This window comes from Collinsella sp. AM20-15AC (genome assembly GCF_003471405.1).
In the GTDB taxonomy this organism is placed as follows: Bacteria; Actinomycetota; Coriobacteriia; order Coriobacteriales; family Coriobacteriaceae; genus Collinsella.
The window spans coordinates 1-52,094 of sequence record NZ_QRJA01000019.1; the positions used below are offsets into that span (position 1 = coordinate 1).

41 protein-coding genes, 4 tRNA genes, 1 other RNA gene and 2 pseudogenes are annotated in these 52,094 nt (G+C 62.0%); 41 read left to right on the forward strand and 7 right to left on the reverse strand.

Annotation, left to right across the window (positions count from 1 at the left end; translation table 11 throughout):
* Positions 1 to 120: 120 nt before the first annotated feature.
* An RNA gene (gene rnpB, locus DW233_RS07180) (RNase P RNA component class A) lies at positions 121 to 482 on the forward strand.
* A 266-nt stretch (positions 483 to 748) separates the two neighbouring features.
* The gene (locus tag DW233_RS07185; protein ID WP_118267482.1) at positions 749 to 1,387 is read left to right on the forward strand and encodes a YigZ family protein; all 639 of its coding nucleotides are present in this window, start codon (positions 749 to 751) and stop codon (positions 1,385 to 1,387) included.
* Between the two features lie 67 nt (positions 1,388 to 1,454).
* On the opposite strand, the gene DW233_RS07190 is transcribed toward DW233_RS07185, so the two are convergent.
* Positions 1,455 to 1,901: a C-GCAxxG-C-C family protein gene (locus DW233_RS07190; protein ID WP_118267484.1), complete on the reverse strand. Its 447-nt coding sequence runs from the start codon at positions 1,899 to 1,901 to the stop codon at positions 1,455 to 1,457.
* A gap of 229 nt (positions 1,902 to 2,130) precedes the next feature.
* Here DW233_RS07190 and DW233_RS07195 point away from each other — a divergent pair, with 229 nt between their 5' ends.
* From DW233_RS07195 to DW233_RS07210, 4 genes and pseudogenes are all read left to right on the forward strand, one after another.
* Positions 2,131 to 3,414, forward strand: a complete 1,284-nt coding sequence (locus DW233_RS07195) for an O-acetylhomoserine aminocarboxypropyltransferase/cysteine synthase family protein (protein ID WP_118267485.1) — start codon at positions 2,131 to 2,133, stop codon at positions 3,412 to 3,414.
* A 141-nt stretch (positions 3,415 to 3,555) separates the two neighbouring features.
* Entirely contained in the window at positions 3,556 to 4,860 is a 1,305-nt protein-coding gene (locus DW233_RS07200; RefSeq protein WP_118267487.1) for an MFS transporter, read from the forward strand.
* Between the two features lie 157 nt (positions 4,861 to 5,017).
* Entirely contained in the window at positions 5,018 to 5,596 is a 579-nt protein-coding gene (locus tag DW233_RS07205) for a xanthine phosphoribosyltransferase (protein WP_117629416.1), read from the forward strand.
* 156 nt (positions 5,597 to 5,752) lie between these two features.
* Positions 5,753 to 6,061 (forward strand): annotated as a pseudogene (locus tag DW233_RS07210) (peptide chain release factor-like protein); the annotation flags it as partial.
* A gap of 21 nt (positions 6,062 to 6,082) precedes the next feature.
* On the opposite strand, the gene DW233_RS07215 reads toward DW233_RS07210, so the two are convergent.
* The gene (locus DW233_RS07215) at positions 6,083 to 7,045 is read right to left on the reverse strand and encodes a diacylglycerol kinase family protein (protein WP_118267489.1); all 963 of its coding nucleotides are present in this window, start codon (positions 7,043 to 7,045) and stop codon (positions 6,083 to 6,085) included.
* An 86-nt stretch (positions 7,046 to 7,131) separates the two neighbouring features.
* A complete protein-coding gene (locus tag DW233_RS07220) occupies positions 7,132 to 8,553 on the reverse strand; it encodes a chloride channel protein (RefSeq protein ID WP_199574606.1) in 1,422 nt (473 codons plus the stop codon).
* Positions 8,554 to 8,764: 211 nt separating this feature from the next.
* Between DW233_RS07220 and glp the strand changes: the two genes are divergently transcribed.
* The 29 genes and pseudogenes from glp (at position 8,765) to DW233_RS07355 (ending at position 41,607) form a co-directional block, all read left to right on the forward strand.
* On the forward strand, positions 8,765 to 10,027 hold the full coding sequence (gene glp, locus DW233_RS07225) for a gephyrin-like molybdotransferase Glp (protein ID WP_118267530.1): 1,263 nt from the start codon (positions 8,765 to 8,767) through the stop codon (positions 10,025 to 10,027).
* Positions 10,028 to 10,037: 10 nt separating this feature from the next.
* Positions 10,038 to 10,517 (forward strand): molybdenum cofactor biosynthesis protein B, encoded by a 480-nt coding sequence (locus DW233_RS07230; RefSeq protein WP_118267491.1) that lies wholly within the window; start codon positions 10,038 to 10,040, stop codon positions 10,515 to 10,517.
* A gap of 204 nt (positions 10,518 to 10,721) precedes the next feature.
* Positions 10,722 to 11,594, forward strand: coding sequence for a molybdate ABC transporter substrate-binding protein (modA, locus tag DW233_RS07235; RefSeq protein WP_118267492.1), 873 nt, complete (start codon positions 10,722 to 10,724; stop codon positions 11,592 to 11,594).
* A gap of 68 nt (positions 11,595 to 11,662) precedes the next feature.
* Positions 11,663 to 13,105 carry a molybdate ABC transporter permease subunit gene (modB, locus tag DW233_RS07240; RefSeq protein WP_233547963.1) on the forward strand — a complete coding sequence of 481 codons (1,443 nt, stop codon included), beginning with the start codon at positions 11,663 to 11,665 and terminating at the stop codon, positions 13,103 to 13,105.
* 3 nt (positions 13,106 to 13,108) lie between these two features.
* Positions 13,109 to 14,179, forward strand: coding sequence for a sulfate/molybdate ABC transporter ATP-binding protein (locus DW233_RS07245; protein ID WP_118267496.1), 1,071 nt, complete (start codon positions 13,109 to 13,111; stop codon positions 14,177 to 14,179).
* 445 nt (positions 14,180 to 14,624) lie between these two features.
* The gene (locus DW233_RS07250; protein WP_118267498.1) at positions 14,625 to 15,908 is read left to right on the forward strand and encodes a double-cubane-cluster-containing anaerobic reductase; all 1,284 of its coding nucleotides are present in this window, start codon (positions 14,625 to 14,627) and stop codon (positions 15,906 to 15,908) included.
* 150 nt (positions 15,909 to 16,058) lie between these two features.
* Positions 16,059 to 17,222 (forward strand): double-cubane-cluster-containing anaerobic reductase, encoded by a 1,164-nt coding sequence (locus DW233_RS07255; RefSeq protein WP_117637557.1) that lies wholly within the window; start codon positions 16,059 to 16,061, stop codon positions 17,220 to 17,222.
* 154 nt (positions 17,223 to 17,376) lie between these two features.
* A complete protein-coding gene (locus DW233_RS07260) occupies positions 17,377 to 18,141 on the forward strand; it encodes an acyl-CoA dehydratase activase (RefSeq protein WP_117639211.1) in 765 nt (254 codons plus the stop codon).
* A 70-nt stretch (positions 18,142 to 18,211) separates the two neighbouring features.
* Positions 18,212 to 19,261 carry a selenide, water dikinase SelD gene (selD, locus tag DW233_RS07265; RefSeq protein ID WP_118267500.1) on the forward strand — a complete coding sequence of 350 codons (1,050 nt, stop codon included), beginning with the start codon at positions 18,212 to 18,214 and terminating at the stop codon, positions 19,259 to 19,261.
* Between the two features lie 59 nt (positions 19,262 to 19,320).
* Positions 19,321 to 19,947 (forward strand): sulfurtransferase-like selenium metabolism protein YedF, encoded by a 627-nt coding sequence (gene yedF, locus DW233_RS07270; protein WP_117637560.1) that lies wholly within the window; start codon positions 19,321 to 19,323, stop codon positions 19,945 to 19,947.
* A gap of 18 nt (positions 19,948 to 19,965) precedes the next feature.
* Positions 19,966 to 20,217: a DUF3343 domain-containing protein gene (locus tag DW233_RS07275; protein ID WP_117629429.1), complete on the forward strand. Its 252-nt coding sequence runs from the start codon at positions 19,966 to 19,968 to the stop codon at positions 20,215 to 20,217.
* Entirely contained in the window at positions 20,214 to 21,353 is a 1,140-nt protein-coding gene (locus DW233_RS07280) for an aminotransferase class V-fold PLP-dependent enzyme (RefSeq protein WP_118267502.1), read from the forward strand. The genes DW233_RS07275 and DW233_RS07280 overlap by 4 nt, the downstream gene beginning before the upstream one ends.
* Positions 21,354 to 21,419: 66 nt before the next feature.
* Complete coding sequence (gene brnQ, locus DW233_RS07285; protein WP_117629431.1) at positions 21,420 to 22,778, forward strand: branched-chain amino acid transport system II carrier protein; 1,359 nt, start codon at positions 21,420 to 21,422, stop codon at positions 22,776 to 22,778.
* A 91-nt stretch (positions 22,779 to 22,869) separates the two neighbouring features.
* Positions 22,870 to 22,946: transfer RNA gene (locus tag DW233_RS07290), tRNA-Pro, on the forward strand.
* Between the two features lie 6 nt (positions 22,947 to 22,952).
* Positions 22,953 to 23,026, forward strand: a tRNA-Gly gene (locus DW233_RS07295).
* Between the two features lie 116 nt (positions 23,027 to 23,142).
* Positions 23,143 to 23,979 (forward strand): formate/nitrite transporter family protein, encoded by an 837-nt coding sequence (locus DW233_RS07300; protein WP_117639223.1) that lies wholly within the window; start codon positions 23,143 to 23,145, stop codon positions 23,977 to 23,979.
* Between the two features lie 185 nt (positions 23,980 to 24,164).
* Entirely contained in the window at positions 24,165 to 25,622 is a 1,458-nt protein-coding gene (gene selA / locus DW233_RS07305) for an L-seryl-tRNA(Sec) selenium transferase (RefSeq protein WP_117876828.1), read from the forward strand.
* Positions 25,619 to 27,589 carry a selenocysteine-specific translation elongation factor gene (gene selB, locus DW233_RS07310; protein WP_118267505.1) on the forward strand — a complete coding sequence of 657 codons (1,971 nt, stop codon included), beginning with the start codon at positions 25,619 to 25,621 and terminating at the stop codon, positions 27,587 to 27,589. The genes selA and selB overlap by 4 nt, the downstream gene beginning before the upstream one ends.
* A gap of 72 nt (positions 27,590 to 27,661) precedes the next feature.
* Positions 27,662 to 27,758: transfer RNA gene (locus DW233_RS10250), tRNA-Sec, on the forward strand.
* A 262-nt stretch (positions 27,759 to 28,020) separates the two neighbouring features.
* The gene (gene gdhA, locus DW233_RS07315) at positions 28,021 to 29,376 is read left to right on the forward strand and encodes an NADP-specific glutamate dehydrogenase (RefSeq protein WP_118267507.1); all 1,356 of its coding nucleotides are present in this window, start codon (positions 28,021 to 28,023) and stop codon (positions 29,374 to 29,376) included.
* A gap of 132 nt (positions 29,377 to 29,508) precedes the next feature.
* Positions 29,509 to 30,411: a xanthine dehydrogenase family protein subunit M gene (locus DW233_RS07320; protein WP_199574607.1), complete on the forward strand. Its 903-nt coding sequence runs from the start codon at positions 29,509 to 29,511 to the stop codon at positions 30,409 to 30,411.
* A gap of 74 nt (positions 30,412 to 30,485) precedes the next feature.
* Positions 30,486 to 30,854 (forward strand): annotated as a pseudogene (locus DW233_RS10605) ((2Fe-2S)-binding protein); the annotation flags it as partial.
* Positions 30,855 to 31,031: 177 nt separating this feature from the next.
* Complete coding sequence (locus tag DW233_RS07325) at positions 31,032 to 33,242, forward strand: xanthine dehydrogenase family protein molybdopterin-binding subunit (protein WP_370448056.1); 2,211 nt, start codon at positions 31,032 to 31,034, stop codon at positions 33,240 to 33,242.
* A gap of 169 nt (positions 33,243 to 33,411) precedes the next feature.
* Positions 33,412 to 33,495 (forward strand) — tRNA-Leu (locus DW233_RS07330).
* Between the two features lie 87 nt (positions 33,496 to 33,582).
* Positions 33,583 to 34,884: a trigger factor gene (gene tig / locus DW233_RS07335; protein WP_158567826.1), complete on the forward strand. Its 1,302-nt coding sequence runs from the start codon at positions 33,583 to 33,585 to the stop codon at positions 34,882 to 34,884.
* A gap of 162 nt (positions 34,885 to 35,046) precedes the next feature.
* Positions 35,047 to 35,667: an ATP-dependent Clp protease proteolytic subunit gene (locus DW233_RS07340; RefSeq protein WP_022095182.1), complete on the forward strand. Its 621-nt coding sequence runs from the start codon at positions 35,047 to 35,049 to the stop codon at positions 35,665 to 35,667.
* Between the two features lies 1 nt (position 35,668).
* Positions 35,669 to 37,075 carry an ATP-dependent Clp protease ATP-binding subunit ClpX gene (clpX, locus tag DW233_RS07345; RefSeq protein WP_118267514.1) on the forward strand — a complete coding sequence of 469 codons (1,407 nt, stop codon included), beginning with the start codon at positions 35,669 to 35,671 and terminating at the stop codon, positions 37,073 to 37,075.
* Between the two features lie 211 nt (positions 37,076 to 37,286).
* Positions 37,287 to 39,983, forward strand: coding sequence for a valine--tRNA ligase (locus tag DW233_RS07350; protein ID WP_118267516.1), 2,697 nt, complete (start codon positions 37,287 to 37,289; stop codon positions 39,981 to 39,983).
* 280 nt (positions 39,984 to 40,263) lie between these two features.
* A complete protein-coding gene (locus DW233_RS07355; RefSeq protein ID WP_118267517.1) occupies positions 40,264 to 41,607 on the forward strand; it encodes a folylpolyglutamate synthase/dihydrofolate synthase family protein in 1,344 nt (447 codons plus the stop codon).
* Between the two features lie 105 nt (positions 41,608 to 41,712).
* Here the strand turns inward: DW233_RS07355 and DW233_RS07360 are convergent, their stop codons facing one another.
* From DW233_RS07360 to DW233_RS07375, 4 genes are all read right to left on the reverse strand, one after another.
* Positions 41,713 to 42,801: a Xaa-Pro peptidase family protein gene (locus DW233_RS07360; RefSeq protein WP_199574608.1), complete on the reverse strand. Its 1,089-nt coding sequence runs from the start codon at positions 42,799 to 42,801 to the stop codon at positions 41,713 to 41,715.
* Positions 42,802 to 42,926: 125 nt separating this feature from the next.
* Entirely contained in the window at positions 42,927 to 43,319 is a 393-nt protein-coding gene (locus tag DW233_RS07365; protein WP_118267519.1) for a DUF1667 domain-containing protein, read from the reverse strand.
* 4 nt (positions 43,320 to 43,323) lie between these two features.
* The gene (locus tag DW233_RS07370) at positions 43,324 to 44,721 is read right to left on the reverse strand and encodes an NAD(P)/FAD-dependent oxidoreductase (protein ID WP_370448057.1); all 1,398 of its coding nucleotides are present in this window, start codon (positions 44,719 to 44,721) and stop codon (positions 43,324 to 43,326) included.
* 7 nt (positions 44,722 to 44,728) lie between these two features.
* Positions 44,729 to 46,183, reverse strand: coding sequence for an NAD(P)/FAD-dependent oxidoreductase (locus DW233_RS07375; RefSeq protein ID WP_118267523.1), 1,455 nt, complete (start codon positions 46,181 to 46,183; stop codon positions 44,729 to 44,731).
* Positions 46,184 to 46,669: 486 nt separating this feature from the next.
* Here DW233_RS07375 and DW233_RS07380 point away from each other — a divergent pair, with 486 nt between their 5' ends.
* From DW233_RS07380 to DW233_RS07405, 6 genes are all read left to right on the forward strand, one after another.
* The gene (locus DW233_RS07380; RefSeq protein ID WP_055251579.1) at positions 46,670 to 47,101 is read left to right on the forward strand and encodes a zinc ribbon domain-containing protein; all 432 of its coding nucleotides are present in this window, start codon (positions 46,670 to 46,672) and stop codon (positions 47,099 to 47,101) included.
* Between the two features lie 212 nt (positions 47,102 to 47,313).
* A complete protein-coding gene (gene thrS, locus DW233_RS07385; protein ID WP_118267525.1) occupies positions 47,314 to 49,077 on the forward strand; it encodes a threonine--tRNA ligase in 1,764 nt (587 codons plus the stop codon).
* Between the two features lie 324 nt (positions 49,078 to 49,401).
* Complete coding sequence (locus DW233_RS07390; protein ID WP_117786963.1) at positions 49,402 to 49,992, forward strand: hypothetical protein; 591 nt, start codon at positions 49,402 to 49,404, stop codon at positions 49,990 to 49,992.
* An 82-nt stretch (positions 49,993 to 50,074) separates the two neighbouring features.
* Positions 50,075 to 50,776, forward strand: a complete 702-nt coding sequence (locus tag DW233_RS07395) for a sugar transferase (RefSeq protein WP_118267526.1) — start codon at positions 50,075 to 50,077, stop codon at positions 50,774 to 50,776.
* On the forward strand, positions 50,777 to 51,646 hold the full coding sequence (locus DW233_RS07400) for a glycosyltransferase family 2 protein (RefSeq protein WP_117786961.1): 870 nt from the start codon (positions 50,777 to 50,779) through the stop codon (positions 51,644 to 51,646).
* 3 nt (positions 51,647 to 51,649) lie between these two features.
* A partial coding sequence (locus tag DW233_RS07405; protein WP_158567827.1) for a sugar nucleotidyltransferase occupies positions 51,650 to 52,094 on the forward strand: 445 nt, incomplete at its 3' end.

Below are 52,094 nucleotides of genomic sequence, written 5' to 3' on the forward strand. Positions count from 1 at the left end.
TGCGGATGAATGTGGGAGGTGTTCGGATAAAGTCGATAATCAAGGGTTCTTGGTTTATCGTGTCGAACGCTTGTGTTGTGCCATTGCCAATAGCGACGGTGTGCTACACTCTTGCACTGCTGAGTGGGCCAGACGGTCGCGCGATGTGCTGCTTGCAGCACGCGTGAGGAAAGTCCGGGCTCCAGAGGGCGGGATGCCGGCTAACGGCCGGGCGGAGTGATCCGACGGAAAGCGCCGCAGAAAAGAAGACTCCCACCTGCGCCGCAAGGCGTAAAGGGAAAAGCTGAAACGGTGGTGTAAGAGACCACCAGCGTCGTGGCAACACGGCGGCTTGGCAAGCCCCATCCGGAGCAAGCGCGAATAGGAACGCTATGGGCCGGCCCGGTCCGCGTTCGGGTAGCGTGCGTGGAGCTGCACGGTAACGTGCAGACAAGATAAATGACCGTTCACGACAGAACCCGGCTTACAAGCCCACTCAGCACTTTGTTGACGCTGCGACGTCGTCAGCTGGCCGATTTGGCGCTCATTCGTCGGTCGCCGCCATAAGGCGTGCTCCCTCCTCTTTCGGGCCAAATCGACTCAGCTGACGCCGTCTCGCTGTTTTTGTCTGATCATCGGCGGTTCCGTTCTTAGCGTCTCGCTGTAATTGCCTGGTCACCGGCGGTTCCATTCTTTTTACTGGGGTTTTCGGTACGGGCTTTGCCGTATTATTGAGGCTGTTTGTTGCTTTGCTTGTGTTTGAGGGGCTTTGTTGGACGGCTATTTTACTCTGCAATCGAATATTGAGGCTACGGGTGAGTTCGTCGATCGCAAGAGCCGGTTTATTGCCCAGCTGGTCCATATTGAGTCCGAGGACGAGGCAAACACCTTTATCGAGATGGTTCGCAAGCGTCATTACGACGCTCGGCACAATGTCCCCGCGTGGATTTTGGTCGATGGACGCGAGCGCCAGAGCGATGATGGCGAGCCGAGCCGTACGAGCGGAATGCCGACGCTCGAGGTGCTGCGCGGTGCGGGACTTAAAAACGTATGCTGTGTTGTGACGCGTTATTTTGGTGGCACGCTGTTGGGGCCCGGTGGGTTGGTACGCGCCTATACCGCGGCGACACAGGCGGCGGTGGCCGCGGCTCAGGAGGTTGGGCAGATCGTTGAGATGACGAGTGTCGTGCCGGTTGACGTGCATGTGGCCTATCCACAGTATGAGCAGGTGCTTCGTTTGGCGCAGGATTCGGGTGCCAAGGTTTCGGATACCGATTACGCGGATGCCGTGACACTTCACTTGGTGTTTAAGGCGGGGGAGCAGGAGCTGTTTTGCGCCAAGATGCGCGAGCTTATGGCGGGGCGCGAGGAGATCGAGGTCGGCGCTCCCGAATTTGCTGAGTTCTAACGGCGACGGCCGGCGTGCTTTTGGATGAATCTCAAGCGCGCCGGCCGTCGTTTTCTGTTGCTATCGTTTACTCGGCGAGCTGCTTTAGCATATCGCAGGCGATTTCGACGGCATCGTCGATGCAGCCGGGACAGCTGCGGAGCGGACCCTTGTCCGATCCGACGCCCTTGAGCGTGCCACAGACGGTCGTCGTGTTCTTCTCGCCAAAGCGCTTGGCAATCTCGCGCGACAGCTTGTAGGTCTGGCCCTTGGTCTTGGGGTTTTCCATACCGTCGCTCATCACAAAGCCCATGATGGCCACGGCGCCCGAGATGGCGCCGCAGGTCTCGGTCATGCCGCCCATGCCGGCGCCAAAGCCCTCGGTGAGGGTGAAGGCAATCTGGGGATCGAGGCCGACGGCTGGCGCGAGCGTACAGGCGACGGCCTGGGCACAGTTAAAGCCACGGGCGTGGTATTCGGCAGCCTGAGCCTGACAAGCGGTGGTGTCGAGCTGGGTCGTATCGATGTGCTTCATCGTTGTCTCCTTGGTTGCGGTGTACCCGCCTATGGTACCCTTGCCGACGCATTCGTTCATCGAGAGCTTTGTGCATATCTCGCCGTTATTGTCGTACCAATACCTAAGTGTGGGGCAAATGAGCCCGATGCATCTGTCCAATAACCTACCTTGAGGATGGGTTGAGAGGGGTGCGGGGTAGCGGTATCGTGAACCGAATAAAAATGTAACCCAGGCAAGGGAGCTAAATATGAGCGAGCAGACCATCGGTACCACGTGTGTTCAGGGCGGCTATCGCCCGGGCGATGCGGAGCCGCGCCAGGTGCCCATCTACCAGTCCACCACGTGGAAGTACGACACGTCCGAGCACATGGGCAAGCTGTTTGACTTGGAGGAGTCGGGCTACTTCTACAGCCGCCTGCAGAATCCCACGTGCGACCTGGTTGCCGCCAAGATCTGCGAGATGGAGGGCGGTACCGCGGCGATGCTCACGAGCTCGGGCATGGCTGCGAACTTCCTGGCGATCTTTAATGTGGCCGGTGCCGGCGATCACGTGGTCGCAAGCTCCGCTATCTACGGCGGTACCTACAACCTGCTCGCCCACACCATGGGCCGCATGGGCGTTACCTGCACGTTCGTTGCCCCCGACTGCACCGATGAGGAGCTCGAGGCAGCCTTTGAGCCCAACACCAAGCTCGTCTTTGGTGAGACCATCGCCAACCCCGCTCTTGCCGTGCTCGATATCGAGCGCTTTGCCAAGGCCGCGCATGACCACGGTGTGCCGCTGATGGTCGATAACACCTTCCCGACGCCCGTGATGTGCCGTCCCTTTGAGTGGGGCGCCGACATCGTTACGCACTCCACCACCAAGTACATGGATGGCCACGCGGCCTACCTGGGCGGCGTGATCGTCGACCACGGCCAGTTTGACTGGATGGCCCATGCGGACAAGTTCCCGGGTCTCACCACGCCCGACGAGAGCTATCACGGCGTGACCTATGCCGAGAAGTTTGGCCGCGAGGGCGCCTTCATTACCAAGGCCACCGCACAGCTCATGCGCGATCTTGGCCCCATGCAGAACCCGCAGGCGGCGTTTTTCCTGAACAGCTCGCTCGAGAGCCTGCATGTGCGCATGCCGCGTCATTGCGAGAACGGCCTGGCGGTCGCCAAGTTCCTGCAGAGCCATCCCAAGGTGCGCTTTGTGAGCTATCCGGGCCTGGAGGGCGACAAGTACTATGACATGGCTCAAAAGTACATGCCCAACGGTACGTGCGGCGTCGTGAGCTTTGGCTTTAACGGTGGTCGCGCGGCGGCCGAGACCTTTATGAAGAGCCTCAAGCTCGCCCAGATCGCCACGCATGTCGCAGATGCCCGCACCTGCTGCCTGCATCCTGCTAACGCCACGCACCGCCAGATGAACGACGAAGAGCTCATCGCCTGCGGCATCTCGGCCGACATGGTGCGCTTGTCGTGCGGCCTCGAGGACACGGCCGATCTGATTGCCGACCTTGAGCAGGCGCTCGAGCAGTGCTAGGCTAGCTTTCGCACAAGGCGCCGATACGGGCAGATTGCCTCGGCGACCTTTAGTTCCGATTCCGTAGGCGGGACCCCGATCGCGACTGTTTGTAGGCGATTGGGGCCCCGTTTTTGCGTTATGCCACTCGAAAGGATGGATATGGAGAAAACTGCAGAGCAGCTGCGCCGCGAGCACATTGCCCTTGAGGGCGATACCCATGGCAAGAACAAATGGGCGATTCTGTTTACCGTGCTCATCATGACGTTTATGGTGTGTCTGGATTCGACCGTCGTGACCGTGGCGCTGCCCGTGATGCAAAAAGAGCTGGGTGTGGGCCTCGATCGCATTCAGCTGGTAAGCTCTGTGTATCTGCTTGCGACGTGCGTGGCTATGTTGCCGTTTGGCCGTCTGGGCGACGTGCGCGGCAAGGTGAATGTGTTTCAGCTGGGCGTCATCGTCTTTTCGGTCGGTTCGCTGCTGTGCGGCCTTTCGGCCTCGCTCGAGGTTCTTATCCTGGCACGCATTGTTCAGGGCGTCGGTTGCGCGGCGGCCATGGCTAACAACATGGGTATCATCACCGAGTCGTTTCCGGCGCGCGAACGAGGCCGTGCCATGGGCATTCTCGCGACCTTTGTGGCCCTCGGCATGATGTGTGGCCCCGTGCTCGGCGGCATGCTGGTGGCAAGCTTTCCTTGGGAGAGTATCTTCCTCATCAACCTGCCCATTGGCGTCATCTCGTTTATCGTGGGGCTCTACACGCTGCCGCATGTTAAGCCGGAGGCCGGCGAGCGCTCCATGTCGCTGGCGGAGGCCGCGCGTCGCTGCTTTGCAAATTCGGCCTTCACCATCAATCTTGCCTGCATGCTCATCGTGTTTGTTGGCATTGGCGCATCTGAGTTTATCCTGCCGTTTTATTTTCAGGACGCCCACGGCTTTGGTTCCGACATTTCCGGACTGCTCTTTTTGGCGCTTCCGATGGTGAATGCTTTTATCGGCCCGCTTTCGGGCACGATTTCCGATCGTATTGGTTGCGAGGGCCCCACGGCCGTTGGCCTGGGCGTGTACGTGTGCGGGCTCTTTGCAGTGAGCACGCTCGACGAGCATTCATCGATCCCTGTGATCGTGTGCTGCGTCGCATTTATGTCGTGCGGTACGTCGATTTTCCAGAGCCCCAACAACTCGCTGTACATGGGCTCGGCTCCGCGCGAGGCACTTGGCTTTGCAGGTAGCTTGGGCAGCTTGGCGCGCTATGCGGGCATGGCGCTGGGTATTACGGCAGGTTCGCATATCCTCTATGGGCAGATGAGCGTGGCGATGGGCGAGGCCGTGACCAGTTTTGTTGCAGGCCGTCCGGATGTATTCCTATTCGGCTTTCGCTCGGTGTTCTATGTGTTGATGGCCGTGGCCGCTGTGGGCTTTGCGCTTGCCATGGTGCGTTTGGTGAAGATGCGCGCCCGTCATTAGCGTGTTGGGAGGCTGTCTGCCACGAATCGCGCCGTCCCAAAAAGACTGGTTTGTGGTGCGATGCGGCTTGTGGGGCGGGCGGGGGTCGGTCCGTGGTAGACTATCGAACAACGTTTATTAATCGCGCGGTATCGTTGCCGCGAGAAGGGGTTGCGCCATGCAGGAGCTTGAGGATCGTATTCGCCATGACGGCATCGTAAAGGCCGGTAACGTCCTTAAGGTTGATGCCTTCCTCAACCACCAGTGCGACGTTGAGCTGTTCGACCACATGGGCGCCGAGTGGGCCCGTCTGTTCAAGGATGTCGAGATCAACAAGATCCTGACGATTGAGGCTTCGGGCATTGGTATGGCTTGCATCGCGGCTCAGCATTTTGGCGGCGTGCCGGTGGTCTTTGCCAAGAAGGCACAGTCCATCAACCTCGACGGCGAGCAGTACGCCACGACCATCTACTCCTTTACCAAGCAGAAGGAGTACCCGGTCATCGTTGGCAAGCGTTTCCTGTCCGAGGGCGACAAGGTCCTGATCATCGACGACTTCTTGGCCAACGGCTGCGCGCTCGAGGGTCTTATCAAGATCTGCGAGGCTGCGGGTGCCGAGGTGTCCGGTATTGGCATTGCGGTGGAGAAGGGCTTCCAGGGCGGCGGCGATAAGCTCCGCGAGCGCGGCTTCCGCGTCGAGAGCCTGGCCCGTATCGCCGATATGGACTGCGAGACCGGCGAGATCACCTTCGCCTAAGCGCGCAACACAAGCGATTGGTATGCGATGTGACAAAGGGACTGTCCCTTTGTCACATTTTTTTGTATGAGGGGAGGTGCTGATATGGACGAGAACAAGATGGGATGGCGCGAGTATGCGCGCTATGCCGAGATGTCGGCCGAGGAGTTGGCGCGCGATTGCGAGGTGCAGGTGTTTCGCGCGACGGGTCCGGGCGGGCAGGGCGTGAACACGACGGACTCGGCGGTGCGTATGAAGCATGGGCCCACGGGGATTGTCGTGACGGCGCGTGAGAGCCGTAGTCAGTTTCAGAATCGCGCGAGCTGTCTGCGTAAGCTGCGCGCTGAGCTGGAGCGTCGCGGGCGTCCACCGCGCCGACGCGTAAAGACTAAGGTGCCTTTGCGCTCTCGCCAGTGCAGGCTCAATGACAAGCACTTCAACGCGATTAAAAAGGCCAACCGTCGCAAGCCGGGGAGCGACGAGTAGCCGATTGTTTCGCTGGTCTTGCTAGCGGGTGGGGTGCCAGACCTGGAGGGCGCCGGCGAGGATGTCGACCTCGATGCGCGAGGCGACAACGGGCTCGCCGTCGGCCTGGATGGGGTAGTCGGGCTCCTCAAAGGTGAGCTCGGCATGGCGGCAGCGGCGCATGCGAACCGGCGGCAACTTGGTGTGGTGGCCGTCCTTGGCCGAAAGGAACATGGGTAGGGCAACCGCGCGGGGGACAGGGCCGCAGGCGTAGCAGACGTCGAGTATGCCGTCGCAGGGGTCGGCATCGGGGCAGATGCGATAGCCCGAGCCATACGTGGGGCCCAGCTGTATCGCCATGATAATCGCCCTCACGCGCTCGGCGGGCGTGCCGTCAAAGCTGACTGTCATGGGGTAGTTGCGATAGCGCAGGCCAAACTGCTCAAGTCCCGAGAGGGTGTAGAGCGGAGCACCCGTCAAGCCGGTCTTTTTGCGCAACTCGGTGGTGCCCAGACCAATAGCGGCATCGATGCCGACCGAAAGCGTCTGGTCGTAGTACTCAACGGTAGCCTCGCTGCTGCCGCTCGCAGGGCTCCACGAGCGAATGCGCCCGATGTCCTGACGCTGCAGCTCGCAGGTGAGCAGCGCGCCAGAATCCTTGCCGGAGAAATCGTCGATGCCGAGCGTCTGGGCAAAATCGTTTCCGGAGCCCACGGGCAGGACGGCAAGAGCGGGGCGGGCGTCCTCCTTTTGCGTCATAAGCCCGTTGACGACCTCGTGAATCACGCCGTCGCCGCCAAGGGCGATAACGGTGCGATAGCCCTGAGCCTGCGCGGCCAGCTCCTTGGCGTGTCCCATACGCTCGGTCAACACCAGGTCAAACTGGGATGCGCGTGCAGTCATGTCCAAAAAGCGCTGCAGGCGCTCGGCAACTTCGCGCGCCGCACCCGACTGGGCGGCTGGGTTGGCGATGATGAGCGTGCGACCAAAATCAGTTGCGTGCATGGGGCGACTCCCGGCGTGTGACATGACAGTGCGGTCGCGCTCAGGTCGAATTGCCCCCGATTGTGGCTGCACGGCGATTATTACATCTACTCTATCAGGTCGTTGTGGCGCTCGATAGCATCCGCTACCGTACCGCCCTCATCCACAATAAGCGAGCGGCGCTTGGGTGAGATGATGCGCTGGGCGGGGTACACGCCGCGGTGTCCGCCGGTTAGGTAGCTGATAAAGGCCACGATGACAAAGAACCCGGCGGCCGTGCCGTGGAACAGGTCGATGGCCATCATGCAAGTGGTGATGGGCACGTTGAGGCCGGCGCAGAACACGCCGAGCATGCCGAGAGCCGCCAGAAAACTGGGGTCAAGCCCGGTAAGGCAACCGATCCAGCCACCGAGTGCCGCACCGATGCCAAACAGGGGCGTGACCTCGCCGCCTTGGAAGCCCGCGCCCAGGGTAAGCGCTGTGACGACCAACTTGATGGCTGCGTCCGCCAGGGTGGTGTTGCCTGCAAATCCGGCGCCGGAAAGCCACGTGGAAAGGCCGGCGTAGTCCCAGGCGTCAAGGAGGGCATAGGCGGCCAAAACCACGAGTGCGCCTATGAGTGCGCGGACGAGGTAATTGGCGATAAAGCGACCGTACAGGCTTTTGACGGTTCGAACCGACCAGGCAAAGAGGCGTGCCGTCAGGCCGAAGATAATGGCGCTGATAACAACGATGACAACCGTCCGTGGTGTCATGTTGGGAACGCTGGCGATGACATTCGCCTCGTACTCGGTTCCCAAGGCAAGCGACGTAAAGTAGCCGGTAAACGAGGCGACCAGGCAGTAGATGCCCGCGGTGTAGTCGATCTTGCCGATAAAGCACATCTCCATGCCAAAGAAAGCTCCAGCAAGGGGCGAACCGAATACGGCGCCAAAGGCCGACGAGATGCCGGCGAGCATGAGGTCGTGGTGGTCATGCTTTTTGAGGTGGGCGAGGCTCGAGATGTTGCTGGCGATGGTGCCGCCAATCTGCACCGCAGCTCCCTCGCGACCGGCCGACCCGCCCGTTAGGTGCGTGAGCGTGGAGCAGACGAAGGTGAGAACGGCCATGCGCATGTGGATGAGGCGTGTGCCCAGAGCGGAGTCGATGACCAGGTTGTTACCGCGTTTGGCGGCAAGGCCGTGGTTTTTGTACACCCATGCGGTGGCAACGCCCACAACGGGAAGCAAGGCGTAGACCCATGCATGGTGCTCGCGATAGTCGGTCGCGATATTCAGCGAGGTCAAAAACGCCCAGGCGGCAACGCCCATGGCGAGCGAGACGATGACGACGAGTGTGAGCAACTTGGCGCTCGCGAGTAGGTTGCGGGCGTTGCGGCGCGTGTCGGCGGCCAAGAGATGCTCGGAGCGGGTGAGCTGATGCCTGCCGGCCATGATGACGTCGTTCAGGGAGAAAAAGCCGCCGTCGTCGAGCGACTGAGAATGATCCTGCGCTTCGTTTGCGCTTTCGGGTTTGTCGGTAAAAGTCATACGTTCCTCTTTTGGGTTGCAACACGAGCATTATAAAACGCGGTAAACGCGACGAGCCGGTGGGTTGGTTTTGGTTTTGTTTCGCGGCTTGCGGCCGACAGATGTATTTGCGGGTACAGGCCAAGTCGCGGTCGCGCGTCGAGGGATTATACTGAGAGAAACATAAAGAATCGGCGCTTTTGTTGCGCGCCGCAGCATGCTAGAGGTGTATATGGCTGAGAAACTCATTCCGTTGGAGGACGCGCAGGCGATCGTCTTGTCGCACGTGAATCGCACCGAAGTCGTCGAGATTCCCGTGTGGCAGGCCGTCGGTCTTCCCTTGGCCGAGGATGCGGTGGCCGATATCGACATCTCGCCGTTTGCCAACAGCGCTATGGACGGATATGCCGTGCGCTCGTCGGACTTGGCGCGGGCATCTGGCGAGGCGCCGGTGACGCTCGACGTTATCGGACACGAGGCCGCGGGCCGTGTGTTTGAGGGCGCAATCGGCGCGGGTGAGACGGTCCGCATCATGACGGGCGCGCCGGTACCCGAAGGTGCCGATGCCGTGGTGAAGTACGAGATCGTCGATGTGCTCGATGGCGACGGCAACGAGGGCTCGCGTGTGAGGTTCTCGGCGCCTGCCAAGGTGGGGGAGAACGTTCGCTCTGCCGCCGAGGAGGCCCATGCCGGCGATGTTGTGATGCACGCCGGCGAGGTCGTGGCTCCGGCGGGCGCCGGCTTGTTGGCGAGCGCCGGGTATGCGAGCGTGAAGGTGCATGCCGCGCCGCGTGTGGGCATTATCTCGCTGGGCACGGAGCTGGTCGCGCCGGGTGAGCTGCCGGCGCGCGGGCAGATTCGCGACTCCAACTCGTCGGCGTTGATGGCCGAAGCGCTCGATGCAGGAGCCGAGCCCGTGTTCTACGGCATTGCGTCCGATGATGAGCAGGCGATTGCCGAGCTGGTGCATCGCGCCGTGCTGGAGTGCGATTTTGTCATTACGAGCGGTGGCGCCTCGGCAGGCGACTACGACTACGTGACGGCGCTCGTTCGGCGCGAGGGCGAGGTGCTGTTTGACCGCATCTCGATGCGTCCGGGCAAGGCCATCACGTTTGGCTTGCTCGGGGGTAAGCCCTACCTGGGACTTTCAGGCAATCCGGCTGCGGCGTATGTAGGCTTTGAGATGCTTGCGCGTCCGGCGATCCGCAAGATGCGCGGCTTTGCCGAGGGTACGCGTCCCGTGCAGCAGGCGACGCTCACGCACGGCGTGAAAAAGCGACAGCATCGCCGCTTCTTCGATCGCGCCACGGTTTTGCGCGACCCCGAGACCGGTGAGCTGTTGGTGACCGAGGCCAAGACGCAGAATTCGGCGCTGCTCGGCACGATGCAGCGGGCTAACTGCCTGTTGCGTGTTGACGAAGGACCGTGCGACCTCAAGGTGGGCGATGTCGTGGACGTTGTTCGCGTCGACCTGCCTGAGGGCGCCGTGTTGTAGGAGGAATGCTATGGAGCTGAAGATATCGATCGTGACGTGCTCGGATACGCGCGATCTTGCCCAGGACGAGGCTGGAGCCGCACTCGAGGAACTTATCGAGGCGCAGGGCTGGACGGTCGCCTCGCATGTGGTCGTGCGCGACGACGTCAGCGAGATCGGTGATGCCATTGTGGAAGCCGCCGATGAGTGCCACGCCAATGTCGTGCTCACCTGCGGCGGCACGGGGCTTTCGATGCGCGATGTGACGCCCGAGGCGACGCGTGCCGTCTGCGAGCGCGATGTGCCGGGTATTGCAGAGGCAATCCGTGCGTACTCCATGACCAAGACGCGCCGCGCTATGCTCTCGCGCGCTATTTGCATGCAACGAGGTCATACACTTGTCGTAAACTTTTCCGGTTCTACGAAGGCCGCCCGCGAAAGCTGGGAGGCCATAGCGGACCAGCTGGAGCATGCGGCTCAGATGACAGCGGGCGGCGGACATACCAACTAAGCGGTTTACCTGCGGCGGAGCGACCTGAACGGCTGCTCCGCCTTTTATTTGCGCCCAAGGGGACGGCATTCTGTAGGCATGCTTGAAACTATATTCTCAGACGAGAATAATTTCTCATAATCATTATTCGCATCGAAGTATAATCTAATTACAGAATAAAGCCCGCGGTGGGGTACCCGGGCACAAGGTCCGAAAGGGTTGAACATGTTCGATATGGTTTCTCGCCGCGGATTCGTCTCACTCTCCGCTGTCGCCGCTGCCGGCCTTGGCCTTGCCGGCTGCTCCGGAAACAAGGAGCCTGAGTCGACCGGTTCCGATGCCGGCTCCGCCAAGATTTCGTCCAAGAAGGCTGTCGAGCTGCAGGTCTTTGCTGCCAACTCGCTCGAGAAGGCTCTGCCCGAGGTTCAGAAGCTCTACACCGACCAGACTGGCACCGCCTTTTCCGACACGCAGTTTAAGGCTTCTGGCGACCTCGTTGAGCAGATGCGTGCCGGCGCCACGGTCGACGTGCTCATCACCGCCTCCAAGGGCACCATGGACGACGCCGAGGCCGCCGAGCTCGTCGATGCCGACACCCGTGAGGATATGTTCGTCAACGACCTTGTGATCATTCGTGCTGAGGGTTCCGACACCAAGATCGAGGCCATCGCCAACGTCGCGAATCTGGACGGCAAGATCGCCATCGGCGACGCCAAGACCGTCCCCGCCGGCAAGTACGCCAACCAGGCCTTAGCTTCTGTGGGTCTCTACACCGGCACCGAGGGCGACGACGGCGAGTATGCACCCGAGCTTGCCGACAAGGTGGCCCTGGCCGACAAGGTCGGCACCGCTGCGTCTTACGTCTCTACGGGCGACTGCGTGGCCGGTTTTGTCTACAGCTCCGATATCTTTCGCTATGACGGCATCGAGGAGGCCTTCGTGTGTCCCGAGGACTCGCATAAGCCCATCGTGTATCCGGGCGCTGTCGCCGATGGCTCCGAGCACGCCGACGAGGCCAAGGCGTTTATCGACTTTTGCCTGTCCAACAAGAAGGCTCAGAAGATTTGGGCTAAGTACGGCTTTGAGCTTTCCGAGTAGTGCGGCTTGGCGCGATAATTCCATCGTTTTGTGTTTCACTCCTTCCTTGTATTCGCTTGGAGCTTTTCGTGCTTAATAGATTCCGCATGCTTGTCGCCTGTGCTTTGACCTTCGCGCTTTGCTGGGTGCCGGGATTTGCGTTTGCTGGGGTCGCTGAGGACGGGGCCCAGGTTGCTGCGACCGCTCATGGGCTTTCCTATGGGATCGAGGGTTTTGAGCGGTTGGCCAAGGGGACCGCTCGTGCCATGGAGGGCCAGCCTGAGGGCTACCGGTTTCCCGTTGACGAGGACGTGGACCTTGTAGTGGCGCCTGCTGCCGATCGCGTTGTGGTGTGGATATCGCCCAGGGCGCTCGAGAAGTTTGGATTGGATCCGCAGGACAACGAGTGCGTATCGGGTCTCAAGGCCCTCGTCTGCGAGCTCGACAGCGCAAACTCCATGGGAGGTGCGCAGCTAGGGGACGTTGATCTTCCTTGGTATGTTACGGCGGAAACAACGTTTGATGCCGGCGGTTATACCTATGGCTTTGACGAGCGCGGTGCGGATGGGGACCGCTATGTGGTGATTGCATCGGCCTCGGGTGATGCCAAGGGCGGCGCGCGTTGGCTTGATAGCGCTCAAATGGTAGAGGCATCGTCTGTCGTGTTGCGGGATGAGCAGGGGCCCTTGACCTCTCTGGCCTCCTTTTTAGGCGGCATCGACTACCGCCCGTTTTGGGTGTCTATCAAAACGAGCGGCCTTGCCCTGGTGATTGCCTTTGCACTGGGCCTGTTTGCCGCGTGGAAGACTATGGGTACCTCGAGTCGCATCAAGGGCCTGCTCGATTCGGTCTTTACGATTCCTATGGTGCTGCCGCCCACGGTCTGCGGCTTTCTGCTCCTCATGCTGTTTGGCCGCTCGATCGGGGTGGGCCAGTGGCTGATCGCGCACGGCATCTCGATCGTCTTTACCTGGCCCGCGGCGGTCATTTCGGCTGTCGTTGTGTCGTTTCCGCTGGTCTACCGCACGGCGCTCGGAGCCTTCGATAGCCTCGACACGCAGATGCTCGACGCCGCGCGAACCTTGGGGTGGTCCGAACGTCGCATCTTTGCCAAGCTCATGATGCCGCTCGGCTGGCCCTCAATCGCGGCGGGCACGGTGCTCGCCTTCGCTCGCGCGATGGGCGAGTTTGGCTGCACGCTGTTCTTTGCGGGCAACTACGCCGGCATTACGCAGACCATTCCCATTGCGATTTACTTTGAGTGGATGGGCGGCAATACGTCGGTGGCTCTCTTTTGGGTCGTGGTCGTAATAGCGTTCAGCTTCCTGGTCATCCTATTCATCAACATGTACACGGCGCATTCTCAAAAGTATCGCGAGCGCGGTCTCTCCCGTGCGGAGCGCAAGCAGGCCAAAGAGCTCGCCGGACAGGGCGATTCGCTTGACCCGGTGGGCGGTGATGCCTTGCGTATCGATCGCGAGGCGCTGGCCGAGCTTATGCGCGATGGCGCGGTCGCAAAGGGAGGTCGATAAGCCATGTCGCTCGTTCTGGATATCAAAAAGCGCTATCCGGGCTTTACCCTCGACATTCAGCTCGATGCCGGCGAGGAGCGTGTGGCGCTGCTGGGCGCCTCGGGTTGCGGCAAGAGCTGCACGTTGCGCTGCATTGCCGGCGTGGAGACACCCGACGAGGGCAAGATCGTCGTCAACGGCGTGACCTTTTTTGACTCGGCGGCGGGTATCAACCTGTCGCCCCAGGAGCGAAAATGCGCCCTGCTGTTCCAAAACTATCAGCTGTTTCCCAACATGACGGTGGCCGATAACGTGTGCGCCGGTGTTAAGGATGCGGGTGACGCCGCCGCGCGCAAAAAGCTCGCCGAGCGTTATCTGGGCATTTTCGGTCTGGCCGATTTTGTCGACCGCTACCCCGTGCGCCTCTCGGGCGGTCAGCAGCAACGCGTGGCGCTTGCGCGCATGGTGGCGGCGCATCCGGGCATCTTTATGTTCGATGAGCCCATGAGCGCGCTCGACGCGTATCTCAAGAGCGCGCTCGAACAGAACATGCTCGACCTGTTCGATGTGTGCAACCGTACCGTGCTCTACGTGAGCCACGACATCGACGAAGCGTGCCGCCTGTGCCGGCGCATTTGTGTGATGCACGACGGGCATATGGAGGAGATCGGCTCCGTCGAGGACGTGGTCCGCCGGCCGCAAACCTTGGCTGCGCTGCGTCTGACGGGCTGCAAGAATACGAGCCGCGCGCGCAAGATCGAGCTTCAGGAAGTTGAAGCCCTGGACTGGGGCATGACCTTCAACGTGGGCCGTGAGGTTCCCGATAATGTGGCGTACCTGGGTATTCGTGCGAGCTATTTCCATGTGGACAACCGCGCTGAGCGCGGTCGTAACAGCTACGATCTGCATGTGGCCCGCGTGAGCGATTCGCGTTTTGAGCGCCTGGTGCTGCTGGATGTGCCGCGTGCCGATGCGCCGACGCGCATGCAGTGGAAGGTCAACAAAGTGGGCATGCCTGTCGACGAGCTGCCGCAAGCAGGCGAGACGCTGCGCATGCATTTTGATGCCAGCAGGATCCATTTGGTTTGTCGTTGATGCGGTGGGCGATGCGGGCGAGGAGGTAGTCCTCGACCGCTTTGTTTCCACTTTACCGCTCGCCGATTTCTATATGACAAAATCTTATCAATCTGATAATTATTTATCAGACAGCGAGGTGTTCGCATCCCGCAGCTGTCGTACGATTGTCAACGGTGTTCGCATGGTCGATGACCGTTGATATAGTTGACCTCAACTGGTTAAGGAGGGTGCGCACATGCCGCAGACGACATACATTCGCCGCGTTGCCGCGCGTGCCCTATATATCGCTCGGAGCCGCATATGAGCAGGTATGTTCACGGCTCCGGGAGAGACGACGCACAATTAAATAGTCAACCGCAAAGCAGGTTCCCCAAAATTCCGGGTTTGAGCACGGCAGGGCAATCGCCGCCCGTCGTGCATCGATACCGCTGTTATCCGTTTTTGGTTCGAGAGGGGAACCGCCATGGCTGAAGAATTCGATTTCCATCCGATGTGGGAGAGCCTCGGCATGAATCTTGCCGACCACGACATACTGCTGGGCGCCGTGGGCCAGATGTACGGCGATATGTTCTTGACGCAGAACAATCGCCCCAAGTCCACGTCCTACCTGGACTTTGTGGCCACCAACATCCACAGCGGCCGTATTAAGGAGATGCTCGACAAGAAGGAGGCCGGCGAGGCCACCAAGATCGTCGGTTCGTTCTGCGTGTACGTGCCCGAGGAGATTGTGCTCGCCTGCGACGGTATTCCCGTGGGCCTGTGCTCGGGTGCCGATTGGGCAACCGATAAGGTCGAGGAGCATCTGCCGCGCAACACCTGCCCGCTTATCAAGAGCTTTGCCGGCTTTAAGCTGGGCGAGGTCTGCCCCTACATTGAGTCGAGTGACTTGGTGGTAGGCGAGAACACCTGCGATGGCAAGAAGAAGGCCTACGAGTTTTTTGCCACGCAAAAGAACATGTACGTCATGGATATTCCCAACGTACACGACGAGTCGACGCTCGTGACCTGGAAGGCCGAGGTCAAGAAGCTCGCCGCCAAGATCGAGGAAGAGTGCGGCGTCACGATTACGCCTGAGCGTCTGAAGGCCGCCATCCACGCCGTCAATGAGAAGCGTCGCGCCCTGCAGCGCCTCGCTGCCACGCGCGCTGCCGACCCTGCGCCCATCAGCGGTCTTGACAGCCTGCTGACCGTTCAGGCCGCCTTTATGGACGACACGCCACGTCTGACCGGAGCCATTAACGATATGGCGGCTGAGTGCGAGCAGCGTGTCGAGGCTGGCGAGGGCGTGGCGCCCAAGGGGACCAAGCGCATCCTGTACACCGGCACGCCCATGGCCGTGCCCAACTGGAAGCTGTTCAACCTCATCGAGAAAGCCGGCGGCGTTGTGGTAGGCGAGGAGTCCTGCACGGGCTCGCGCTACTACAAGGACCTGGTCGACGAGTCCGGTGAGACGGTGGACGAGATGCTCGATGCCATCGCCGAGCGCTACTTTAAGATCAACTGCGCCGTCTTTACGCCCAACGACCAGCGTATGAAGGACATTGTCCAGATGGCCAAGGACCTGCATGCCGACGGCATCGTCGACGTGGCCCTGCAGTTCTGCACGCTCTATGAGATGGAGTCGTTTGCCGTGGAGAAGGCCGCCGAGGAAGCCGGCATTCCGTTTATGCACATCACGACCGACTACGCCGGTGAGGATGCAGGCCAACTGCAAACCAGGATCGAGGCCTTCTTGGAAACCATTTAGGGCTATCCGTCCCGGCGGCTTTCCCAGGCACCCGATCTTGCCGTTCAAACCGTCGCTTGCGTGCGAAAGTACGCGGCGCGTCTCTTTCACGGCAACCTCGGGCACCTGGGAAAGCCGCTTCCTTGGTTGGTTAAAAGGTTTAGGAGTTATATGTCGGAAAATATTGAGCAGCCGTTGCCCAGCACGTTTGAGGAGTTTAACGAACAACGCAAGGCGGCGTTTATTCGCGTTAAGGATTACAAGCAGGCGGGTAATCGCCTGGTCGGCTTTTTGTGCAGCTATACGCCGCTCGAGATTATCGATGCCGCGGGCGCCTCGAGCGTGGCTCTGTGCGGTACGTCCGACGAGGTGATTCCCGAGGCCGAGAAGGTGCTGCCGGCAAACCTCTGCCCGCTCATCAAGTCGACGTATGGTTTTGCCTATTCGCAAAAGTGCCCGTTTACGTACTTTAGCGACATGATCATCGGCGAGACCACCTGCGACGGCAAGAAGAAGATGTACGAGCTGCTCAACGAGCTCAAGCGCACGCACATTCTGCACCTACCGCAGGGCCGCGACCGCGCCTACGAGCGCGAGGGCTGGTACGAGGAGTGCCGTCTGCTCAAGGAGGAGCTCGAGAACTTCTACGACATTACGATTACCGACGGCGACCTACGCGCTGCTGCCCGTCGTCGCAATCGCCTGCGTGCGGCCCAGCTCGAGATGTTTGCGCTGCAGGCCAACCAGCCGGCGGCCATGAGCGGCGTCGATCTGATGAGCACCATGTTTGCCGGTACGTTCAGCTTTGATATCGAGGCCTATACGCAGCAGCTGGAGCAAAAGGTCGCTAACCTGCGCGAGGCCTACGAGGCCGGCGAGCACCCGGTTGCGGCGGATGCCAAGCGCATCCTGATCACCGGTTGCCCGGTGGGCGGCGTAATCAACAAGATCGGTCGCACCATCGAGTCCAACGGCGGCGTGGTCGTGTGTATGGATGACTGCTCGGGTGAGCGCACGGCGGCCATGATGGTCGACCCGGATGCGCCCGACATCCTGCGTGCGATCGCCGACCGCTACCTGGATATCAACTGCTCGGTTATGACGCCCAACGACGGTCGTATGGAGAACACGCTGGCCATGTGCGAGAAGTATCACGTCGATGGCGTAGTGGAGAGCGTGCTCCAGGCGTGCCACACCTTTAACGTGGAGAGTGCACGCATGCAGGAGGCCGTCGAGGGTGCGGGTATTCCGTATATGAAGATCGAGACCGACTACAGCAACGGCGACATGGGCCAGATCGAGACCCGCATCGCCGCCTTCATCGAAACCCTCTAGCTTCCTCAGGCACCGGATCTTGCCCCTCAAACCGTCGCTTGCGTACCAAAGTACGCCGCGCTCCTCTTTCGGGGCAACCTCCGGCACCTGAGAAACCTAGAGCTAAGGCGCCTGAACGCGCCGCTGTCTTTGATGTTTGGATTAGGAGAGAGCCATGATAGGGATCGGGGTCGATATCGGGTCTACGGCGGCTAAGGCTGCTGTGGTCGATGGTGAGGGTTCGGTGGCGTGGACGTGCGTGCAGCCAACCGGGTTCTCCTCGGTCGATGCCGCCGATAGGTTGCGCGAGGCGCTCGCGGCGGCGGGCTTTGACGTTGCATCCGATTCTGCGCGTGTGGTGGCCACGGGTTACGGGCGCGTGGCTGTGCCATACGCCCACAAGGTTGTGACCGAGATTACCTGCCACGGCGCCGGTGCCGTGCGTCTGTTTGGCGATCGCGGCACGGTGATTGACGTGGGCGGCCAGGACACCAAGGTCATTCAGCTTAAAAATGGCCGCGTGGCCAAGTTTGCCATGAACGACAAGTGCGCTGCCGGCACGGGGCGCTTTTTGGAGATCATGGCCGACCGCCTAGGTATTTCTCAACAGCAGATGGCCGACCTGGCGCGTTCCGGCGAGCCTACCAAGATTTCCAGCATGTGCACGGTGTTTGCCGAAAGTGAGGTCATTAGCCTGATCGGTCGCGGTGAGCCGCGCGAGAACATCGCACGTGGCGTGATCGACAGCGTGGTCTCGCGCGTGGCGACCATGGCCGGGCAGGCCGCGGGCGCCCCGTACTACCTGACCGGTGGCCTGTGCGAGAACGCCTTCGTGGTGGAGCGGTTGGGCGAGCTGCTGGGGTCGCCGGTGACCACCTCGCCCCAGGCTCGCTTTGCCGGTGCCATCGGCGCGGCGATTCGCGCACAGGCGCTCGATTAATGCATCGGCCGTGGGCCTGCATTCATGCGTATACTGGGAGGAAATGATTGACCGATGAGAGGAGGTATCGATGCCTGACGATCAGATTAAGCTCACGTCTATGACTGCCGCGAGCGGTTGAGCCGCTAAGTTGGCTCCTGGAGCCCTCGCCCAGGTCCTGGGCGACTTACCCAATGTGCATAACGACAACCTGCTCGTGGGGTTCGATACCTCCGACGATGCGAGTGTTTTTCGTGTTGGCGAAAACCTGGGCCTCGTGCAGTCCGTCGACTTCTTCCCGCCGATGGTCGACGACCCGTTCCTGTTTGGTCAGATCGCGGCGGCCAACTCGCTGTCGGACATTTATGCCATGGGTGGACGACCGAGCCATGCCATGAACCTGCTGTGCATTCCCAGTTGCCTGGGCGTGGAGGTCGCAGGTGAGATTCTGGCGGGTGGCGCCGACAAGTGCGTCGAGGCTGGCTGCACCATCGCGGGCGGCCACACCATCAACGACGACGAGCCCAAGTACGGCCTGTCCGTGAGTGGCTTTGTCGCGCTCGACCGCATGCTCGCCAACAGCGGTGCGCGCGTGGGCGATGTCCTACTGCTGACCAAGGCGATCGGCTCGGGCATTATCACCACGGCCATTAAGGGCGTGCTCATCGAGCAGGACGAGGCCGCAGCCATGTTTGACTCGATGCGCACCCTCAACGAGGCCCCGATTCGCCTGGCCGAGGGACTCGAGCTTCACGGCTGCACCGATGTCACGGGCTTTGGCCTGATCGGGCATGCGTGCGAGATGGCCGAGGGCTCGGGCGTGCAGATTGAGCTCGCGTCGGGGGCGGTGCCGCTCTTTGACCAGGTGCTCAATATGGCGCGTCTGGGCATTATCCCTGCCGGCGCCTACCGCAACCAGGATTTCTTTGGCCCGCGCGTGGCGGCCGACGATGACCTGGAGCCGGGAATGCTGGATGCGCTGTACGATCCGCAGACCTCGGGCGGCCTGCTCATCGCAGCGCCTGCTGCCGATGTGGATGAGCTCGCCCGCCGCCTGCATGCCGAAGGTCGCGTTGCCGCCACAATCGGCCGCGTGTGCGAGGCGGTGCCGGGTGGTCCTGCCGTTCACGTTGTGCATTAAGGAAAACCGTTTATGCGACCGTCTACTGTTCTGGGCGGTCCCTTTTGAAAGGATTTGCTATGTCTACCAAAATTGAAGTCAATGCCATGGGCGATGCCTGCCCGCTGCCCGTCGTCAAGACGCTCAAAGCTCTGAAGCAGCTTGATGGCGAGGGTGTTGTCGTGACCTCGGTCGACAACGAGACGGCCGTCAAGAACATCTCCAAGATGGCACAGGAAAAGGGCTGCACGGCCTCGGTCGAGAAGGTCGCCGATGCCGAGTGGCACGTGATCGTGGCGACCGCCGGCGCCGTTGCCGTGGCCGATCCTGAGCAGGACGGCGCCGCTTTCTGCGACGCCAGCGCCGGCAAGGGCAAGCTGGTCGTGGCCGTCTACACCGATTGCATGGGTCGCGGCGACGATGAGCTGGGCCACAAGCTCATGAAGGCCTTTATCTTTGCCGTGACGCAGCAGGAGGAGCTGCCCGCCACGATGCTCTTCTACAACGGCGGCGCCAAACTCACCGTCGAGGGGTCGCCGGTGCTTGACGACCTCAAGGGCCTGGCCGAGCAGGGTGTCGAGATCCTTACCTGCGGCACCTGCCTCGACCACTTTGGCATTAAGGACCAGCTTGCCGTGGGCGATGTCACGAACATGTACGTGATCGTCGAAAAGATGGAGCAGGCCGGCCGCGTCGTGCGTCCGTAGCGCCTGGGTGGGATTGCCATGAGAGAAAAGCGCCCGGCGCTTGTCATCACGTTTCCCACCACGGCGGCCGCCATGGGCTGCGAGTCTCTGTGCCGTGAGCGTGGCCTTCCCGGGCGAACGATTCCCGTACCCGGAGAGGTTGCTGCCGGCTGCGGCCTGGCATGGAAAGCCCTGCCTGAAAATGAACCACTGCTGCGAAGCGAGCTTGCCGCGGCGGACGTTCCCACCGAGGGCTTTACTGTGATCGATATGTGGGAGGTCGTGCGATGATCTACCTGGATAACGCGGCGACGACCATGCACAGACCTCAGGCGGTCATCGATGCCGTGGTGCAGGCGATGTGCTCGCTCGGCAATGCTGGGCGAGGCGCCACGTCGGGTGCGCTCGACGCGGCGCGCACCATCCACAGCTGCCGCACCAAGCTTGCGCGCTTGCTGGGCTGCCCGCGGGTGGACCATATTTGTTTTACGCCCAACTCCACGGCGGCGCTCAACACCGCCATCAACGGCGTGGTGCGCCCCGGCGATCGTGTGGTCACGACGGTGCTCGAACACAACTCCGTGCTGCGTCCGCTCAACCGCCTGGCGGCAGAGCAGGGCGTGACTGTTGAGCATGCGGGCTGCGACGCGAACGGCGTGCTCGACTACGACGAGCTCGAGCAGCTGGTCACGCCGGGCACGCGTGCCGTGGTGGTGACACACGCCTCCAATGTGACCGGCAACGCGGTCGACATTGCACGCGTGGCTGCCATGGCCCATGCGGCCGGCGCGCTTGTGATCGTCGATGCCTCGCAGTCTGCCGGCACGGCGCATATCGATATGCAGGTCATGGGGCTCGACGTGGTGTGCTTTACCGGCCACAAGGGGCTCATGGGCCCGCAGGGGACCGGTGGCCTAGCCGTGGCGGAAGGCATTGACGTGGCTCCTTGGGCCATGGGTGGCACGGGCGTGCGCAGCTTCGATGCGCTGCAGCCGCAAGAGTGGCCCACGCGTCTTGAGGCGGGCACGCTCAACGGTCACGGTATCGCCGGCCTTTCCGCCGGCCTCGACGTTATCGAGGCCCAGGGCGGGGTAGAGGCGATTGCGGCACGCGAACGTGCGCTTGCCGAGCGCTTCCTCGCCGGCGTTCGCGACATTCCCGGCATTGCGCTCTACGGTGCGTTTGACCAGCCCGTGCGCTCGGCGATCGTTTCGCTTAACGTGGGCGATATCGATTCGGCCGAGGTCTCGGACGCGCTCATGCAAGGGTGGGGGATTGCGACGCGCCCCGGCGCCCACTGCGCTCCGCTCATGCACCGCGCACTGGGGACCGAGCGCCAGGGTGTCGTTCGCCTCTCGTTTGGGTATTTCAACACGGACGAGGAAGTCGACACCGCGATTGACGCTCTGCACGATTTAGCCTGCTAAAGCGTATATACTTGCGGGACGGGTCTTTTGCCCGTCCCGTTTTGTTTCGACCCGAAAGGTGGTCCTATGGCATCATCCGCCCCGCGCGGTCTGCGCTCCGACCATGTCCTCACCGTCGGCATCGCCCTGTTCTCGATGCTCTTTGGCGCCGGCAACCTCATTATTCCGCCGCTGCTGGCGCTGCAGGCGGGCTCTGCCACGCCGCTCGCCATGCTCGGCTTTCTGATTGCCGCCATCGGCCTTCCCGTCATGGGCTTTATCGCCGTGGCACTTGCCGGAACGGCGCGCGAGCTTGCCGGTCGTGTGCACCCCAAGTTTGGCGAGTTTTTTGTCGCGGCGGTGTATCTGGCTATCGGTCCGTGTCTGGCCATTCCGCGTACGAGTTCCACGGCCTTCGAGATGCTGGTGCCGCTGCTGCCCGAGGGTGTCTCGCTCGGCACGGCCCGCCTGGTGTTTGCCGTCGCCTTCTTTGCCGTCGCCTTTGTGCTCACGCTGCGCCCGGGTGTCATTACGCGCGTGCTCGGCCGCATTACGGGCCCCGCGCTCATCGCCCTTATCGTATTGGTCGTGGGCGCTGCCGTGGTCTCGCCGCTGGGTTCCGCTGCCGCGCCGCAGGCTCCTTACGATGCCGGTGCCGCCGTGCAGGGCTTTTTGACCGGCTATCAGACCATGGACCTGCTCGCGTCGCTCGCCTTTGGCATCATCATCGCCGAGACCATCCACGAGCTGGGCGTTACCGACGACAAGCGCGTGGCCTTCGAGATTTCGCGCTCCGGCGTGATCGCTGGTGTGCTCATGGCCATCATCTACTGCGGTCTGGCGCTTGCCGGCACGCAGCTGAGCACCGTGATGCCCGATGCCACCAACGGAGCCGCCATCCTCGCCCGCTCGGCCTCCATGCACTTTGGCCTTGCCGGCACGGTCGTGGTCTTTGCGATCTTCTTCCTCGCCTGCATGAACGTATGCATCGGCCTCATCAGCTGCTGCTCGCGTTACTTCTGCGAGACGTATGTGGTCGAAGGGGGAGCTGAGGCTTCCGAGGAGGCCATGCGCCGTCCCTTTGCGATACTCGCCTTTGTGTTCGCGGCGTTTTCGTGCGTGCTCTCAAACGTGGGTCTCGACGTGATCCTCATGTTCTCGGTGCCCATGCTCAACGCCCTGTACCCTGTTGCAATTGTTCTGGTGCTTATGGGCCTAGTGCACGGTTTTTGCGACGCGCATCCGCAGGTGTGGGTCTGGGTCGGCGGCGTTGTCGCGGTGCAGAGCGTGATCACCTCGATCCGCGACGCGTTCTTTGCAGGCGTGTGGCTGCCGTTCGATGCGCTGCCGCTGGCCGACATTGGAGCCGCATGGGCGCCGGTTGCCGTGGTGGCGTTTGTGATTGGCCTGCTCCACAGCCGGTTTGTCGCACATTCGAGGAGCTAGGGTATCGTCGCTTGCACAGGCGGGGAGTCTCCCCTATAATTTCCTTCGCTTTGGGACACGCAAGGTTTAGACCTTAGCTGCTCAACACCTTCGGGACGTGGCGCAGTTTGGTAGCGCGCCTGCTTTGGGAGCAGGATGTCGCAGGTTCAAATCCTGTCGTCCCGACCATATCTTGCGGGCGTAGTTCAATGGTAGAACCCCAGCCTTCCAAGCTGATGACGCGGGTTCGATTCCCGTCGCCCGCTCCAAGTAATTTGCAGGTCAGAGGTACGTTTACTTCTGACCTGTTTTGTTTTGACCGTCCGACGCGGGGCCTTTGCATTGGCAATGCTCGTCCCTGCTGATTAGGAAAGAAGTGACTGACATGGCAGATTTCAAGGCAGAATACCCCATCCCCGACTGCCTGGCGCCTGCCGCAATCGAGACCAAGACCGAGGCCGCCGGCGTTACCAAGGCCAGTCTGCCTGCCTCGAAGGCATTTTTGCTCGCCATGTTCGCCGGCGCGTTCATCGCCTTCGGCGGTCTGTTCTTCACGGTCTTTCTGAGCGATGCGTCCCTTGGCTGGGGCGCTCAGCGCTTTGTGGGCGGCCTGTGCTTTTGCCTGGGACTGGTGCTCGTGCTCATTTGCGGCGCGGAACTGTTTACCGGCAACTCGCTTATGGTCTGCGCGCTCAAGAGCAAAAAGATCACGCTCGTCCAGATGCTCAAGGCTTGGGTCGTTGTGTGGATCGGCAACTTTGCCGGCGCGCTGTTCGTTGTCTTTTTGGTTTACATGGCAGCTATTTATAAGCTCAACGGCGAGGCCGTTGCCAACACCATGGTGAGTGTCGCCGCCGGTAAGGTTTCGATTGACGCCGTCACCATCTTCTTCCGCGGCATTCTGTGCAACATCTTTGTGTGCCTGGCTGTATGGATCGGTACCGCCGGCAAGACCGTGGTCGATAAAGTCGTGGGTATTCTGCTGCCTATCGCCGCCTTTGTGTCATGCGGTTTTGAGCACTGCGTTGCCAACATGTACTTTTTGCCCATGGGTGCCGTGATGCACGCGTGCGGCTATGGAGCCGATGTCGCCGGCGCCGATGCCCTCAACGCCGCCGGGTTGGCGCTCAACCTTTCGGTCGCCACGCTGGGCAATATCGTAGGTGGCGCCCTGATCGTGGCGCTGGGCTACTGGTTTATCTACGCCAACAAAGAGTCCTAAAGGACCCAACCCATAACCGACCAAAAAGGGACAGGTTTATTTTGGCAGGTTTTGGACGAGGCGCTTCGCCGTCTTGTCGCGAGCTGCCATAATGGACCTGTCCCTTTTGTATTCGCGTCGTCACATTTTGGCCGATGACGACCAAGGGGGGCCTGCTTTTTATTGATTATGTCGAAGGGCTTTCCATGAGCGACTGCGAATCCATGCCTGCCGAGGTGCGCGACCGCCTGCGCTCCATTCCCGCCGTGCACGAGCTGCTGGCCGAGTGGCCGGTCATGAAGGCTGCCGGCGATGCGGGCGACACGTTGGTGCGCGAGGCGATTGACGCCGAGCTCGATGCCGAGCGCGCGGCGATTCGCTCTGGCGCCCCCGCTAGGAATAAGCGCGAGCTCGCCTTGGCTATCGAGCGGCGGTGCCACCGCCTGTCGCTGCCGACCCTGCGCCCTGCCGTTAACGCGACGGGCGTTGTGATTCACACCAACCTGGGCCGCGCTCCGCTCGCGCCCGCGGCGGTGCGGGCGGTGACCGATGTCGCTCGCGGCTACAGCACGCTTGAGTATGACGTCTCAACCTGCGCTCGCGGGGGCCGCAAAGAGCATGCCGCGCGTCTGCTGCGCACGCTCACGGGGGCGCAGGACGCCCTGGTCGTCAACAATAACGCCGCGGCGGTGCTGCTGGTGCTTGCCGCGCATGCGTGCGGCAAAGAGGTCATCGTGAGTCGCGGCGAGCTGGTCGAGGTGGGCGGTAGCTTCCGCATTCCCGACATCATGGCGGCCTCGGGCGCCAAGCTTGTCGAGGTGGGCTCGACCAACCGCACGCATCTGGATGATTATCGAAGCGCCATCACGCCCAACACGGCGATGATCCTGAAGGTTCATCCTTCCAACTACCGCATCGAGGGCTTCCACGAGGAGGTTTCCGTGGCGGAGCTTTCTGCGCTGGCGCATGAGCACGGGCTTTTGCTTTACGAGGACCAAGGCTCGGGTGCTTTGCTTGCAGACGGGGTGCTCGCCGATGCGGGGGAGAAGTCCACGTCCGCCTCGCTTTGCGCCGGCGCTGACCTTGTCTCGTGCTCGGGCGACAAGCTACTCGGTGCTTCGCAGGCGGGCATTATTCTCGGCAGCGACCAGGCGATTGCCACTTGTGCCTCGCATCCGCTGATGCGCGCGCTTCGCCCCGGCAAGCTCACGCTCGCGGCCCTCGAGGCCACCCTGCGCCTGTATGTGGCCGGTTCCGATACGGCACATCGGGAGATTCCGGTGCTCAACATGCTATCCGGCGCGCCGGCTCCGCTCGAGCGTCAGGCCAAGCGCCTGCGCGACCGCATGCTGCGTAAACTTCGCGAGGCTCAGTGCGAGGAGGCGGTGGAATTGCAGGTTGTCGAGGGCGCCTCTGCCCCCGGCGGCGGCTCGCTGCCGACCGTCGAGCTCCCAACATTTTGCGTTGCCGTCTGTCCCGCCGATGGGCGCCTGTCCGCCGATGGCCTAAAGCGCGCCATGGTTCAAGAACCCGATACGCCGGTTGTGACGCGCGTGCAGCGCGACCAGGTGCTGTTTGACGTCCGCACGCTTTTGCACGATACCGACCTTGACCTGTGTGCGTCTGCGTTGACGGATGCCGTGCGGGCGGGTTTGCGTCGATGACGGCGCGTGAGCTTGTCGAATGTCCCGTTGTCGTTGGAACGGCGGGACACGTTGACCATGGAAAGTCGGCCCTCATCGAGGCGCTGACCGGAAAAAATCCCGACCGTCTGGAGGTCGAGAAGCGCCGCGGTATGACCACGGAGCTCGGTTTTGGAGAGTTGGCGCTGCCGAGCGGCAAGATTGTCGGCCTGGTCGATGTGCCCGGTCATGCGCACTACCTGCGCGCGATGGTGCAGGGCGCCACGGGCATCGACGTGGCAGTGCTGGTGGTTTCTGCCGTTGAGGGCGTGATGCTGCAGACGCGCGAGCACGTGCACGTTCTCGAGTTGTTGGGCGTGACGCGCATGGTCGTCGCGCTCACCATGCGCGACCTGGCCGACGACGAGACGGCGGAGCTCGCCGAGCTCGATGTGATGGATTTCCTTTCGGGCACCGTGTTCTCCGATGCCCCCGTGGTCCCCGTGTCGTCGCGCACGGGCGAGGGCGTCGAGGACGTGCGCGGGGCGATCGATGCCGCGATCGACGCGTTTCTGGCTGAATCCGCCGAGCGCTCCGAGCGCCCCGGCTTGGCCCCGCGTCTGCCCATCGACCGCTGCTTTTCCATCAAGGGCTCGGGCACCGTCGTCACGGGAACGCTTCACGACGCCCCCATCATGGTGGGCGACGAGCTTGTCTCGAGCCCGGCGGGCGTGCGCTGTCGCGTGCGCGCGATTCAGGTGCACGGCGACACGCCGCGCGCGCTTCCCGGCCAGCGCGTCGCCCTCAACATCGTGGGCGACGGGGTCGATGTCCTGCCCCGCGGCGAGGTCGTCTGCGGACCGAGCGCCGAGGGCTCGACGCTTAGGCTTATCGCGCGCTTCACCTATCTGGGGCGCGAGGGCGCCAAGCCCGTGCCCTTCGAGTCCGGCGCGCGCGTCCACGTGATGGCGGGCACGGCCGAGGTCATCGGGCGCATCATGCTCATGGAGGGCGAGGGACCCATTGAGGCCGGCGAGACCCGCATCGTACAGGTCCGCCTGGAGGAGCGTCTTCCCGTGCGCTCGGGCGACGGCCTCATCGTGCTCGCGTTCTCGCCGGTGGTGCTTATCGGCGGCGGACGCGTGCTGCTTTCGCAGTGCCGCCGCTCGCGCGAGCTCACGGATGCTGAGCGCTCGCTTCTCGCGGCTCTCGATGCGGGCGACCTCGCATCGACCGTCGCCGCGTGGCTCGGTATCCAGCGCCTGCCCGTGCCGGCAGCCGATGTCGCCCGTGCGATCGATCTTTCCGGTGCCGAGGCCGTAAGGCTCCTGCTCGCCGCGGTGGCGTCGGGCGATGCGGTCGCCCTTCATCCGGAGCACTCGACCGAGGAGCTCTATGCCGCCCCCGCCGTGCTCGATGCCGCCCTCACCGCGCTCGCCGACACGCTTGCCGCCATGCATGAGGCCGCGCCCAAGCAGACGGGTTTCACGCCGGGCGAGGTTGTGCATGTCGCCTGGCCGAAAGCGGGCGAAGATGTCGCCTCCGCGCTCATCCTCGAGGGCTGTGCGCGCGGCATCTGCGCCATCGACGGTGCCGAGGTCTTCGACTCGCATTCCGCCGCTGCGGCGTTACGCGTGGTGCGCGAGGCTAGCCATCGCATTGTGGCCCTGCTGGATGAGGCCGGCCTCGACGCGCCGACGCTGCCCGAGCTGGGACAGCAGTTGCAACTCGATCGCGACACCATGACGCGTGCGCTGCGCGAGCTTTCGCTCAACCACTCGATCGTTAAGGTCGAGCACGACGTTGCCTTGTCCGCCGCCGCCGAGGCCCATGCGCGTGAGGTTGTTTTTGCGGCTATCGAGGCTGCCGGCGGCGCTACCACCACGAGTGTATTGCGCGAGGCCTTGGGTGTGTCGCGCAAGCGAGCGATCAGCATCTTGGAGCACCTGGATGCCGTGCGCTTTACCGCACTCGACAAGGATGCCGGCGGCCTAAGATCGCTGCGTTAGGGGCTTTGCATCGCTGCCCTGGTCCTCCTTTCAGTTGCGGGCTGTTCGGTTTGGTAAAATACCGCCACGCTTGGGAACGGATGGGCTCCGGTGGGCCCCGCGGTCCTCAAAACCGTTGCGAGGCGTGCAAAACGTCTTGGATGTGTTCGATTCACATACGTTCCCGCCAACGTATCTCGCCAAAACCACCACAAAGGTGCCTGTCCCCTTTGTGGTGGTTTTGAAACGTGCGGGAAACAGCTTCGAAACACGCAACTTGCACGTCAGGCGCTCAAAAACGCATCTACCTGCATCGTAATCAAAATGAAACATCCGCCCGCGGTCTTATTCGTAACTTTGCGGCAACAGTGCGATATTATCCATACTCGATAAAGCTCGCGGCGCATAGGGTGCCGCGACCGACACTTTTCTTTCCCATCATTGGAGGAAGCATGAGCTACACGCAGAAAGTTCTCGACGAGCTCAAGGCCCGCTATCCCGAGCAGCCTGAGTTCATCCAGGCCGCGACCGAGATCCTCGGCACCATCCAGCCGGCGCTCGACGCCCACCCCGAGTACGAGGAGGCCGCCCTGCTTGAGCGCCTCGTCGAGCCCGAGCGCATCGTCATGTTCCGTGTTCCCTGGGTCGACGACCAGGGCAAGGTTCAGGTCAACCGCGGTTACCGCGTCGAGTTCAACTCTGCCATTGGACCCTACAAGGGCGGCCTGCGCTTTAATCCGACGGTCACCCTGGGCATGCTTAAGTTCCTGGGCCTGGAGCAGATCCTCAAGAACAGCCTGACCACCCTTCCCATGGGCGGCGGCAAGGGCGGCTCCGACTTTGACCCCAAGGGCAAGTCCAACAACGAGATCATGCACTTCTGCCAGTCCTTCATGACCGAGCTCTATCGCCACATTGGCCCCAACACCGACGTTCCCGCCGGCGACCTTGGCGTTGGCGGCCGCGAGGTTGCCTACATGTTCGGTCAGTACAAGCGCCTGACCAACGAGTGGACCGGCGTCCTCACTGGCAAGGGCCTCTCCTTTGGCGGCTCGCTCGCCCGTACCGAGGCCACCGGCTACGGCCTGGTCTACTTTGTGGACGAGTACCTCAAGAGCCGCGGCGACTCCTTCGAGGGCAAGAACGTCGTCGTTCACGGTTCCGGCAACGTTGCTATCTATGCCGTCCAGAAGGTCGCGCAGCTCGGCGGCAAGGTGCTGGCCTGCTCCGACACCCACGGCTGGGTCGAGGATCCCGACGGCATCGACTACTCCGTGCTCGAGCACGTCTACAACCAGAAGCGCTCCGGCCACGACAAGGGCGTCACGCTCGCCATGTACGTTGACGAGAAGCCCAACGCCGTGTGGCACGAGGGCGACGGCCGCGGCGTGTGGGAGCTGCCCTGCGACATCGCGCTGCCCTGCGCTCGCGAGAACACGCTGCTGCTCGAGGACGCCCAGGCGCTCGTCGCCAACGGCTGCAAGGTGGTCGGCGAGGGCGCAAACATGCCCACGACCATCGAGGCCACGACTTACTTCCAGGAGAACGGCGTCGCCTTTATGCCCGGTAAGGCTGCCAACGCCGGTGGCGTGCTCGTGTCCGGCCTGGAAATGAGCCAGAACGCCGAGCACCTGTCCTGGACCTTCGAGGAGGTCGACGGCAAGCTCGAGCAGCTCATGCGCGGCATGTTCCACAACGTGGACGACACCGCCAAGGAGTATGGCCAGGAGGGCAACTTCGTCATGGGCGCCAACATCGCCGGCTTCCTGAAGGTCGCCGACGCCATGCTCGCCCAGGGCGTCTGCTAAATCCAGCTCGACATAGCAACTGATGAGGCTCCCAGCATTTGTGCCGGGAGCCTTTTTCTATGGTGGTGAGGGCCGTGCGCCCTCGTTTGGTACACTAGAGGACACTGGACAAGTGAAGAGATGGGGGAGAACGTGCTCAAGTTCGGTACCTACGTCCGTGTTGGAAACGCGGCCGAAGCCTATGAGCTCTTACAGAAGAACCGCAACAACAAGATTGTGGGCGGCGGCATCTGGATGCGCCTGGGTTCGCGTCGCGTGGCGACGGCGATTGACCTTTCGGCCTGCGGACTCGATCAGATCGAGGAGACCGAGACCGAGTTTCGCATCGGTGCCATGTGCACCCTGCGCCAGCTCGAGCGTCATGCCGGGCTCAACGCGCTTGTCAACAATGTCTTTGAGTTCGCCGTCCACGACATCGTGGGCGTGCAGCTGCGCAATACCGCCACGGTGGGCGGCAGCATCTACGGCCGCTTTGGCTTCTCGGACGTTCTCTCGGCGTTCCTGGCGCTCGATTCGTATGTTGAGCTGACGGGCGCCGGCCGCGTGCCGCTCGCCGAGTTCGTCGACATGGGTTACGTGCGCGACGTGATCGAGCACATCGTGGTCGTTAAACACGATTACCGTGCGAGCTACGAGGCCGTGCGCAAGGCCGCGACCGACTTCCCCTCGTTGAACGTCACCGCCGCCTGGTGGAACAACACTTGGCACGTCACCGTGGGCGCCCGCCCGCTGCGCGCGACCCTGCTGCAGGGCGTGGCGTGCGGCCTTACCAACGAGCAGCCTTCCGAGGACGAGCTTCGCGCCCTTGCTGCATCCGTGCGTGCCCTGAGCTACGGAACCAACCTGTGGGGCTCGGCCGACTACCGCCGCCGCATCTCTGCCCCGCTCGCCATCCAGGCTGTGCGTCGCGCCGCCGGCATCGAGCTTTCGGCCGCGCTTGCCCGCGAGCTCGAGACCGTGCAGATCCCCAAGTTCGCCACGGACGAGTATTCCTGCCGCCGCGTGCCCGGCGTCGATTCTAGCGAGGTGCGCTAATGGCTGCCAAACTCATCGATCTTTCCTTTACGCTCAACGGCCGTAAGGTCAAGGTTCAGATTGCCCCCGACACCATGCTCTTTGCACTGTTGCGCGAGCAGGGTTGCGCGTCGGTGCGCTGCGCCTGTGAGACCACCAACTGCGGCCTGTGCACGGTGTGGCTCGACGGCGACCCGGTGCTGAGCTGCTCGGTTCCCGCCGCTCGCGTCGAGGGCCACACCATCACCACGCTCGAGGGCCTCAAAGCCGAGTCCGAGGCGCTTGCCCGTGCGATGGCTGCCGAAGGCGCCGAGCAGTGCGGTTTTTGCGCCCCCGGCCTCATCATGAACGTGCTGGCGCTTGCACGCGCCGCCAAGGAGGACCCGAGCCTCGTCGCCACGCGCGAGGAACTCTCACGCCAGCTCGCCGGCAACCTCTGCCGTTGCAGCGGCTATGAGAGCCAGCTGCGCGCCATCGTCCGCTTTCTTAACGAGTCCGGCGTGCATGTGGGCTTTGAGATGCCCGAGCTGCCGGTCAACGACACCAGCTGCGACGGTGTCTCGTACAAGCAGATCACCCATAAGCAGCCCAAGAAGGACTCGAAGGCGCTGCTCGAGGGCCGTCCCGTCTACACGGGCGATATGGTGCCCGCCGGCGCCCTGATCGTCAAACTCAAGCGCAGCCCCTATGCCCGCGCCAAGATCCGCTCCATCGATACGTCGCGCGCCCTGAAGGTGCCCGGCGTTGTGGGCGTCTACACTTACGAGGACGTGCCCAAGCGCCGCTTTACTATCGCCGGTCAGAGCTATCCGCAGCCGAGTCCCTACGACCGCCTGATTCTCGAGAACCTTGTGCGCTACCAAAACGAGGAGGTGGCGATCGTCGCTGCCGAGACCGAGGAGGCTGCCGACAAGGCGCTCAAGCTCATCAAGGTCGACTATGAGGTGCTCGAGCCCCTGCTCGACTTTACCCAGGCACTCGATAACGACATCGTGGTCCACCCCGAGGGCGACGTGACCTTTATGTTCCCGCAGGGCGGCGACGTCCCGCGCAACCTGGTGTGCAGCGGTACCAGCGATTACGGCGATCTGGACGAGGCCTTCGCCCAGAGCGACATCGTCTTTGAGCGCACCTACACCAGCCAGGCCACGCAGACCGCGCCCATGGAGACCTTCCGCGCCTTCGCGACAACCGACGCGTTCGGGCGTATCTCGGTGACCACCTCCACGCAGGTGCCCTTCCATGTGCGCCGCATGGTCGCGCAGTCGCTCGACATTCCGCAGTCGCAGGTGCAGGTCATTAAACCGCGCATCGGCGGCGGCTTTGGCTCCAAGCAGACGGGCTGCTGCGAGATCTTCGTTGCGTTTGTGACGCAGCAGACCGGCCGTCCGAGCTACTGCTGCTACACCCGTGAGGAGACCATCACTGCGGGCAACTCGCGCCACCAGATGCAGATGACCGTTAAACTGGGCGCCATGAACGACGGCACCATCACGGCCATCGATCTGCACACGCTGTCCAACGCCGGCGCGTACGGCGAGCACGCCACCACGACGATCGGCCTGTCGGGTCACAAGAGCCTGCCCATCTACAACCATGTGAAGGCGAGCCGCTTTAGCTGGGACGCTGTCTACACCAATACCAACCGCGGCGGCGCGTATCGCGGCTACGGTGCCACCCAGGGCCAGTTTGCCGTGGAGAGCGCCGTCAACGAGCTCGCCGACATGCTGCACATGGACCCGGCCGACCTGCGCCTTAAGAACATCGTGCGCGAGGGCGAGATCATGCCGCAGTACTACAACGAGAAGCTCAACGCCTGCGCGCTCGACCGCTGTCTGCTGCGCGCGATGGACATGATCGGTTGGCGCGACAAGCCGCTGGCCGTGGACCTGGGCGACCGCGTACGCGCCCTGGGTTGCGCGCTCACCATGCAGGGCTCGGGCATCTCCAACGTCGACATCGCCGGCATCGACATGCGCCTGGAAGAGGACGGCTTTATTACGCTTTCGACCGGCGCCACCGACAACGGCATGGGCGTCGACACGATCCTGGCGCAGATTGCCGCCGAGGAGCTGGGCGTGGAGAGCTCGCTGATTGTGGTACGTGGTGTGGATACCGACGTATCGCCGTTCGACGCCGGCTCGTACGCGAGCTCGGGTACGTACGTGACGGGTCTTGCCGCCAAGAACGCCGCGACCGAGCTGCGTGAGAAGATTTGCGCCAAGGCTGCCCAGATGTGGGATGTGGACGCCGCCGACGTGGTCTTCGATGGCCAGTACGTGCGCCTGTCCGACGAGCGCGCCGCCCGCGAGCGCGGCCGTTACCTCACGCTGCGCGACTTTGCCAACCTGTGCGTCAAGAACATCGACGGCGGCGACGCACTGACTTCGCATGCCTCTGCCTGTCTGCCCGTTTCGCCTCCGCCGTTTATGGCCGGCATTGCCGAGGTCGAGGTCGACAAAGCCACCGGCAAGGTGACCGTGGTGGACTACGCGGCGGCTGTGGACTGCGGCACCGTGATCAACGAGGCGCTCGCGCGCGTTCAGGCCGAGGGCGGCATTGCCCAGGGTATCGGCCACGCGCTCTACGAGATTGTCGAGCATGATGACCGCGGCCGCCTGCGCACCGGTAACTTTATGAGCTACAAGCTGCCCACGCGCTTGGATATCGGCAGCATTCGCGTGGCCTTTGAGCCGAGCTACGAGCCGACGGGCCCGTTTGGCGCCAAGTCGATTGGCGAGGTCGTCATCAACACGCCGCTCGCCGCTGTGGCCTCGGCCGTGGCGCACGCCACCGGCCACCAGGTTCGCTCGCTTCCCATCACGCCCGAGAAGGCCCTGCTGGGGGAGTAGGCGAGACCCCGTTGCCGCCGCTCTTTGCTTAGTCCGAGGAAACCGCATCCCACGTTTCGGCCGAATTGTGGGATGCGGGCAGTCGCAACTCGTGGTGAGGTCGTGAGCCAAAAACGTGTGCGTGCGCTTGCCGCTCGTATCTGCTATCATTCCTAGTCTGTGCGCTCATGCGGGCGTGGCGGAATTGGTAGACGCGCCAGATTTAGGTTCTGGTGGGATTCCCGTGAAGGTTCGAGTCCTTTCGCCCGCACCAACGCACCCGCGTCGGCTTATGCCCTCGCGACGCTTGTTGCATAAAGGTACCAGCACCTCAGATAAGCTGGGCAGTATGAGGAGGAACGTGTTGAACATCACCGCTTCTGACGTCAAGGACGCCAAGCTCACCGCTACGGTCACCATCCCGGCCGCCGACGTCGACGCCGCGATCAAGAAGGCCTACAAGGAGACCGCCAAGAAGTACCGCTTCCCGGGCTTCCGTGCCGGTAAGGCTCCCCGTCCGGTCATCGACTCCGCTCTTGGCGCCGAGGCTACCCTCGCTCAGGCCACCAACGACCTGATCGCCGCCAACGAGCCCGCCGTCCTCAACGAGCTGGACATCGTCCCCACCAAGAACGGTGACTACAAGGACCTCGACCTCGCTAAGGATCACGAGGACTACACCTACACCGTCGAGTTCTCCCTGCGTCCCGCCGCTGAGCTCTCCTCCTTCGACGCTGTCGAGATCGAGATGCCCCCTGCGGAGGTCACCGAGTCCGAGATCAACAACCAGGTCGAGATGCTCCTCAACTACCGTGCCACCTTCGAGGACGTTGAGGGTCGCGCCGTCGAGGCCGAGGACTACGTCACCGTCGACCTCAAGGCCGTCGAGAACGCCGACAACTTCGCTGCTGAGGGCCGCATGCTCATCGCCGGTAGCGACAGCAACCCCGCCGAGTTCAACGAGGCCCTGATCGGCGCTAACGTCGACGACGTCAAGACCGTCACCTGGACCGACGAGGTCGAGGAGGGCGAGGAGGCCGAGACCCACACCGTCGAGGTCACCGTCAAGGGCATCAAGGTCCGCAACACCCCCGAGCTCACCGACGAGCTCGTCAAGTCCGACTTTGGCTTTGACAGCATCGAGGCCATGCGCGACGCCATCAAGATCGAGATCGAGCAGGACAAGGCTTCCCGCCTCCCGGCCGAGAAGGAGAACCGTTGCGTCTCCGCTCTCGCCGAGCGCCTGCAGCTCGACGAGATGGACGCCGACTACGAGCAGTCCGTCTTTGAGGAGCTTGGCCAGAACTTCCTGTCCAACCTCGCTGCCCGTGGCATGACGCTCGACACCTGGCTGCCCGCTTCCGGCCTGACCATGGAGCAGTTCATCGGCGACCTGCACAAGCAGGCCAACGACGTTGCCCGTGAGTCCCTGGCTCTCGACGCCCTCGCCCGTGAGCTCAAGATCGAGGTCACCGAGGACGACATCAACGCCGAGTTCGAGAAGGCCGGCGTCAAGGACGTCGAGGCTTCCAAGGCCGAGTTCATCGCCGATGGCCGCATGCCTGCCGTCCGTGAGTCCATCCGTCGCTCCAAGGCCGTCGATCACCTGGTCGAGAACGCCAAGGTGACCGAGGTCGACGAGACCGCCAAGGACGCCGAGTAATTCTCGCCACCTTGCCCACGAGCGCTTGTGTGCGCCCATGATGGGGTAAAGTTATAAGCCGGTTATCCGGTTGCTTCGTACGGTGCCAGCCAATGCATAGCATGCGGGCACCGTACGTTTGTCTAGAACCACAATTGGTCCGTAAGAGAAATGGAGATGCGTATGATCGCTAAGTTCGATTCCGCCCTCGTGCCATACGTTATCGAGCAGACGCCGCGCGGCGAGCGCAGCTACGATATCTATTCGCGCCTGCTCAACGACCGCATTATCTTCTTGGGCGAGGAGATCAACTCCGTCAGCGCCAACCTGGTCGTTGCCCAGCTGCTGCATCTTGAGAGCCAGGATGCCGAGAAGGATATCTCGCTCTATATCAATTCGCCCGGTGGCGAGGTCTACTCCGGCCTGGCTATTCTGGACACCATGAACTTCATTAAGCCGCAGGTCTCCACCATTTGCGTGGGTATGGCCGCGTCTATGGCCGCCGTGCTGCTTTCGGCCGGCGCCAAGGGCAAGCGCTTCTGCCTGCCGCACTCTAAGGTCATGATTCACCAGCCCAGCGGCGGTGCCCAGGGCCAGCAGACTGAGATCGAGATCGTGGCCGAGGAGATCAAGAAGACCCGTCGCGAGCTCAACCAGATTCTGTCCGATGCCTCGGGCCAGCCGATCGAGAAGGTCCAGGCCGATACCGAGCGCGACAACTACCTGACCGCTGCCGAGGCCCTCGACTACGGCCTGATCGACCGTATCGTCACCTCGCGCGACCTTGCCGCGAAGGACGCCTAGGATGGCAGGTAACATGCAGGACAACTTTGACGAGAACGGCAACCCCATCCGCTGCTCCTTCTGCGGAAAAGAGCAGGGCCAGGTCCGTCGTCTCGTAAAGGGTCCGACCAACATCTTTATCTGCGATGAGTGCGTCGCCGCCTGCTCCGAGATCCTTGAGGAGTCGCTGGCTTCGGACTTTATGGACGCCGCCCGCAACGGCAATCTCCCGGGTTTCCTCAACGACCACGGCCAGGCTGCGTCCCAGCCCGCCGTTGACCCCGAGGCCGAGGGCTTTGAGCTCGAGGACGATCGCCAGGTCATCACGCACGTGCCGACGCCGCACGAGATCTATGACGAGCTTTCGGCTTATGTCATGGGCCAAGAGGACGCCAAGCGCGCCATGTCGGTTGCCGTGTACAACCATTACCGCCGCGTCATCGAGGGCGGTGCTGCGCTTTCGGCCTTTGACGACGGTTTGGACTCGCAGCTTTACGATGACATGGACGAGGTGGAGCTCGCCAAGTCCAACATCCTGCTGCTCGGTCCCACCGGTACCGGCAAGACGCTGTTGGCCCAGACGCTCGCGCGCATCCTCGAGGTGCCGTTTGCCATCGCCGATGCCACCGCGCTCACCGAGGCTGGTTACGTTGGCGAGGACGTGGAGAACATCCTGCTCAAGCTCATCAATGCTGCCGATGGCGACATTGAGCGCGCTCAGGTGGGCATTATCTACGTGGACGAGATTGACAAGATTGCCCGCAAGGCCGAGAACCTCTCCATTACCCGCGATGTCTCGGGCGAGGGTGTGCAGCAGGCGCTGCTTAAGATTCTTGAGGGCACGGTGGCCAGCGTTCCGCCTACCGGTGGCCGCAAGCATCCCCAGCAGGAGCTGCTGCAGATCGACACGACTAACATCCTGTTTATCTGCGGCGGTGCCTTTGTGGGTCTGGACAAGATCATCGCTGACCGCGTGGGCAACAAGGGCGTGGGCTTTAACTCCGAGATCGCCGGCCCCACCTCGGTCGACGAGAACGACCTGCTGCGTCAGGTGCTCCCGCAGGACCTCAACGCCTTTGGCATGATCCCCGAGTTCGTGGGCCGTACGCCCGTTGTCACCCAGACGCAGGCGCTCGACGAGGACGACCTGGTGTCGATCCTGACCGAGCCCAAGAACGCCGTGGTGCGTCAGTACCGCAAGATGTTCCAGCTCGAGGACGTCGATCTTGAGTTTGAGGACGCCGCCCTGCACGAGATCGCCCGCATGGCGCTTGCCCGCAAGACCGGCGCCCGCGGCCTGCGTGCCATCTGCGAGGACGTGCTGCAGCAGACGATGTTCGACCTCCCCAGCGAGGAGGGCGTCACCAAGGTCATCGTGACCGAAGCGGCGGTTAAGGGCGAAGAACAGCCCCAACGCATCTACGTGTAAACCTGCCAAAAACGTGCTTGCAAATAGCCTCCGACCATCCGCGGTCGGAGGCTATTTTATATATACGCAAAACACCCAACTACCTGTGTTATTCTGTGTGTTTGTTTAAGCCTCAGCGAAGTCATATCAGACTGAAGTAATCGATACCTAAGGGGAGGAATGCAGACCCTAGCGGGCCTACATTCCTCCCCGACGGGCAAGGGAGAGATATATGGAAGAAATGCCCAAGAACTACGATCCGTCGACCAACGAGCCGGTGATCTTGCAGAAGTGGCTCGACGGCGGCTACTACAAGCGCCGCGAGGGCGTGGGCGATTGCACCGTCACCATTCCGCCTCCCAACGTGACCGGCAAGCTCCACATGGGCCACGCCACCGACGACTCCATCCAGGACGCCATCATCCGTATGGCCCGCATGCGCGGCAAGTCCACGCGCTGGGTGCTGGGCACCGATCACGCCGGTATCGCCACGCAGACCAAGGTCGACAAGAAGCTCAAGAGCGAGGGCATCAGCCGCCTGGAGATCGGTCGCGATAAGTTTGTCGACGCCTGCTGGGACTGGACCCACGAGTACGGCGGCATCATCGTCGAGCAGATCAAGCGCATGGGCTGCTCCGTCGACTTCGACAACGAGCGCTTCACCATGGACGAGGATTACGCCCAGGCTGTGCGTAAGGTCTTCTGCGACTGGTACCATGACGGCCTGATCTACCGTGGCAAGCGCATCGTCAACTGGTGCCCCAACTGCACCACCGCCATCTCGGACGACGAGGCCGAGTATAAGGACGAGAAGGGCCACCTGTGGCACCTGCGCTACCCGCTGACCGAGCCGGTCAATGGCCAGGACTACATCGTCGTCGCCACCACGCGCCCCGAGACCATGCTCGGCGACACGGGCGTTGCCGTCTCCCCGAAGGACCCCGAGAAGGCCGCCTTTGTGGGCAAGACCGTCATGCTGCCGATCGTCAACCGCGAGATTCCCATCTTTGAGGATTGGCATGTCGACGCCAACTTTGGCTCCGGCTTCGTCAAGGTCACCCCGGCCCACGACCCCAACGACTACGCCATGGGTCAGGCCCACGACCTGCCGCAGATCAACATCTTCGACGAGCACGCGGTGGTCGTCGAGGGCTACGGCGAGTTCACCGGCATGAACCGCAACGAGTGCCGCGAGGCCGTCATCAAGTGGTTCGAGGAGCACGACCTGCTCGACCACGTCGAGGAGCATGATCACTCCGTCATGCACTGCTACCGTTGCGACTCCGCCCTGGAGCCGTGGCTGTCCGAGCAGTGGTTCGTCGCCGTCGACAAGCTCAAGGGGCCGGCACTCGACGCCGTCAACTCCGGCAAGGTCACCTTCCACCCCGCGCGCTGGACGCAGACCTACACCACCTGGATGGAGAACCTCAAGGACTGGTGCATCAGCCGCCAGCTTTGGTGGGGCCACCGTATCCCCGTGTTCTACTGCGAGGACTGCGGCTGGGAGGACGCCCTCACCGAGGACACCGACGTGTGCCCCAAGTGTGGCGGCCATCACGTGCATCAGGACGAGAACGTGCTGGACACCTGGTTCAGCTCGCAGCTGTGGACCTTCGCCACGCAGGGCTGGCCGCAAAAGCCGGAGCTGCTCGAGGGGCATCACCCCACGACGGCGCTGGTCACCGCGCGCGACATCATCGCGCTGTGGGTCGCCCGCATGGTCATGAGCTCGCTGTACTTCCTTGATGAGGTGCCGTTTAAGGACGTCGTCATCTACCCGACGATTCTGGCCAAGGACGGCAGCCGCATGTCCAAGTCCAAGGGCAACGGCGTAGACCCCATGGACCTCATTGACATGTACGGCGCCGACGCCATGCGCTTCAACCTGCTTACGCTGTGCACCAACAACCAGGACGTCAAGTTCGACGCGAACATCGACAAGAAGACCAAGAAGCTCATCGACAGCCCGCGCACCGAGCAGGCCAAGTCGTTTGTGACCAAGATCTGGAACGCCAGCCGCTTCCTGCTTATGAACATGGAGGGCTACACGCCCGGCGAGCCCGTCGTGGAGACGCCGGCCGACGCCTGGATGTTCAGCCGCTTGGCCAAGGCCGTCAAGATGGTCACCGAGGGTATTGAGAACTACACCTTTGGCGATATGGCCCGCGGCGTGCAGCAGTTCTTCTGGAACGAGGTCTGCGACTGGTACGTCGAGGTCACCAAGGCCCGTCTGAAGGGCGAGGGCCGTCTGCAGGCGCAGCGCAACCTGATCTTTGTGCTCGACACCTCCATTCGCCTGATGCACCCGCTTATGCCGTTTGTCACCGAGGAGATCTGGGACAACATGCCGGCGAGCGTGCTCGATCTGGACGCCGAGGGCAACGTTGACCGCGCCGAGGCGCTCATGATCGCCAAGTGGCCCGAGCCCGCCGACTACGCCAAGTATGTTGACGAGGACGCCGAGCGCGCATTTGAGCTGTGCCGTACCGTCGTGTCTGCCGCCCGCGCCACGCGTTCGCGTTATCGCTTGAGCCCCAAGGCTGAGCTCGACGTGGTCGTGCGCGCCGGTGCCGAGGACATCGAGAAGCTCGAGAGCCTGCGCTCGACCATCGAGCCGCTGGCCAACACCGCCTCGCTGGTCATGGGTACCGACGTCAAGAAGCCGGCCGCGAGCATCGCCGTGGTCGATAGCGGCGTCGAGGTCTTTGTGGTGCTCGAGGGCAAGGTCGACCTTTCGGCCGAGAAGGCGCGCCTGGAGAAGGAGATCGCCGCGGCCCAGAAGGAGCTCGCCGGCTGCGAGAAGACGCTCGCCAACGAGGGCTTTGTGGCTAAGGCAGCGCCCGCGGTGGTCCAGAAGAAGAGGGACCGTGCAGCTGAGCTCAAGGAGATCCTGGCGGCGCTGACTGCTCAGGTTGCTGACTTCTCGTAAGGTTTACTCGGGGGCGCGTCCCGATGCTTTGCTCTCCGCTGCGGACAGTCCTGCGCAAGACGGACAGCACATTAAGTGCTGTCCTTTGCGTGCGGAACTTGCGGCGAGCAAAGCATCGGGCCGCTCCTAGTTCGTTTACGTGGTCGTTTGCATCTGCTTGGTCAGGGCCACTGGGTTGTGGCCTTGATTCCGCTGCAAAGCGGTGTTTGGCTGATATTTTGAATGGGAGGGGCTCGTTGTTTGTTACGGGCCTCTTTTTGTGTTGAGGGGACTTTGGGTTATGGCTAAGCGTTCGGGGTCGTATTCTGTGCCGTTCTCGTTTGAGTTGCTTTCGTTTGGTGAGGCTGTGGGGCTTGCTGCTGATACGGGGCGGATTTCTGGGAATGCTGGTCCGTTGTTGGAGACTGTCATCGATATGCTCGATGAGCTGGGACGTCCGGATGAGTATTTCGATTGCATTCAGGTTGCCGGTACCAATGGCAAGACTTCGACCACGCGGTTTTCGGCTGCCATTCTTCGTGGTGAGGGGTTAAAGACCGCACTGTATACGTCGCCGCAGCTTGTGCGCTATCCGGAGCGCATGGAGGTCGATGGGCGCGTTGTGAGCGATGAGGCGTTTGCCCGTGGCGTTTCTGCCGCCGTCGAGGCGGGGCATCGCGTGAATGCTCGTCGTGTGGCGGCGGGGGAGCGCGCCTATACCATCACGCCGTTTGACCTGCTGACGGCTGCCGCGCTTGTCGTGTTTGCCGAGGCTCGCGTGGATGTTGCCGTGCTCGAGGTTGGCATGGGCGGCCGTTGGGACGCCACGAGTGCGACCGATCCCGTCGCCGTTGCCATTACGGGCATTGGGCTCGATCACACGCGTATTTTGGGCGACACGCTCGAGGCCATTGCGGGGGAGAAGGCTGCGGTTATCAAACCCGGGCGCTTGGTTGTTTTGGGCGAGGGCACGCACGAGGCGAGCGTTCAGCGCGTGATGGATGCCCGCTGCCGTGAGTGCGGTGTGGTGCCGCTCGTGGTGAGCCACGCCACGACTAAGATGCCGGAACACGTGGGCGATACGGTGGAGTTTAGCTGCACCACGCCGCGTGCGATTTATACGTCGAGCATGGTTAAGCCGGCCTATCAGCCGCAGAATGCTGCGTGCGCGATTATGCTGTGCGAGGGGTATTTGGGTCGCGAGCTCGACCATGAGGCGCTCGACGCTTCGCTTATGGGCTGCCCCACGCCGGGCCGATTTGACGTGCTGGGGACCGATCCGCTCAAGCTGATTGATGCCTGTCATAACCCCCAGAGCTGCGAGAACTTTGTGAGCGCACTGGACGAGATCGATCCGTGCGTGGAGAACCGCCCCACGCTGCTGTGCGCCGCGCTGGCCGACAAGGACGTGGCGGGCATCGTCGACGTGTTGATCCCGGCTTTCCCGCGCGTGGTTGTGACTCAGACCGATTCCGACCGCGCGCTGCCGGCGGAGGAGCTCGCTGCCCTGGTGGACGCCGATAAGCTCGCGGGTGTGTATCCCAGCGTATCCGAGGCCCTCGCAGCCCTCGATGCCGCGGGCGAGCCTTTCGTAGCAGCCGGCACCATCACCCTGGCCGGCGAAGTAGCGGGCCTGCTCCGCTAACCCATTCCCTCATCAGTTGCGGTGAAATAGTTCCTGTTTTTGGGTTCTAGCAGCCCATCCAGGAACTATTCCACCGCAACTTAGTTTGGGGGCTTGGGGACCAGGCTAGTCTAGGCTGACTGGGTCGTGGGGGTAGGCGTTGAGAATCTCGACGCCGTTCTCGGTCACCAGGGCTAGGTCCTCGATGCGGACGCCGGTGCGGCCGGGGAGGTAGATGCCTGGCTCGATGGAAAACGTCATGCCCGGCTCTATGACCTGCTCGTTGACGAGCGAAACATCGCCCGGCTCATGGTCCTGCAGGCCGATCGAGTGGCCCAGGCGATGCGTAAAGTACTTACCGTAGCCCGCATCCTCAATAACGTCGCGTGCGGCGCGGTCCAGGTCGCACATACGCACGCCCGGCGCGATGAGCGCCTCGGCGGCCTCGTTGGCGCGGCGCACGATATCGTAGATGCGCTCCGTCTCCTCGTCCGGCTCGCCCCAAAAGAATGTACGCGTCATGTCCGAGCAGTAGTTGCAGCGGCGTCCACCAATGTCGAACAGCACCACGTCGCCGCGCTTGAGCACGGTGCCGTCGGGCTCGTGGTGCGGGTCGCCGGCGTTGGCGCCAAAGCTCACGATGGGCGGAAAGCTAAAGCCCTCGCAGCCGTGATTGCGGTACAGGCCGAGCATCTGGTCAGCAATTTCGCGCTCAGTCACACCTTCGTGGACGAGTTTGATGGCATCAGCCATCACGGCCTCGTTGGCGGCGGAGGACACGCGCATGAGCTCCCGCTCGGTGGCATCCTTGTGGGTGCGCGCGGCGGTGACGGCAAAGTCACCCAGGAAAAACTCGCTGGCGGCGTGGCGCTCCATGAGCGGCATCAAAAAGCCGGAGCGCATGACGGTGTCGATGCCAAGAGGCTTGGTCGGATCGACCTCGCGAATGATGGCGTCGGCCACGACGTCGGTATCGGTGTGATAGGCAACGCGCGCATTGTCATACTCGGGTAGCTGATGCAGCGCGTTGACCAGGATCACGGGCTCGGCATTGCGCGCGAGCAGCACGCCGCAAAAACGCTCGAACATATCGGCATAAAAGCCGGTCAGGTAATAAATCGACCACGGGTCGTTTACGAGCAGCTGTGCGCCGGGGTGCTGAGCCCCGAGCGCATCGAGCACGCGCGCCGCACGCTGTTCATTGACATGTGCCATGAAACATCCTTTCGCTAGGCTGCCACCATGGTATCCCATGCCCGGCACATAGGGACGTTCCTTTTATGCCGGCACCTGGAGACACTCCTTGCAAAAGCAGCTAAAAGAGCCCCGTCCCAAATTAGCTAGTCGATGTCCATGCTGGCGATGAGGTCGGTACCGGTGTCTAGGAGGTTGGGTAGGACGACGTTACCCATGCGGATGGGGGCCTCGACGACAACGCCGCGGATGAGGTCCATGGCTTGGGCGTGGAGTGCCAGCGGGATGGCTTCGGCCGTGCGCACAGGCAGCAGCGCCTCGTCGCCGCCGGATACGGCCACGGTGGTGGTGAGCACGCGCATGGGGCAGGTGAGCTCTTGATGCGCGAACTTATCACCGCGCGGGCAGCTGTTGCCGGTCACGGAGCGCACCGCTGCTACGGCACCGTTGGCATCGCGCTCCACCTCTACGGTCAGGAGGCATTCGGATGGGCAAGTGGTGCAGTTGAACTGCAACGTCTCGGTTACATTCGTGCTCATGGCCTTACGCCTCTTCAACGGGATCGATGGACAGGACAATTTCGCTAACGCCCAGGTCGAGTGCGTGCTGAATCACCTTTGCCGGCAGCGGGAAGCTCTCCATTACGCTCGGTTTAAACGGGCGGACCTTGCCTGTAAGCAGTTCCTCGCCGCCTGCCAGAATGCGCACGCGGGCAGCATCGACCGGCCGGCGTGCGCGGAAGTTGAGTTTGGTGAGTGCCACAGCCGTAATGCGTCCCGGCAGTGCGTAGCCTGCGATGCCGGCAGGGGAGACCATCAGCTCGCAGCTCGTGCCCGCAGCGCTCGCCCCGGCGTCGCCGCCCAACGCCCACGCCGCCGCAGCCGCACCGGCGCGCTCGGACTCGGTCGTCACGTTGTCGGCCAGGTCGTGCACGTGCAGCACGTTGCCACAGGCAAAGATGCCCGGCACGCCTGTCTGGAGGCTCTGGTCAACTACGGCACCGCGTGTGCGCGGGTCAAGCTCCACGCCTGCGGCAACCGAAAGCTCGTTCTCGGGAATCAGACCTACCGAAAGCAGCAGCGTGTCGCACGGAACGATGCGCTCCGTCCCGGCAATGGGCGCCAGGTGCTCGTCGACCTGGCTTACCTCGACGGCCTCCACACGGTCGTGCCCGATCACGCGCGTGACGGTGGTGGACAGGTGCAGCGGAATGCCAAAGTCGTCCAGGCAGTTCTTAACATTGCGGCGCAGCCCGTTGGCGTACGGCATGAGCTCGTACACGCCCTCGACGGAAATCCCCTCGAGCGTGCAGCGGCGTGCCATGATAAGCCCGATGTCGCCCGAGCCCAAAATGACGGCACGCGAGCCGGGCTTGAGATTTTCGATATTGATGTATCGCTGCGCCAGGCCCGCCGTAAACACGCCGGCGGGACGGCTACCTGGAATCTTGATCTCGCTGCGGGTGCGCTCGCGGCAGCCCATAGCAAGGACGACCGCTCGCCCGGTGAGCTGTAGCATACCGGCGGGGCTCATGAGCGTGACGGTATGGACCGCGGCGGCTCCCGCACCCTCGTCCACGCTCGACGCGCCCGCGCCCTCGCTCGAATCGATCCCAAGTACCATGCTGTCCAAGAACAGCGTGATTTCGGTCTCGCGCACCTGGTTGATAAAGCGCTGCGCGTACTCGGGACCGGTGAGCTCCTGCTTAAAGTGTGAAAGGCCAAATCCGGGGTGGATGCACTGGCGCAGGATGCCACCCAGATGCTGCTCGCGCTCCACGATGGCCACGCGTGTGCCGGCCTTGCGCGCGGCAAGCGCGGCCGCCATGCCGGCGGGGCCGCCTCCGATAACGATCACGTCGAACGCCCGCGTTTGCACGGGCGCTGCAGCTCCGACCTCTGCGGCTCCGGCTTCCGCGCGTTCGTCGCGCATATCAAGCATCGCCATCCTAGCGCACCCCCTTCAGCAGTCCCTCAACCAACCAAGATCCGGTATCCTCCAGCAGCACCTCGCTGGGGTCGCAGTCCAACTCGCGGGCCAGAATCGCCACCACGCGGCTCTGACAAAAACCGCTCTGGCACCGACCCATGCCGGCACGGCAGCGGCGCTTGACGCCCTCGACCGAAACCGCGCCCGGGCGGCGCCGAATCGCGGCCACAATCTCGGCCTCGGGCACCGTCTCGCAGCGGCAGACAATCTGCCCCCACGCGGGATCGGACTCAATGAGCTCTTCCCTGCGCGCCAGCGGTGCGCGGTCAAAGTCGTCCGGCTCGCGGCGAATTGGGTTCCAGTCCGCCCGCTCGTGCAGGTCCACGCCGGCATCGCGCAGGACTTGTTCCATGCGCTCGGCAATGGCCGGCGCGCTCGCCACGCCCGGCGACTGAATGCCTGCCGCCTGGAATAGCCCCGGCACCACGGCTGACTGCCCAATAAAGAAGTCGTTCGTACCCTGAATGACCGGACGCCCGCCGGCAAATGCGCGCACCACGCGGCGCGTATCCAGATCGGGCACCAGCTTGCGCGCGCCGGTCAGCAGCGTGTTCACATCGCTCGCATAGGTCTGCGTGTCGCCTGGCTCGCGCACGGCAGCCGTCGCGGTAATCACGGTGTTGCCATGTACGGTACCCGTGACGATAACGCCCTTGGACATTGGCGTGGGAACAGGGTAGAGCGGCATGAGCGTGCGCGGTTCCTTATCCAGCACCACGATGTTGCCCTGACGCCAGACCATCTGGAACTCCTCGGCGCCCACCATATGCGAGATGTCGGCGGCGCCGTTGCCCGCGGCGTTGATCAGGTAGCGGCAGCGCACGTCTCCGGCGGGCGTCGCCAACGTAAAGCGCGCGTCGTCGCCCGAGCCCGCGACTTCAATCGCCTCCACGGGTGCGGAGCGCATAAACGTCACCCCGTTGGCCACGGCGTTCTCCAGCGCGGCGATGGCAACCTCAAACGGATCGACAAAGCCAGTCGAGGGGCACCACAACGCGTACGTTGCATCGGCACTGGCACGCGGCTCTAATTCGTGGATGCGGTCGGGTCCGACGATCGACAGCTCGGGAACACCGTTGACATGGCCGTTGCACCGCAGCTGCTCCAGATGCGTGCGGTCCTCGTCGTTAAAGCCCAACACCATCGACCCGGTGCGGCAGAACAGAAAGCCCAGCTCCTGCGCCCATGTACCGTACAACTCGCAGCCACGGGCGTTGACCTGTGCCTTTACGGTTTCCGCCGCCGGATCGTAGCCAGCGTGCACCAGGCCGCCGTTGGCCTTCGACGCGCCCAGCGCAATATCGTTAGCCGCCTCGACTACGCAAATGGACAGGTCAAACCGCGCGAGCTGCCTCGCGATGGCGCACCCGGTAATGCCCGCGCCCACAATTGCGATATCAAACGTTTCTGCCACGGTGCCTCCCAGATAAGTTGACAGGCTGTCAATAAAACCATCCTACGGTCTGCGCGCCCCTAGTGCGGCGGCAATGCGGCGAACAGCCCCGCAACACCCGCCAACGGCAGGCGATTGGAGACCCGGCACGGATGTTGGCCTCGTCTGTCGACAACTAAGGCAACCGTTCGTCTCCATCTGTAACAGTTAGACGAGGATTTGGGTTCTAGATGTTACAGATCAAGACAAACCTTCCGGCGGATTTTGAATGTCTCGATCTGTAACAGTAAGAGGGGTTTTGGGGCCCAAGATGTTACAGATCGAGATTGAAGTCGGGGAGGGACCTCTGTGTCTCGATCTGTAACACCTATACCCGGATTCCGCCTCCACCTGTTACAGATTGAGATGTTTGTGTCCGCACCAGCCCCGCCCCTAGCCGTGGTCCCATATAAACAAACCCCGTGGTAAACTTGACCGGACTGTTAATAATCCGAAAGGTACACCCCAATGTCCAAGTACATCTCCGAGCTCATGTCGCCGCAGCTTATGGGCGTCGTCTATGCCTTCGTTGGCTTTATCATCGCCCTGTATGTGCTGTCGGTCGTCTATGTGTTCATCGACGCTCGCCGCCGCGGCGCCAGCGCCTACGTGGCATGGGGCATCATCGCCCTCATCCCGTTTGTGGGCCTCATCGCCTACCTGGTCCTGCGCCCGCACTCCTACGCATCCGACCGCGAGGAGCAGGAGCTGGACATGGCCCTGCGCGAGCGCCAGCTTGCCCAGTACGGCACCTGCCCGCAGTGCGGGGCGCCCATCGAGAAGGACTTCGTCGTCTGCCCGGTGTGCGACACTCAGGTTCGCAACGTCTGCCCCAGCTGCCATCGCCCGCTCGATGCGCACTGGAAGGTCTGCCCCTACTGCCGAACTCGCATCCAGTAACGCATCCATCGTCGGGTCGGCCGCAAGCCACGGCCGCCACGCGCCCCGCGCCGCCCCCACGCGATGAAGCATGCGTAGAAAATCGCCCGCCGTGCCATTAAGGTGCGGCGGGCGCTTGTATACCAAGGCAACCTGCCTATAATGATGCAAGTTAAAACGCCGAGCGCATCGCACGCACTTGCATCAGGCATCCGAGAGGAGAAAACATACCCATGAAGGCACTCTACAATGACGGTTCGGTGGCCGAGCTCCCGCAGGACGAAGTCACGCACGTCATCCGCCACTCCGCCGCGCACATCATGGCGCAGGCCATTAAGCGCCTGTACCCCGAGGCCGACTTTGCCTACGGCCCCGCGACCGACAACGGCTTCTACTACGACGTCGACCTGCCCGAGGGCGTCAAGATCAGCGAGGACGACTTCCCCGCGATCGAGGCCGAAATGAAGAAGATCGTCAAGGAGAACCTCAAGTTCACCGTCTTTGAGAAGCCCCGCGCCGAGGCCATCGCCCTTATGGAAGAGCGCGGCGAGAAGTACAAGGTCGAGCACATCGGCGACCTGGACGACGACGCCCGCATCACCTTCTACCAGCAGGGCGACTACATCGACATGTGCGTCGGCCCCCACATCTGCTACACCAAGGCGCTCAAGGCCTTTAAGCTCACCGGCGTCTCGGGCGCCTACTGGAAGGGCGACAAGGACAACAAGATGCTCACCCGCATCAACGGCGTCGCCTTTGCCACCAAGGAAGAGCTCGACGAGCACATGCACATGCTGGAGGAGGCCAAGAAGCGCGATCACCGCAAGATCGGCCGCGAGATGGACCTCTTTATGATGCGCGACGAGGCCCCCGGCTTCCCGTTCTTCCTGCCCAACGGCATGATCCTTAAGAACACGCTGCTGGACTACTGGCGCGAGATTCACCACAAGGCCGGCTACGTGGAGATCTCCACGCCGCTCATCATGAACAAGCAGCTGTGGAAGACCTCGGGTCACTGGGACCACTACAAGGACAACATGTACTCCACCGTTATTGACGACGAAGAGTACTGCATTAAGCCCATGAACTGCCCGGGCGGCGTGCTGGTGTACGCCTCCAAGCCGCACTCCTACCGCGAGCTGCCCATTCGCGCCGGCGAGATTGGCCTGGTGCACCGTCACGAGCTGCGCGGCGCCCTGCACGGCCTGTTCCGCGTGCGCTGCTTTAACCAGGACGACGCCCACCTGTTTGTGCGTCCCGACCAGCTGACCGACGAGATCGTGGGCGTGGTCAACCTCATCGACTCCGTGTACCAGAAGTTTGGCTTTAAGTACCACGTTGAGCTTTCCACCCGCCCCGAGGACTCCATGGGTTCTGACGAGGACTGGGCTCGCGCCGAGGAGGGCCTGCGCACCGCTCTGGAGAAGCTGGGCATGGACTACGAGGTCAATGAGGGCGACGGCGCCTTCTACGGCCCCAAGATCGACTTCCACCTGGAGGACTCGCTCGGCCGTACCTGGCAGTGCGGTACCGTGCAGCTCGACTTCCAGATGCCGCTCAACTTTGACTTGGAGTACGTGGACGCCGATGGCACCAAGAAGCGCCCCATCATGCTGCATCGCGTGTGCTTTGGCTCCATCGAGCGCTTTATCGGTATTCTGATTGAGCACTTTGCGGGCAAGTTCCCCACCTGGCTGGCCCCCGTGCAGGTCAAGGCGCTTCCCGTCTCTGAGAAGAGCCGCGACTACGCCCACGAGGTGTGCGCCAAGCTGGAGGAGGCCGGCATTCGCGTGGTCTGCGATGACCGCGACGAGAAGATCGGCTACAAGATCCGCGAGGCCCGCAGCATCGACCGCGTGCCCTACATGCTCATCCTGGGCGAGAAGGAGGTCGAGGCCGGCAACATCTCCGTCCGCGATCGCTCCAACGAGACCGTTCAGATGGGTGTCGACGAGTTTGTTGCGAAGGTGACCGAGGAGATTAAGACTCGCGCCTAAGGCAAGCTTCACAACAATTAACAAAGGCGACCGTCCACACAGGGCGGTCGCCTTTTTTCCTACCAAAATTAGAAAAGCCGCTGGTTGAGCGGCTTTTTTGTTGCACAAAAAGGTACAGGTTTTTGTATCTTTCGACATAGGCAATTATACGAGCAATTAATCAGCGATTGCCCAGATTACGCAAAATGTCCTGCCGGTAGATACATCTCCATACCCCTCTACAAAAACCTGTACTTTTGCGACTGCGCCTAGCTGCGAGCGAGAAGCCTGTTCTAAACGCCCCTGCATTTGCGTGCATCGCAAAGCCAAAGGGGGGGCGAGAACATGGAACAGACGGCACGGCGCCAAGAGCAGCTGCCAGGCGCTTTTAACGGCGCCACCATCAGCAGCCAGCACGGCCGCGTTCGCTGGTATCTGGTTCACACCCCCCATGGAAAAGAGCGCGAGACCTGCGAAAAGGTCCGCCGCATTATCCCGCACAACCTTATGCAGGACGCTTTTGTGATGCAAAAGGAGTTCTGGTTTAAGCGGGACGGTGCCTGGTCGCTCCAAACCAAACCCATGTACAAGGAATATTTCTTCGTCGCTACGCACGATGCTGCCGCGCTCGATAGGGCTTTGGCCCAGTTGAGCTTTGGCTGCCGCATCGCCGGCAGTAGGGAGCGGGCGTACATGCCCATGCCGGACGACGCGCAGGGCTGGTACCGCAGTGTGCTGGACGACGACGGCGTGGTGCGTAACAGCGTTGCGCGCATAGAAGACGGCGTGTTGCACATAGAGCAGGGTCCCTTGGTGGGGCAAGAGGCCCGTGTAAAGAAGATCGACCGTCATAAACGCTGGTGCCTGGTGGACGTGGGCGAAGGCGACTCCGCATTTAGGGAGTTACTTCCGCTCGACGTGCCCAGCAAAACGTAAGGGAGACGTTGCACCGGCAATTCGTTCGCATTTTGATTCATGGACAGGGGGGGTTCCTGGGGACAGGGACGTAAGTTTTATCGTGACTGCTAAAGAAGTAACAGAGAGTTGTACATCAACGGTTGGTGCGCTGGCTTTCAATCAGATAAAGCCGAGCGGTACGCTTGGGTATCGCATCGTCAAGAGGCTGTTTGACCTTGTGTTTAGTCTTATGGCGATCGCTATTTTATTCATTCCAGTGGGTCTTGTGTGCGTCCTGATTTGTCTAGAGTCTCCGGGTAGTCCCTTGTACACCCAGGAGCGAATTGGCAAAAATGGCAAGGTCATTAAGATCTTTAAGCTGCGCAGCATGGTTGCCGATGCTGGCAATGTTCAGAAGTATTTAAATTTTGAGCAGCTGCATCAGTGGGAAATTGAGCGCAAGGTCGATAACGATCCGCGCATCACTAAGGTCGGGCAGTTTATTCGTAAGTGCTCTATCGATGAGATGCCGCAGTTTCTTAATGTTTTAAATGGTGATTTATCCGTTATCGGTCCTCGTCCCATTACGCGTGATGAACTCGAAATGCATTTTTCTGATGAGGATAAGGTTGTATTTCTTTCGGTTCAACCTGGAATTACCGGGTTATGGCAGGCGACGGATCGCAACGATGCGTCATTTGAAAGCGGTCTGCGCCAAAAAATCGAATTGCATTACGTGCGGAACCGTTGTTTCCGAATGGATTGGAAGTGTTTTGCTGGCACTTTCGGCGCCATGTTTGGCAAGGAGAGGACGGGCCGATAGATGGAAATATCCGTCATCATTCCGACTCTTAATGCTGAGCATGAAATCGATGGGCTTTTAATTGCCCTCGAACACCAGTCTATTCAGCCGGTTGATATCCTTATCGTTGATTCCGCTTCGGAAGATAAAACTATAGAGCTGGTCCGGCAGCACAAAAGAGTCCGCCTTCTGAAGATTGATCGCCAGGATTTCAACCACGGCACCACAAGAGACATGGCACTAAGGGAGTCGAGGGGTGACTTTGTATGCTTCCTTACCCAAGATGCTGTGCCTGTTTCTGATGATTACCTGGAGCGGCTTGTTGCTCCCATGCTTGATGATTCCGATATCGCTCTCGTAAGCGGCAGGCAGCTGCCTAAGGCGGATGCCCGACGTTTTGAACAGCTGGTGCGTGGTTTCAACTATCCCGACCGGCCATCCGTTCGTTCCAAATGTGATCTCGAGAAACTCGGTATTAAGACTTTTTTTGCATCTGATGCCTGTTCCGCTTATCGACGAACTGCATATCTCAAATGCGGCGGATTCGAGCACGTTAACACCAACGAGGACATGCTCATGGCGGCAAGGTTTATCGCCTCAGGGTTGAAGGTGGCTTACGAGCCGCGTGCAGAGGTCTATCACTCGCATAACTTGACGCCATCCCAACAGTTTGCCCGCAACCGCGCTGTTGGCTTCTTTCTCGAAACGCATGCAGACGAACTCATGCATGCAAGTGAGATTGGTGAAGGAAGCCGGCTCGCCAAGATGGTTTCGTCGCAACTTCTACGAGAGGGAAATCTTGGCGAGTTCGTTGCTTTCGGAGTCGATTGCTGCGCCCGCCTTCTCGGAAATCGCGCTGGCCGCAGGGCAGCAAGAAATGAAAGGTTATAGCCAATGAAAGGCATCATCCTCGCCGGCGGGTCCGGCACGCGCCTGTACCCGCTCACGCTCGTGACCTCCAAGCAGCTGCTGCCGGTCTACGACAAGCCCATGATCTACTACCCGCTTAGCACCCTCATGCTGGCGGGCATCCGGGACATCCTGGTCATCTCCACGCCGACGGACCTCCCCAACTTCGAGCGCCTGCTCGGGGACGGCTCGCGCTACGGCGTGAACCTGTCCTACGCCGAGCAGCCCTCGCCGGACGGCCTTGCGCAGGCCTTCACCATCGGCGAGGACTTCATCGCCGGCGAGCCGTGCGCCCTGGTCTTGGGCGACAACATCTTCTACGGCAACGGCCTGTCCCGCCACCTGACGCGCGCCGCCCAGAACGCCGAGTCGGGGAGGGCCACGGTCTTCGGCTACCACGTGGACGACCCCGAGCGCTTCGGCGTCGTGG

Excerpts from the sequence above, each read along its gene's own strand:
- DW233_RS07230 (WP_118267491.1), top strand. The coding sequence starts at position 10,038 with ATGGAGCTGAAGATATCGATCGTGACGTGCTCGGATACGCGCGATCTT.
- DW233_RS07380 (WP_055251579.1), top strand. The coding sequence starts at position 46,670 with ATGTCCAAGTACATCTCCGAGCTCATGTCGCCGCAGCTTATGGGCGTC.
- DW233_RS07340 (WP_022095182.1), top strand. The coding sequence starts at position 35,047 with ATGATCGCTAAGTTCGATTCCGCCCTCGTGCCATACGTTATCGAGCAG.
- DW233_RS07275 (WP_117629429.1), top strand. The coding sequence starts at position 19,966 with ATGAGAGAAAAGCGCCCGGCGCTTGTCATCACGTTTCCCACCACGGCG.
- DW233_RS07400 (WP_117786961.1), top strand. The coding sequence starts at position 50,777 with ATGGAAATATCCGTCATCATTCCGACTCTTAATGCTGAGCATGAAATC.
- modA (WP_118267492.1), top strand. The coding sequence starts at position 10,722 with ATGTTCGATATGGTTTCTCGCCGCGGATTCGTCTCACTCTCCGCTGTC.
- DW233_RS07245 (WP_118267496.1), top strand. The coding sequence starts at position 13,109 with ATGTCGCTCGTTCTGGATATCAAAAAGCGCTATCCGGGCTTTACCCTC.
- DW233_RS07325 (WP_370448056.1), top strand. The coding sequence starts at position 31,032 with ATGGTGCCCGCCGGCGCCCTGATCGTCAAACTCAAGCGCAGCCCCTAT.
- DW233_RS07355 (WP_118267517.1), top strand. The coding sequence starts at position 40,264 with ATGGCTAAGCGTTCGGGGTCGTATTCTGTGCCGTTCTCGTTTGAGTTG.
- selA (WP_117876828.1), top strand. The coding sequence starts at position 24,165 with ATGAGCGACTGCGAATCCATGCCTGCCGAGGTGCGCGACCGCCTGCGC.
- DW233_RS07370 (WP_370448057.1), bottom strand. The coding sequence starts at position 44,721 with ATGCTTGATATGCGCGACGAACGCGCGGAAGCCGGAGCCGCAGAGGTC.
- DW233_RS07215 (WP_118267489.1), bottom strand. The coding sequence starts at position 7,045 with ATGCACGCAACTGATTTTGGTCGCACGCTCATCATCGCCAACCCAGCC.
- DW233_RS07260 (WP_117639211.1), top strand. The coding sequence starts at position 17,377 with ATGATAGGGATCGGGGTCGATATCGGGTCTACGGCGGCTAAGGCTGCT.
- DW233_RS07220 (WP_199574606.1), bottom strand. The coding sequence starts at position 8,553 with ATGACTTTTACCGACAAACCCGAAAGCGCAAACGAAGCGCAGGATCAT.
- DW233_RS07195 (WP_118267485.1), top strand. The coding sequence starts at position 2,131 with ATGAGCGAGCAGACCATCGGTACCACGTGTGTTCAGGGCGGCTATCGC.
- DW233_RS07280 (WP_118267502.1), top strand. The coding sequence starts at position 20,214 with ATGATCTACCTGGATAACGCGGCGACGACCATGCACAGACCTCAGGCG.
- DW233_RS07255 (WP_117637557.1), top strand. The coding sequence starts at position 16,059 with ATGTCGGAAAATATTGAGCAGCCGTTGCCCAGCACGTTTGAGGAGTTT.
- brnQ (WP_117629431.1), top strand. The coding sequence starts at position 21,420 with ATGGCATCATCCGCCCCGCGCGGTCTGCGCTCCGACCATGTCCTCACC.
- gdhA (WP_118267507.1), top strand. The coding sequence starts at position 28,021 with ATGAGCTACACGCAGAAAGTTCTCGACGAGCTCAAGGCCCGCTATCCC.
- yedF (WP_117637560.1), top strand. The coding sequence starts at position 19,321 with ATGTCTACCAAAATTGAAGTCAATGCCATGGGCGATGCCTGCCCGCTG.
- DW233_RS07300 (WP_117639223.1), top strand. The coding sequence starts at position 23,143 with ATGGCAGATTTCAAGGCAGAATACCCCATCCCCGACTGCCTGGCGCCT.
- DW233_RS07350 (WP_118267516.1), top strand. The coding sequence starts at position 37,287 with ATGGAAGAAATGCCCAAGAACTACGATCCGTCGACCAACGAGCCGGTG.
- DW233_RS07190 (WP_118267484.1), bottom strand. The coding sequence starts at position 1,901 with ATGAAGCACATCGATACGACCCAGCTCGACACCACCGCTTGTCAGGCT.
- glp (WP_118267530.1), top strand. The coding sequence starts at position 8,765 with ATGGCTGAGAAACTCATTCCGTTGGAGGACGCGCAGGCGATCGTCTTG.
- selB (WP_118267505.1), top strand. The coding sequence starts at position 25,619 with ATGACGGCGCGTGAGCTTGTCGAATGTCCCGTTGTCGTTGGAACGGCG.
- DW233_RS07360 (WP_199574608.1), bottom strand. The coding sequence starts at position 42,801 with ATGGCACATGTCAATGAACAGCGTGCGGCGCGCGTGCTCGATGCGCTC.
- DW233_RS07250 (WP_118267498.1), top strand. The coding sequence starts at position 14,625 with ATGGCTGAAGAATTCGATTTCCATCCGATGTGGGAGAGCCTCGGCATG.
- DW233_RS07200 (WP_118267487.1), top strand. The coding sequence starts at position 3,556 with ATGGAGAAAACTGCAGAGCAGCTGCGCCGCGAGCACATTGCCCTTGAG.
- DW233_RS07390 (WP_117786963.1), top strand. The coding sequence starts at position 49,402 with ATGGAACAGACGGCACGGCGCCAAGAGCAGCTGCCAGGCGCTTTTAAC.
- clpX (WP_118267514.1), top strand. The coding sequence starts at position 35,669 with ATGGCAGGTAACATGCAGGACAACTTTGACGAGAACGGCAACCCCATC.
- thrS (WP_118267525.1), top strand. The coding sequence starts at position 47,314 with ATGAAGGCACTCTACAATGACGGTTCGGTGGCCGAGCTCCCGCAGGAC.
- DW233_RS07365 (WP_118267519.1), bottom strand. The coding sequence starts at position 43,319 with ATGAGCACGAATGTAACCGAGACGTTGCAGTTCAACTGCACCACTTGC.
- DW233_RS07205 (WP_117629416.1), top strand. The coding sequence starts at position 5,018 with ATGCAGGAGCTTGAGGATCGTATTCGCCATGACGGCATCGTAAAGGCC.